Genomic DNA, 57671 nt, shown 5'->3' on the forward strand with positions numbered 1-57671 from the left:
CGGCAACGTGCGTACCGTCGGCACTCCACACGATTCGACGGGCCGGGCTATCCGGGAAGAAGAAGCCCGTCTGTTCCATGCCTGGAAGGGGGTAAACCTGCTCGCCTGCGACCAGGACGAGTTTGTTGTGGAGGTCGATCCCCGTGTAGGCGGCACGGGTTCCTTCGTCGTTGAAGGCCAGGTTATCGAGGTTGGCGCTGATCAGGTCCGGGCCCTTTTTCCCATTCACGAAGACGCGCTCTATGTTGTCGTCGCCTCTCGTGCGGAACGCCAGGGTCGGGCCGCGCGGGCCTGACTGCAGGGAACTGCCCCGGGACAATCCCGCCGCCGGATACTCCTCGCCGTTCACGAGGAGGAATCTGCCGCCAATGTCCAGCCCGATGCTGCTGGAATCGGGGCTGAAGGTGATTTGAACCCCGGGATGGTTTTCGTAATCGCGGGTTTCCTTCCCATCCACGACAAAAAAGAGCCGTTCTCCGGCCGGGCCCGCCTTGCGGTAGGCGTAGTAGGCGTGGCGCAGGCCATTTGGACTCAGCCTGAGCTGCGCCACATACATATACGGCTTGCCGTTTACGCCGTCGATCACGGTGCGCGGGTCTCCGCTTGCATTCGCGCCATCCTCGGTAGGTGTTCCGATGAAGCCGACATGCTTCCCATCCGCGCTGATCTGGAGATCGGCCACAGACTGGTAACGGCCGGGCAGCGGCTTGCCGTCCACATAAACTCTGTGGCCCTCACCGAAGGCTCCTGTGTGCGGCACGCGCGCCGTGTAGACCCAATGCCGCCCGTCGAAGCTGGATTGCAGGTCGCGCACGGTGGCGAAGACTGGAGACTCCACTCCGTCAACCACGGCGACGATGCCGGAGTTCCGTTCTCCACTCTGTCCCTTCTGAGCGAGATAGCCGGCGTGTTTGCCATCTCCGCTGAAGGTGACGCTATCCACCTTGGCGTAGGGGCCTTGCCGTACCCCATTGACGATGGCCCATGACGTGGCTTTGGTGCGATTGGCAACGATCATGACGTACAGGCTGCCGTCCGGAGAGAAGCGGAAAATGCCGGCGTTCTTCAAGGAGTAAGGGTCGATGTCCACCGGCTTGTTGTCGACAACCAGCACCGTCCTTGTGCCTTCCCTGGCGGTATAGGCGAGCTTCTCGCCTTTGGGGTCAAAAATGAGGCGAGTTGCGGTCTGCCCCGGGTTCTGCTCGTCGCCGAACGTGCCCACTTCGTCCCATGGCTGGCTGGGAACTCCGTCCAGTTCCACCATTGGCCGGCTGCCGGCCATGCGAACCCGCGCCAACCGGCGGCCGTCGTCGCTCACCGCGGCATCGGGGGGGCGGCGATGAGCCTTCATGACATTGAGCGAGGCCTGCGTCACCAGGCCCAGGCTGCGTTTTTCGACAACCGGGGCGGGCTGCGCATAGGCGGGTGCGCCGCAGAGGATGGCCAGCGTGATCCAGTTCTTCATGTTCTCTCCTTGCATGCGCTACTTTTGCCGGCACTTGGTCAAGGCTTCAGATTCGCCGGAGCCCGCCCCAACGGATTCTTTGACGCAGGCGCAGTAGGCCTTCGTGCTCTGGCCGGGTTTTAGCAGGCTGTTCAGCATGCCGGAAGCGGCGTACTCCTGGCAGTTCTTTTCGGCCTGCGCGCCGAGGGCGGTGCCATCGGTGCACGTTTTTGCGAGGGCGAGGTAGACAAGGGTGAGTACGTGCCGATCGAATTTCGACGGCGGTTGAAATTTGCGTGGGCCGGGCGATGGTTTGGGCCTATCCGCGGCTGTCGGGAAGTTGATCTGCGCTTCACGGCTCGTAATCCACTCGAATTGAGCGCGGTAGACGCCGCAATTCTCTGGATCCCGCTCGCAGCCATACTTCTGGTCAATTTCAGCGTCACGGATGTGCCGGCTCAACTCCTTCAGCCGGAAGTCGGGAAACTGTTTGATGATGCAGTCGCAGTCCAGCGCCGTGGAGCCGCTGTTTTTCCTGGCGAGACAGTCCTGCCGTAGCACCTCTTTCTGTTTGTTCACTACCTCCTCGTCCACGGCGATGTTGGGCCACAATTCCGCCGGTTGCTGCGGTTTCCCGGTTGACTGTGCCACGGTGTGGGGAGAGGGCGAAGCGCCCTGCTTGGCGCTGGCGGTCTTCGGTGGTTGCAGTGAGTCTTCGACCTGTTTTTTGGCCTTCTTCAGGATGTCCTTGAACTGGCCTTCGGCTGTCGCCACGGTGACTAACACCGCGAGTAGCGAAATGTAAGTGCGCAAATTGCCTCCCTGTGTGCTGCAAGAGGCCGTCCCAGTGGCCTTTCCTGCTGCTTTGACCCTCGCCTGTGAAATGACCGCGGCGGGGGATTTCTTGCGGAAAATTCCGTTGCCGCCAGTGACGCTGCTTCAATCGATCCGGGTCCCGACGATTTGCGACAACGGATAGAGTACGTAGAAGGCGCCCAGGTCCACCACGAACAGGACGATGGCTGCGACGGCGATGACCGCGAAGCCGACGGATTCCCCCTTGGCAATACCTGCGCTCTGCACGCCCTCCATCAACCTCTGCATGAAGAGGGCAAGGATGATTCCGGCACAGGCATTGAACAGCAGCAGTAGCACCGCGGAGAACTCCACAATCGCCTTCATGGCGAACTCGATGATCTTATAGGCGCCAAGGTAGATCATTCCTCCGGCCATGGCCGAGATGACCCCGATTCCACAACGCGCTCCGGTGCTGATATCGCCAAAGGGCAGCACCGCGACGAGAAAGATGTAGAACAGGCACGCGATGCAGATCGCGATGTCGTATACGGGCGTCTGCTTATTCTCTGAGGTCATTTGGATGGTTCCTCTCTTTCACGGTTCTTACCGTTCCTGTCATGTGCACGCCGGCGCAGTTCAGTTCCGCATCACCAGGCCGCCGGCGCCGCTTCTGCGCAGCCGCGGTTTGAGATCCGGCTACGTGTGAAAGGAAATGAACACCGCGCCGGAAATCTTGCAGTATTTTGCGAAACCCTGGTTCGATCCGCGCCGTGTGGCGACCGCGCTCAGCCCGTTGCGGCGGGGGTTCCTGATATATTCGGGGCAGAGGCGGTCACAGTGGAAAAGAGAACGGGGTTATTCCGAATATTGGTGATATTGCTTCCGGCCGTGCTCGCGCCGCAGGCCGGCGGAGGCAGCCTCACGGGCAAATTCACAGACTCCAGTGGTGCCCCCGTGACGGGCGACGCGGTTGTCCTTCGCTCCGAGCCGGATTATGCCCGCCGGTACCGGCAGCGAACCAGCGAAGATGGTGCCTTCGAGTTTCGCGATGTGCCCGCGGGGCGCTATCAACTCGACGCTTCATTCCCCGGGTTTGGCTGGAAATCCATCGCCGGCATCGATGTGCCCGCCGGAGGGGCCATTTCATTGGGCGCCATCGTGGTCCCCATCCCGGAAATGCCTTTAACAGCATGCGGACCCGGGTCGGCCTGGAGCGTCGACATACAGTTTCTGCCTGCCGGCGTCCGCGGAGCCGCCCTGTCTGGCAGTGTCGAATCCGAGAACCGGAAGCCGCTCCAAGGAGCGGAAGTGACGCTGTTCTGCACCGGCGGCCGGGCCTGCGGCCAAGCCTTGACCGATAAGAATGGGAAGTTTTCCTTCTCCACTCTCGAGCCCGGCCGCTACTCCATCAAAGCTACAAAGCCAGGCTTCTCACTGGAGGAGAAGGTGGGTTTCCACGCCCGGGAAGGTTTGGACCAGACGCTCATGGCCTTTTCCCTCATCCAGTGTGCACATGGAACATGTGGTCCGGATGGGCGGCGGTTGCCTCAGCCCGGCTCCGTCACTATTTGCTGCGATTGAAAACTGCCGTGAACTGACTGGTGTGTGCCGCGGGTCCCGCTGGCGACGAACCGCTGTCTCGCTCAGAAAAGCGGCGGCGGCCCACCGGCAGTTCCAATAGACGCATTCGAATTGTGAGTAAATGCGAGTGTTTAGTCATCAGATCCCGTAACAGCGCATTGGTAAAACTTTCCGGGCTACCTGCAAAGAGTTCCGATAACCCGCCAGGGGTTGGTTTGGTGGCCGCACACAATGCCCGGCCGCAATTAGTACCGTGACGAATCAGGTACTGCCAGGACTTCCTCACCCTTCTACTGCCCCTGCCCGCGAAACCCTCTGCCTGCACGCGGGAGGCGATCCCGCGCGGGAGGGGTCCGTTTCCCGCCGTTGCATTTTCTTTGCCACCTGCACGCCGGCCGTGCTGGATCTCATTCTGCTGCTCACCACCAGCGGCATGTGGCCCTTCGTCTTTTTCACTGTCGATCCCTTGCGGCTTCCGGTGGGCCTGTTGACGGATATGGAGTTCGTCGGCGGCGCAATCGTCCGTCGCGACTGCACCATGGGGGGCGCCACCACGGCCGCTGCATCTCGATACGCCACGTTCTGGGGCCTTGTTCCGGCGCTGCACAATTCGCGGAGGGACTGGCCGTGTCTGGACTTGGCTTGGCGATTTTCAGCGCTTTCAGGAGCGTTGTCCCCATGACCGGCAGACCTCGCTGGTGATCCTGCTGACCGTCTGCTCCCGGTCGGCGGAGGCGATCAGCGCCAGAATGCTGGAGGAAACAAGGGGCGAAACCGCCCCGGGGCCGTCCGGGAGCGCCAGGCTGCCCTGCCAGTGGCAACCCACTTGCATCGCACCTCAGCACAATGTCCATTCCAAAGGTTGCCGCAGAAACTGCTTCTGAGCAGATCCAGATGCTTGCCCGAAAGGCCGCCGTCCTGCGGATCGACTCCGTTCGCGCCACCACTGCCGCCGGCAGCGGCCATCCCACCAGTTGCGCGTCGGCCGCCGAAATCGTCTCCACCCTCTTCTTTGCCGTCATGCGTTTCGACCCCAAGAATCCGCAGGCCGACCAGAACGATGTCTTCATCCTCTCCAAAGGACATGCCGCGCCACTGCTCTATGCTGCCTGGGCCGAAGCTGGCGCGTTTCCCCGCGAGCGGCTTTGGACCCTGCGAAAATTCGGTTCGGAACTCGAGGGGCATCCCACGCCCCGCCTGCCCTTCGTGCCCGTCGCCACCGGTTCACTCGGCCAGGGCCTGCCGGCTGCGGCTGGTGTCGCCCTGAATGCCAAACACCTGGAGCAGACAGGGCAGCGCGTCTACGTCCTGATGGGCGATGGGGAGTCGGCCGAAGGTTCGGTTTGGGAAGCGGCCGCGTGGTCGGCCCATCATCAACTCGACAATCTGTGCGTCACCGTCGATGTGAACTGCCTGGGCCAGAGCCAGCCCACCATGCTCCGCCACAATATGGAAGCTCACGCCGCGCGCTGGTCCGCATTTGGCTGGCATGTCGAACTGGTGGATGGGCACAGCCCCAACCAGTTGCTGGCGGCCTACAGGACCGCACTCAAGACGCGCGGCCGTCCCACCGTCATCCTGGCACGCACCATCAAGGGCAAGGGCCTGCCTGGTATCGAAGGCGACGAACATTGGCATGGGCGTGCGCTGGACGCCGCGAGGGCGGAAAAGATCATCGCCGAACTCACCAAACAGATGGGCGACTCCCTCATGGAATGGGAGCCGAGCATCCGCATCGAAGCGCATGCGGCCGAACCAGCATCGCCGCCCTCTCTCCGTTCCGACGAATCCATTCCACCCTACGACCCGCGGTTCGACTCCGTCTCCACCCGCCAGGGTTTCGGCAGCGCCCTGGCCGCCATCGGCGCCCGCAACAAGGCGATCGTCGTGGTGGATGGAGATGTGAAGAACTCCACTTACACCGAGGAGTTTGAGAAGCACGCGCCTCGCCGGTTCCTGCAAGGCTATATCGCCGAGCAGAACATGGTCGGGATCGCCTTGGGGCTGGCTGCCCGCCGCAAGATCCCGTTCGTCGCCACCTTTGCCTGTTTTCTGACGCGCGCCTACGACTTCATTCGCATGGCTGCCATCAGCGGGCTGAACATCAAAGTCGTGGGTACCCACGCCGGCGTCTCCATTGGCGAGGATGGACCTTCTCAGATGGGTCTGGAGGATCTGGCCATGATGTGCGCCGAGCCGGGCTTCACCGTACTCTACCCGGCCGACGCGACCAGCGCCTGGCGGGCAACGGCTCTCATCGCGGCGCACAAGGGGCCCTGCTACCTGCGGTTGGGCCGCCCGGCCGCGCCCGTGCTCTACGATGCTCACGAGACTTTTTCCATCGGACGCTGCAAAGTCCTCCGGAAGAGTGATCAGGATCGAGCGCTGATCGTGGCTGCTGGTGTCACCGTATTCGAAGCTCTATCCGCTTACGAGCAACTGCAGAACGAGGGGATTCCGGTCCGCGTCATCGATCTCTTCAGCATCCAGCCCATCGACGCGGCGGAACTCAAATCTTCCGCCCAGGCGGCGGGCGGTGTCGTCATTACAGTGGAGGATCACTATCGCCATGGCGGTCTGGGCGACGCTGTGCTCGGCGCGCTGTCGATCGAGTGCATGCGGGTTTACAAGATGGCGGTCAGCGAGATCTCCCGCAGCGGCAGCAGCAGCGAACTGCTGGCTGAATCGGGGATCTCGGCCGGTCATATCAAGGACATGGTCAAGTCGGTACTTAACGGGTCTGCGCCCGCGGGTGCTCAATGAAGACCCTATGCACCCCGCCGCCGTGTCTGAAAACCGGCTCCAGATCGCACCGGCGGCGCTGTAGACACCTTCGGCTGCCCCGATCCGGGAGTTTCAATCGCTGAGATGACTCTTCCTCTAACCGCCGCTTGCGTGGCATTTGCCATTCGTGCAATTGCCCTTGCTTTCAAACGCGACTCCCTCGGCGCGGTGGCAGGAACCGCAGGACATCTTCATGTCCTCACGCTTTTTGTGCGGTGAAGAGTACTCGATAGGGGCCTTCCTATCTCTCGTGAAAAGTCTGGGATGACAGACAACACAAACGTTCATCTCTCGCTTGGCGTGACTCGCATGGTCGTAGCTCACATCCCCTGATCCCGTATGAAGCACCAGTTTTGACGGGGGCTTCTTATCCTCCCCCAACAGAAGGCCCGCTCCTAATAACGAGAAGAAGAGCAAGCCGTAAAGAGATTGTCGCATGTGAATACCCTAATACAAAAAGTTGGTGAGTGCAGCCTGCTCTCCTGCTTGAAACCTCTCATGCTTTTACGTAGTCGTGAAAACGTTGGGCCCTACGGTGTACCGCCTGGAACTCTTGTTTGTTTGTGAGTTGCCTGACCGCGCATCCCTGCAGTACCTGCCTGTTTCGAATAAGAACATAAAGAGCCGGGACCCATCGGTGTCAAAATGAACACCAGAGGGCAACTTCACACCGTGAACAGTATGCGTATTTGGCTCCGGCTCGAACTTCGTCCCGAACATCGGAGCACCGTAAAAACCACACACCATGTGGGCGGCGAACTCGCACCCCACCCCTCCCGCCTGGCGATCGGCTCATTTGATGAGGGCCCTGGATTCTACCTGCTCTACTTCGATGAGCAGGGCAATGAGATTACCGATACGTTCCACGATTCGATCGAGGCGGCCCAGGCGCAGGCCGCGTTTGAGTTTGATACTTTGCCTGGTGATTGGGTTGTTGAGGTCCTAGACTGTTCAAGCGAATGATGTATGTTCCTTCATGCAGCGTCGCTTGATGGTTAAGATGAAAGAATCTAAATCGGCACTCTGATAGATTACAAGCCATCAACCCGACGGACATCAAAGCTCGAACGATTGCATGTGGATCCTCGCCCATGAGCCGCTTGGCGGCTGCTAACCGCCGTAACAAGCGCCTTCGGTGATAGCCCTGCAGCGGCAGATTATGTTGGGTCCGGGCAGGGCGGTCCCCCCGCATCAAGATAAATTTGCAGCTTGTAAACCAATAGCATGCGGGTAGTGTGTCCGGAAATGCTATACGGTCTGTGCAATGCTCGGCACTTCGTGGACGTGTGCGGTTTCGGCCATGGTTCCCGATGGTGCGAAAGCGGCCCGGTCCGCGCCGGCTCTTTGAAATCCAAACCGTTTGAACTTGCATATTGTCTCCCACGGAGGAGAGTTCGCAATTGGGCGGCGGCCCGCTGGTGGGCAACGGCTGCCGGCTCACTCATCAATGGATATTGTCAGTCACCACGTTTTTGAGGGAACAAAGCCACCGCGGGTAACAACAGGGAATTCGCCGAACAGCGGGGAGGTCCTGGACCGCCAATTTGGGTGAAACCGCGATGATCGGTGTGCGCTTCCGGCCTGGAGGCACGGTCGTCGAACAAACAGGGAAGGCGTCGACTGGCCCGAATTCGTGGCCGACCAAACCCATCAGGAGGTCTGGTTCGGAGGTAGGTGAGATCGGCGCACGGAAGGGGCGGCCACTGCTTCGAGTCGTCTCGTGGTGGAGCAAAGCCACCCCAGCGCCGCCTGGCCCGGGAGTGGATCCCTTCCGACTAAAAGGGGGAACGGGCTCGGATGGGACTCTGTGGCCGAACAAAGCCACTCGGCCGGATCCTTAGCGTCTAGCTAAGGTTGGTCCTTAAACTACCAGCCACTTCTGCGCCAGATCTTGAGGATCGGTACTTAGGTCAACAAGCTCCGTCCGGATCTCTGCGCCACCCTCTACCCACACCGCCTGGATCCCCTCCGCCTCCGGACGCAACTCCAGGCGCCGGCCCTTCGCCTCCAAAACCAGCGTCGTCCCCGACCAACGGAAGTCCACAAACGTCCGCTGCCCGTGCCCGATCGTCCGGCAGGCCGACAGGAACTTCTGCGTATAGGGGCTCGTCTTCAGCGCTTCCGCATGCGGTGCGGCCTGCAGCGCTGCTGCCCGTTCCGCAGCTTTGGCGTCCAGTTCCCGCTTGATTTTGTCCGGGTCCCGCTCCTCGCGCGATTCCAGCGCCTTAAGATTGTTCTCCAGATTGTCCAGATAACTCATTCCCTCCAGGATAGCGAAGCCTCACTCCATTAGGCCCATCGGCTGCCCGTTGTATAATTGCCCTCATCTGGATGGCGCATTCCTGCGCACGAGTTCGCTGGGGCGATGCAATGAAACTATGGGCCTTCCTGGCCGTCGCTGGACTCCTCGCCGCCGCCGAATACCACGGCGACACCGACAAGGACCGCGCGCGCATCCTTGCCCGCCGCAACTGGTGGTCGTTCCAGAAAGTTGTCCGTCCGGAACCGCCTAAACTCAACAATCCATGGGTGAAAACGCCTGTCGACGCCTTCCTGCTGGAGGCGCTTCAGGCCAAGTCCCTCAAGCCCTCGGCCGAAGAAACCAGGCTCCGCCTGCTGCGCCGGGTCACCCTGGACGTCACTGGCCTGCCGCCCAAACCCGAGGAAGCCGCCGCCTTCCTGAATGACAGGCGTGCCGATGCCTACGAGCGGCTGGTCGACCGGCTGATGGCGTCCACCCAATATGGTGAACGCTGGGCCCAGCGCTGGCTCGACGTCGCCCGCTACGCCGACACCAACGGCTTCGAACACGACCTCGAGCGGACCCACGCCTGGCGCTACCGCGATTACGTGGTCCGCAGCTTCAACGCCGGCAAGCCGTACGATGACTTCCTGAAAGAGCAGATCGCGGGCGATGAGCTCTGGCCCGGCCAGCCCGATCCGGTCATTGCCGTCGGATTTAACCGAGCCGGCCCGGAGCACCTCACCGGCGGCAACCAGGACGTCGAGCTCAACCGGCAGGAAGTGCTGGTGGAGATGACCGCCGGGGTCAGCAACGTCTTCCTGGGGTTGACCATGAACTGTGCGCGCTGCCACAACCACAAGTTCGACCCCATCCTGCAGACCGACTATTACCGGCTGCAGGCCGTGTTTGGGGGCACCGAGGGCAAAGAGGTTCCGCTCGCCAGCGCCGAAGAAAAGGCCCGCTATGATGTGGCTCGCAAGGCCTACGAAGCCCGGCTGAAGCCCATTCAGGACGAGATCACGGCCATCGAGAAGCCCTATAAGGAAACCATTATCGCCGAGCGCCGCGCCAGGCTCGACCCGGCGGTTCAGGCTCTGCTCGATGTCCCCAAGGACAAGCTCTCCGAGGCCGATCGGGAGAAGCAGAAGAACGCCAAGGACCAGATCACGCCGTCCTGGGACGAGGTTCTGGCCCGGGTCCCCAAGCTGGAATTGGAACGCCGCTCCGGCCTGCGCCGGCAGTTGCACGCCATTGAGCTGGAGGAACCCGCGCCGCCCGCCGCCGCCTACGCCGTGGTGAACCGCGAGAAGCCTGAAGACACCAATGTCCTCAAGGTCGGCGACCATCGCATGAAGCTGGGCACCGTGCCGCCGGGCCTGCCGCTGGTGCTGACTGCCAGTTCAGCCAAACCGGTTCCGCAGGAAGCCGCCGGCCGGCGCACTGTGTTGGCTGAATGGCTGGCCCAGCCGGACCACCCGCTCACTGCGCGCGTGATGGTCAATCGCATCTGGCAGTTCCGCATGGGCCGCGGCATCGTCGGGACGCCCAACGATTTCGGTGTGATGGGAGAACGGCCCACCCACCCGAAGCTCCTCGACTGGCTGGCTGCGGAGTTCGTGTCCAACGGCTGGAATATCAAGGCGATCGACCGCCTCATCCTGACCTCCAGCGCCTATCGCCAGGCATCCGCTCGCGACGCCGCCCACGAGGCTGTCGATCCGGAGAACAAGCTCTACTGGCGCATGAACCGGCGCCGCCTGGAAGGCGAGGCGATTCGCGACTCCGTCCTGTCCGTCAGCGGCATGCTCAAGCTGGAAGTGGGCGGACCGCCCATCCGCGTGCCCATCGAGAAGGAAGTCTACGACTCCATCTTCACCGAGTATGAGAACGACAACCTCTGGCCCCTGCCCAAGGATCGTGCCCAGATCTATCGCCGGTCGCTCTACCTGCTGAACAAGCGGACCGTGCGGCTGCCGATTCTGGCCAACTTCGACCAGCCCGACGCGATGACCTCCTGCGCTTACCGGCCCGTCTCCACCCACGCGCTGCAGGCGCTCTCGCTGATCAACAGCGACTTCATGGCCGAGCAGTCCGCCGCTTTCGCCAAGCGTGTCGAGCAGGCCGGCACTGCGGTTCCTGTTCGAATCCAGCGCGCCTATCAGCTCGCGCTCGCCCGTCCGCCCAAGCCCGCTGAGATCACCATGGCCCGGGACTTTTTCACCAAGGGAGGCACGCTCCAGGAATTCTGCCTGGCGCTGTTGAACCGCAATGAGTTCATCTACATCCCCTGATCCGCAAGGTCATATCCCCCTCGCGCGCACGCGCCGCAACGTGCTGCTGGATGCCGCCCACGGCTTCGGCGCCATCGCGTTGCAGAGCCTGCTGGCCCGGGAAGGGCAGGCCGCTCCGCGCATCAACCCGCTGGCCGCGAAGCCGCCGCACTTTCCCGCCAAAGCCAAGTCCGTCATCTTCCTGTTCATGGTGGGCGCGCCCAGCCAGATCGATACCTTTGATCCCAAGCCGGGCTTGAAGAAGTATGAGGGCCAAAAGCTGCCCGAGAGTTATGGCAAGATCCAGAGCCAGTTTACGGACGGCAGCACGCCTCTGCTCTCGTCGCCCTGGGCCTTCCAGCAGCACGGCCAATCCGGCGCCTGGGTGTCCAGCCTGATGCCGAATCTCGCCCGCTGCGTCGACGACCTGTGCTTCGTGCGCAGCTTCCACACGGACAGCGTCGTGCATGCGCCGGCCATGTACCATGTGCACTCCGGGCGCATCCTGATGGGCTATCCGTCGCTGGGCGCGTGGGTCACCTATGGGTTGGGCACGGAGTCCGACAACCTGCCCGCTTACGTTGTGCTGCCGCAGCCCGAGGGCACTCCGGAAGGCGGCACTCCGTGCTGGGGCGCCGGCTTCCTGCCCGCCGTCCACCAGGGGACCGTTCTGCGTCCGGGTGCGACGCCGATCCTGAATCTGCAGCCGCCGCCCGGGGTCACCCAGCAACGCCAGCGCGCCACGCTCGACCTGCTGCAGAAGATGAACGATCTCGATACAGATGCCACCGACTCCGAGATGGGCGCCCGCATCGCTTCGTATGAACTCGCGTTCCGGATGCAGCGCTATGCGCCGGAGGCTGTCGATGTCTCGAAGGAGCCGGAGCATGTCCGCAAGCTCTACGGGTTGGACCAGAAGCGCACCGCGGACTTCGGCTCGCGCTGCCTGCTGGCCCGGCGGATGGTGGAACGGGGTGTCCGTTTCGTCCAGCTCTACTCCGGCGGCGGCCCTGTTTCCACGCAATGGGACGCGCATAAGGATCTGGTCGAGAACCACGAGAAGATGTGCGGCATGACCGACCAGCCGATTGCCGCGCTGCTGACCGACCTGAAGCAGCGCGGGTTGCTCGACTCGACGCTGGTCATCTGGGGCAGTGAATTCGGCCGCCTGCCCATGTCGCAGTCCGGCAACGGCCGCGACCACAATCCGCACGGCTTCACGATGTGGTTTGCGGGCGGCGGGGTGAAGGCCGGGCGTACGATTGGTTCGACCGATGAATTCGGCCTACGGGCGCAGGACGACCCGTACTCGATGCGCGACTTCCACGCCACGATCCTGCACCTGCTGGGTCTCGATCAGAATCAGCTCTGGTATCTGCACAACGGGCGGCAGGAGAAACTGACCGACTTCGGCGGCAACGTGATCCAGCGCGTGGTGGCCTGATCAGGCGTAGCTGCCGGACGCACGATGGGCTCGCAGCAACTCGTCCAGCACCGCTTCCGCGGAGCCTGTCACGCCGGGCGGCAGTTCCCTGGCTGCCTGGATCTTCGACAGAATCTGGTGCGCCATCTGGCCGCGCAGGCCATCGGGCAGTTCGGAGCGCCGCGCTACGAAAGCCTCGATGAGGGCCGCATGGGCCGGTGACAGGCGGTGTCCCAACAGTGCTCCGTTCTCCGGAGCCGATTCGTCCAGGCCCTGCCACATCGCTTCCTGTTTCTGCTCCCTGATCACAATGGACCCGGCCACGAAGTCGCCCAGCCGTTTGCTTTGCGAGTTGAACAGCGCGGTGAGGATGCCCACGGCATAGATGCCCGGCAGTTGATCGACGATCCGCAACAGGTTCCGCCCAATGGTTTCAGAGGGTGCGAGCGGCCGGCCGCTCTCCTTGATCACGCGGATCCCGATGATGCGCTTGCCGGGTGTCTGGCCGCGCCAGGCAATTTCAAAGATGGTGAAGTAGCCGTAGTAAAGGACGAAATTGAAGGCGATCACCAGCGCGGTCCACCACTGCCGCGGCAGGAAACCGAGCACGGCAAACAGTCCACCTCCTGTGATCGCTAGAATGAGAAGCCCGGCTAGGAACGCCGCGATTTGAATTGTGGTGTCGATGGCCATGGCCAGAAAGCGGCTGCCAATGCCGGCCAGTTGGAAATGAAGCCGCGTCTGTTCCGGCGTCTCGATGGAGTGGACGTCGAAGAGCGAAGGGGCCGGCGGCATTGGGTTGGATGGGGTGGGCGACATGGTTTCTACTGCCTGGATCAGAAAACGGCAACCTCACTGGAAACGTCTGGAACAACTGGTCGAAGTGGCGTCGGGCGGACTCACGAAACTCAATCATGCCGAATTGCGGGAATTCGGGCTGCTTTACCGTCAAACCGCGGCGGACCTGTCGACCGTCAGCGAAGACTCCTCCAGCGCGCAACTCTCCAATTATCTCAACCATCTGCTGGGCCGGGGGCACAATCTGCTGTACATGGGGCAGAGGCCCAGGCTTTCGGGGATGGTCGACTTCTTCTCCCGGACTTACCCCTCCATCTTCCGCGAGACGCTGCCGATGACCGCCCTGGCCACCGGCATCTTTCTTCTGGCCGCGATGGTGGGCTGGGTAGTGACCGCTTACGATCCTTCCTTTGCCCACAGGGTTCTCGGTCCGCAGATGATGGTCAGCATCGAGCGCCACGAGATGTGGACCCATTCCGTGGTGGCGATGAAGCCCGTGGCGGCGTCGCAGATAACGACCAACAACCTGAGCGTGGCCTTCGCCGCCTGCGCGGGCGGGATCACCGTCCTGGGTCCGTTGTACCTGATGATCTTCAACGGCCTGCTGTTGGGTGTGGTCGGCGCCGCAACGCAGGCGGCCGGCATGGCCCTGCCCCTGTGGAGCTTTGTCGCACCGCACGGCGTGCTGGAGCTGCCGGCCATCTTCATTGCCGGGGGAGCGGGCCTGGAGATTACGCGCGGCCTGCTGTTTCCGGGCCTGCTGCCGCGGCGCACTTCGCTGTCGCAGGCGGGCGGACGGGCGATCCGGCTGATGCTGGGCGCGGTGCCGATGCTGCTGGTGGCGGGCTCGATTGAGGGCTTCTTTTCGGCGACCAACACCCCGGTGGAGATGAAGTTCCTGCTGGCTGGGGTGCTGTTTTCATGCCTGCTGGTTTACCTGTTCGGGCACTGGTCTACAAGAGGCTCCGGTCCTTCACCCTCAAATACTCGTTGAGGAGTGATGTCGACAGATTCCCGGGATAGAGGTCGAGCGCCAGGATGCCCTGCTGGCGCAGCGAGCGCAGCATGATTTCGCGCCGCTGGACGATTTCGAGGGCTGCGGTGTGGCGGTACATCTCCTCCACGGTCTTGGGCGTCTGCGCGGCGAGCATGCCGAGGTCAGGCTGGCTGAGCGCGGCGAACACCACGAGATGCCGCTGGCTGAGCTGCACGGCGTGTTCGATCACATCCGGGGTGCCCGGTGTTTCGGCGAAGTCGGTGATCCAGACGACCAGCGAGCGCCGGCTCTGGGCTTTCAGCAGGGTGCGGGCGGCGCGGCCGTGTTGGGCCTCCAGCGCCTCGGCCCGGACACCGGCGATGGCCTCGACCAGGGTTCGCAGGTGGCCCGGACCGCGATTGGGGGCGATGCATTTCTGCACCGTGCGGCCATAAGCGAGAAGGCCCACCTTGTCTCCGCACTGGCTGGCGAGCACGGCCAGGGTGAGGGCGGCATTGCCGGCGTGGTCGAGCTTGGTGAGCCGCAGGGTGGTGCCCGGCTGTTCCACCAGGGTTCTGGACAAGCGCCCCGCATCGACGACCAGCCAGACGGTCTGGCTGCGTTCCGCCGTATACGTGCGTGTCACCAGATGGTGCCGGCGGGCCGTGGCCGTCCAGCAGATGTCGCGCACATCGTCACCCTGGCGGTATTCCCGCAGGGTTTCGAACTCACGGCCAAGGCCGCGCAACTGGCGGCGGCGTTGTTCGACTTCCACCTGCTTATGCCGGATGACGATCAGGGCTTCGGAGCGCGCCCGCGGGAGGTCCGGCAGCACGCGCACGGCCTGGGCCAGCGGGGCGGCGGCCCAACGCTCCGCCAGGCCGAGGGGCGACTGGTAGCGCAGGTAGACGTCACCGGCGGGCAGGTCGCCGCGAACGCGGCAGACGACTCCGTATTGGGCGGAAGCGCTGGCCCCGGGCGCTGCTTCGAGTTCAAGGCGTGCGACATCATCGGCCAGACCGGGCGGCACCACATCCACCAGCCTGGCGCGGACGGCGTGGCGGCTGGTGTTCTGCAGAGTGAGGGTGACCTGTGCGCCATGGGCTAGGAACAGCGGACCATCCCAACTGCGCGTCAGCCGGAGCTGGCCGGGTGCGGGCAGGCGCAGGAGGTCAGCCAGCCATGCGGCCACGATGAGGGCGTCCCAGAGCCAGAGACCGGCGACGGCCCCGGGCCAGCGCCAGGCGGGAATCAGCCACAGCAGGCCAGGCAGGAGGGCCAGGAAGAAGCGCGATCCGAAGCCGAAGGGCAGGCGCCGCCGCGGCTCCGCTGGAGCCTGAATGGGCGGCGGTGCAAGGGAGCCGGTCATCTCCTATTGCCCTGACTTATAAACCTGGGGGATGTCGACGGAGGACAGCACCTGTTGAATCACGAGGTCCGGGGTGAGCCCGTCGAGGGTGGCGTCGGGTTTCAGCATGAGCCGGTGTCGTAACACGGGCAGGGCCGCGGTCTTGATGTCGTCAGGCAGCATGAAGCCGCGTCCGTCCATGGCGGCCAGGGCGCGGGCGACGAAGAAGAGTCCGACGGCGGCGCGGGGACTCGCACCCAAAGCGATGGCGGGCCAGTCGCGCGTGCGGCGGACGATGGAAACGGCATAGGAGCAGAGCGTCGGTTCGACCGTCACCTGCGCCACTTCGGCGCGAGCCGCGGCGAGCAGCCCGGCGGGCAGGGTTTCGAGGGGCATGGACTGGAGGCGCCGGGGATCGAAGCCCTGGTCGTAGCGCGAGAGGATCTCCACTTCCTGCGCCTCGGACGGGTACTGGATGCGGATCTTGAGCAGGAAGCGGTCGAGTTGGGCCTCGGGTAGCGGATAGGTGCCTTCGAACTCGATGGGATTCTGCGTTGCGAGTACGGTGAAGCTGGGGGGCAGCAGGTGGCAGACGCCGTCGATGCTGGCCTGGCCTTCCTCCATGGCTTCCAGCAGCGCCGACTGGGTTCTGGGCGGGGTGCGGTTGATCTCGTCCACCAGCAGCAGATCCGTGAAGATGGGCCCGCGGTGCAGGTCGAAGCTGTTGGTGCCGAGGTTGAAGACATTGGTGCCGGTGATGTCGGCCGGCATGAGGTCCGGCGTGCATTGCACCCGGCGGAACTCCAGGCCGCAGACGCGCGCCAGGGCCTTGACGGCAAGCGTTTTCGCCAGGCCGGGCTCGCCTTCAATCAAGGCGTGACCGCCGCAGGCGAGGACGATGAGCAACTGGTCGACCACTTCCGCCTGGCCGATGAGGACCTTGGAAAGTTCACCGCGGACGTGGGCGCAGAGATTGGGAAAGTGCTGCAAGGCTATCGGGTCTCCAAAGTAAGTTTCGTACGAGCGCTGAGGCGGCGGCTGTAGTCTTCCAATTGCTGGACGAGGGCCAGTGCTTCGCGGGGGGCGAGGTGCTGGATGTGCCGCATTTCCGAGGCATGCCGCAGTGCGGCGGCCAGATCCGCCTGATGCCAGCCCAGGCGCTGGCCGGCGGCTTCGGCCAGGCGGGCATCCTCAATGTTGCCGGGCAGGGCGAGACGCCGGGTGAGTTGGAGGCGTAGTTGGCGATGGGCGGCACCGACTGCCAGCGATGCGGCGCCCGCGCGCTCGTACAAGGCGCCCAGGGTGTCGACAAACTCAAGCGGCGAAAGCCTGGATTCGACAGCGGGCTGGACGATAGGGCCGGAGCGGCGGCTGAAGGCGAGCAGGGCGATGAAGGCGGCGAGGGCGCATTGCCATAGCACCCAGCGGGCCGGGCTGCGTTCGATATAGCTCCAGAGCGAGCCGTGCTGGCCGTGGAAGTGCTCATCCCAGTAGATGCGCGGCCGGCCGCCTTCGTCCGAGGTGGAAACCGCGTTGAGAAAGACGCGCAGATTGGAGGCTTTCAGGAGGCCGTCGTTGGTGAGCGGAGTGGCTGAGGCCCACCAGACGATCTCGCCTCTGCCGACGCGCCATGCCACGGCTACGGGGGCCTGCGGAGTTCCGTAGAGGATGGCGACCGGCTTGTCCTTGGCTTCGAGTTTGGCCCGCCGCTCCAGCTCAATGTTGGGCGCCTGCCGGGTGTAGCGGCCTGTCCAGGCGGAAGGGAAGGAACGGGGCGCCATGGACCAATCCTGCCTGGTGTTGGGCGCGCCGGGCAGAAACCCTTCCGCGCCGTGTCCGCAGAACAGGACGCGTCCGCCGGTCTGGAGGAACCGTGCCAGGGCGGCGCGATCGGCCGCGGTGGGCGATTCCGTTGGTTCCGCCAGGATGAGGACTGAGCCTTCGCCGGGCGGCTGGAGGCGTTCCAGCGGCTCCTCCCTACGTTCGACGCGATGGCCGAGATCCTGCAGAAGCAGGTAGGCGGCCTGTGCACCGCCGGGCAGTGTTGAATAGGTGGACGGCAGCGCGCCGCGGCCTTCCGACTCAGGCTGCTCCAGAAACGACATGGCGACGACGGAGAGAAATGCGAGCGTGCCGCAGGCGATGAGCAGGCGGCGGTCGGTGCGGCTTAGTCGACTGGGCATCCGAGATCCTTCAGGGCGCCGAAGCAGGTGGCCAGGTCCTGATCGTCGGGGACGGCGCGGGCATACCAGCAGCGCTCCAGGCGGGTGCAGAGGATGCCGAGGGCGGCCTTGACTTCCTGTCTGCCAGCCAGCAGCCGCAGGTGTTCGCGCGGCGTATGTGAAAAGTGGGGCGGCAGCAGGCCGGCCTCCTGCAGATGGGTGACTCCGGCCCAGTAGCAGCACTGAATGGAGCCGGCTACGTCGCCTTGGCGGCGGGTGGCTTGCGCGGCGGCGAGCCAGGCAGCCGAGTTGAGGGACGGGTCGGGCGGCCTGCCGGGTGATAGCGGGCTGGTGCGTGTCTCCTGGCGCCACGAGCGCATCAGAAGGTAGACGAGTGTTCCGCTGGCGCCGATGAGCAGGAGCCAAAGAAAGGCCTGGATGCTGCCGGGATGCTGGCCGGTGAAGCCGAAGAGCCTTTCGAGCAGCGCTTCCACCCACCGTCCGAACTCTTTCCAGAAGAGGTCCCACTGGTTGGGCGGCTGGGGCGGACGGAATTCCGGGCGGGCCAGGATGCGTTTCAGTTTGGCGGCGGCAGAAGGATCGGGAGCGGCGGCCGTGCCGGAGTCGAGGGAGTCGGCGAGGAAATCCAGCCAGGCGCTGATGCCGGCGCGCTGCTCTTTCTTCGAGCCGGACTGGAGATGGGCTTTCAGTGGTGCGGTGGAGAAGGTGAAGGTCTCGCCTGAGACATCAACCACCCATTCCGCGGGCAGGGTGGCGGCTGGGGCGGCGGAGCCCTGTTCCACGGCGGTGCTCCAATGCCGCAGTTCGGCGGCGAGGTTGGCGGGCGACTGCTGCGCGGGCAATGCCGTGACGGCGAGCAGCAGCCAGAGGTGGGACCACTTGCGCATTCAGGGCAACAGCGACAGGCCGCGATCGGAGGGTGTAAAGCGTTCGCTGTCTGGGTTCATCATGAATTGAAGATCGAAGGCCTCCTTGCGTACCCGGAGATCGAAATAGAAGATGGAGGCGGAAATCCCAAGGATGGGTGTTGCGATGGCCGCGATGGCGAAGCCGCCCAACTGCAGGAAGATGGTGCTCAGGCGCAGGCTGGCAGGATCCTTGGTGAGCAGGCCGGGACCGGCGGCGATGAGAACGGCCATGCCGATCCAGAGGCTATAGGTGATGACGCCGTACAGCAGCAGGATGAGGAAGCCGCGGCCGGCGAAGTCCTGGGTGAGGGCCCTGCTGCGGGTGATGGAGTCACCGGGGCCGCGTTTCTCCACGATGCCGGCCGGCAGGCAAACCAGCAGGCGGCAGGCGAAATAGACGCCTGGAAATATGAAGAAGAGTATGCCCAGCATGACGGCGACTCCGCTGAGCCACACGTTGCCGATGATGCTCCAGAACTCGGAGAGTACGTGCCGGATTGACTGCAGCATCGTGGCGGCGCGGCCGAGTTGGAGGTCCGCCACTGCACAGACAATGCCGGCCAGGGCGACTGTATACGACATGGTGGACAGGATGTAGGCGACGAAGGCCATGAGGCCCCAGAGTCCGATTGCCGCGGGCGATCGTGCTACCGCAGCGCCGCCGGTGAAGGGATCCGGTATCAGCACTAATCGGGCCACCTCAAAGGCGAGGACGATGGCGCTGGGGATGGACGAGATTCCGGCAAACAGCAGAAAGTGCCGGCGATAGAGGGAGAAGGTCCGGTCCAGAATCTCCCCCAGAGAAAGCGGCCGCAATTCTAATCCGTTCACAATAAACCCCAAAAGCGTCAGGAAATATCCTTTAAGCCCGCAATGATAGCAGACGGGTGCGGCCGGCGGCGAAATGCGGCAGCGGCGGCGCCATCACTGAGGGTCTGGCTGGAGACTTGAGCCGCTTGCAGCTGATATGATCCGGACGTTCGAGCAGGCCTGGAGCCTGCCTGGAGGCTTCATCCATGACGTTGCGTAGCCCGCTCCTGCTATCCGGCTGTGTGTTTCTATCGTTGGCCTACGGCCAGAGCATTGCGATCCAGGTGGACGCCGGCAAACCCACGGGGCCGCTGAAGCCCGTGTGGAGCTTCCTCGGCTATGACGAGCCGAACTACACCTATATGAAGGACGGCAGGAAACTACTGTCGGAGTTCGCGGCCGCCAGTTCGGTTCCGGTTTATGTCCGCGCGCACAGCCTGCTGGTGACGGGTGATGGCGTGGCTGCGTTGAAGTGGGGCTCCACCAACGCGTATACAGAGGACGCGAACGGCAAGCCCATCTACGACTGGACGATTGTCGACCGCATCATCGGCACCTATCTGGAGCGTGGCATGAAGCCGCTGGTCCAGATCGGGTTCATGCCGCAGGCGCTTTCCACGAAGCCGGAGCCGTACAAGCACAACTGGAAGCCGGGCGATAACTACAACGATATCTACCTGGGCTGGGCCTATCCGCCGAAGGACTACGCGAAGTGGGCGGAGCTGGTGTACCAATGGGTCCGGCACTCGGTGGAGAAGTATGGAAAGGCCGAGGTGGAGACGTGGCTGTGGGAGGTTTGGAACGAGCCGAACATCCCGTATTGGAAGGGCACGCCGGAGGAGTATCACAAGCTCTACGATTACTCGGCCGATGCGGTGAAACGGGCGCTGCCCAGCGCGAAGATCGGCGGCGCGGATTCCACCGGACCGGGCAATGCGCAGGCGTACAAGTGGATGCGGGACTATCTGACGCATGTGGTCAGCGGCAGGAATTATGTCACGGGCAAGGTGGGTTCGCCGCTGGACTTCGTGAGCTTTCATGCCAAGGGCAGCCCCAAGTTTGTGGAAGGCCGGGTGGTGATGGGGATCGAGAATCAACTGCGAGATCTGGACAAGGGCTTCGAGATCGTCGCTTCGTTCCCCGAACTAAAGGGCAAGCCGATTGTGATCGGCGAGTCGGATCCGGAGGGTTGTGCGGCGTGTTCTTCGCGCGTATATGCGAACAACGCGTACCGGAACGGTGTGATGTATTCGAGCTACACGGCCACTGTGATGCCGCGTCATCTGGAACTGGCTGCCAGGCACGGTGTGAATCTGCTGGGCGCCGTGACCTGGGCCTTCGAGTTTGAAGACCAGCCTTACTTCGATGGGTTCCGCGACCTGGCGACGAACGGCATTGATAAGCCGGTGTTGAACGTCTTCCGCATGCTGGGTATGATGACCGGGCAGCGCGTGGCTGTGACGAATGGGGCGGCGGCCTCGCTGGATTCGATGCTGGCCGGCGGCGTGAAAACCACGCCCGATGTGCACGCTTTTGCCAGCCGGGACACGAACTCAGTGACGGTGATGGTTTCGAACTATCACGATTCCGAGAAGCCGGGGCCCGCGGCGCAGATCGACCTGGGCATCGCGGGGCTGCCGGGCGGCCGGATTCAAGTACAGCACTACCGGGTGGACGGCGAGTTCAGTAATGCGTTTGAGGTCTGGAAGAAGATGGGCTCTCCGCAGCAGCCGACTCCGCAGCAGTACACGCAGTTGGAGCGGTCAGGGCAGTTGCAGCTTCTGGAGTCGCCGAAGTGGATCCAGGCGCAGGCCGGCAAGGCACGGGTGGAATTTTCCCTGCCGCTGCATGGTGTCTCGCTGATCCGCCTCACATGGTAGCGCCGCGGTTGTTTTCTGTTGACCGGTGAAGGAGGCCCCTATCCAACCGAACCTGTGGCGGATCGCCCTGCTGATTGCGGTGGCGATCGCCATCAGTTATCTGGACCGTCAGACGCTGCCGGTGGCCATTGCGGCCATCCAGCGGGACATCCCGATCTCGAACACGCAATTCTCGCAATTGCAGGCCGCGTTCCTGGTGGCTTATGCCGCAATGTATGCGGGCGGCGGCAAGCTGATTGATGTATTGGGAACGCGGCGCGGCTTTGTGTGGATCATGACGATGTGGTCGCTGGCCTGCGCGAGCCATGGCTTTGCGACAGGGTTCCGGTCTCTGGCAGTGAGCCGGTTCCTGCTGGGACTGGGGGAAGGCGGCGGATTTCCGGCCGCCACGAAGGCGATCGCCGAGCGGTTCCCGGTGGGGCAGCGTTCGACGGCGATGGGCGTCATCAATGCAGGTACGGCCGTGGGCGCGATGGTGGCTCCGCCGACGATTGCGGCCATACTGGGTGCGACGTCGTGGCGCTGGGTATTCTTTCTCACCAGCATCCTGGGGCTGCTCTGGACGCTGTGGTGGCTGCGCGACTACACACCGGCGGCGGCGGTCCGCGCGGGCGTGGTGGAGCCGCAGATCCCCTGGCTGAGGCTTTTGACCTTCCGCGAGACCTGGGGGCTGGTGCTGGCCAAGTTCATCAGCGACGCGGCCTGGTATTTCTACCTGTTCTGGCTGCCGAAGTACCTCTACGACGTGCGTGGCTTCGATACCAAGAGCGTGGGTTACTACGCCTGGATCCCGTACGCACTGGCGGGTGCGGGCAGCCTGACGGGGGGCTGGTTCTCCAGCCGGCTGTTGAAGGCGGGCAAGTCTTTGAACTTCTCGCGCAAGCTGGCGCTGGGCCTGAGTGCGGCGTTGATGCCGATTGTGGCGCTGGTGAGCAGTTCGCCGGTGGAGATGGCCATTGCGTTGTTCAGCGTCGCGTTCTTCGGGCAGCAGTCCTGGTCGACGATCATGATGATCCTGCCGGCGGATTTGTTTCCACGGGGCGCGGTTGGTTCGGTGGCCGGACTGGTTGGCTTCGGCGGGTCGATGGGCGGCGTGGTGTTCAACCTGGCAGCGGGTTCGCTGCTGGACCACGGTTTTGGCTACGGCTTCGTGCTGGGCCTGGTGAGTACGTTTCACATTGTCGCGTTCCTGATTATCCTGCTGAGTGTACGGCGTGTTCAGCCGTTGGAGGTGATTGCATGAGGATTCGACTGGTGCAACTGGAGGCGGGTGGTGTGCGGCGCACCGCGCTGGTGGATGGCGGCCGGCTGCAGGTGTTGCGGGCGTATGCTTCCGTCTATGACCTGGCGCAAGCCGCGATCGAGCGTGGGATCAGGCTCGCGGCATTGGTCGAGGAGAGCGTTTCCGGCAGGACCGAGGACTATGACGCCGTGTACGAGGGACGCTCGGAGTGGCGGCTGCTGCCGGCCGGCGATCATCCCACTGAGCCGGCACGCTGCCTGGTTTCAGGGACTGGTCTGACGCACCTGGCGAGCGCGAGCCGGCGGGATGCGATGCATGCCGGCACGGCGCAGCTCACCGACAGCATGCGCATGTATCTGTGGGGTGAGGAGGGCGGACGGCCTGAGCCCGGACAGGTTGGCGTGGCTCCGGAGTGGTTCTACAAAGGCAACGGAACGATTCTGAAAGCGCACAACGAGCCGCTGCTGGTGCCCCGGTTTGGCGAGGATGGCGGCGAAGAGCCTGAGATCGCCGGGGTCTACCTGATCGATGCGCACGGCGTGCCGCGGCGGCTGGGACTGACGATGGGGAATGAGTTCTCCGACCACAAGCACGAGCGGCGCAACTACCTGTACCTGGCTTCGTCGAAACTGCGGACCTGTTCGATTGGGCCGGAGCTGGTGGTGGACGCGGAGTTCGGCGCAGTGCAGGGCCAGGTTTCGATCCTGCGCGGCGCAGAGGTCCTGTGGAAGCACGACATCGGGTCGGGCGAGGCGCGGATGTCGCACACACTGGCCAATCTGGAGCACCATCACTTCAAGTATGATCAGCACCGCCGGCCGGGGGACGTGCATGTCCATTACTTCGGCGCGGATGCGTTCAGCTTTGGCGGCGGGCTGGAGCTGGCCGAGGGCGATGTGATGCAGGTTCAGTTTGATGGGTTTGGGCGGCCGCTGCGGAATCCGATTCAGCTGGATCGTGCCGTGGATGCGCTGGTGGCGGTGGTGCCATGTTGACGGTCCGGGCTGCTACGGTTTGACCGTTTTCGATCTGCCTTTGCCGCCGTGCTCTACGGGCGCCTGTTCGAGGGCGTCGTTCAAAGCGGCTGTGATTTTGGGATCGCCGGGGGCCCGTTTCAGGGCTTCGCGCAGTTGGCTGAGCCCCTCGGCCCAGCGGCCCAGGCGGAGTGAGGCCACTGCGTAGTTGACTCGAATGCCGACGTGGGCGGGATCGAGTTCCATGGCGGCCTGGTACTTGGCCGCGGCCTCTGCGAGCTTGCCGGCCTTCTCCAATTCAGCGCCTTCATTGTTGAGCCGCAGCGCGTTGAAGGCGTTCTGGCTCTCCTTGTCGATGGCGTGCAGCACCTCAGTCAGGCGCTGCTTGACGCGCCGGGCTTCTTCGACCTGCCCGTCCTGGCGCAGTGCCAGTTGCAGGCTGTTCAACGTGGCCTGATCGTTGGGCTTCAGGCGGTCGGCCGCCTGCAGGTGCACGACTGCATCGTGGGGACGGCCCTGCCGCAGGTACTCGGAGCCGAGGCGGAGTTGAGCGATGGCGTTTTCAGGATCGATGGCTACGGACTTTTCGAAGGCGGCGAGGGCGCCGGGTTCATCCAGCAGCGTCTTGCGGGCCTGGCCCAGGTCAGACCAGGCCTCAGCGAACTGCGGTTGGAGGGTGACCGCGTCCTGGAGCAGGGCGGCGGCTTTCTGTGTCTCGGTGTTTTCGGCGTGGATCTTGGCGCGCAGGTAGCGCGGGAAGGCGGAATCGGGCTTGCGGCCCAACAGCAGGATCGCCTTGTCGAGGTGGAGGGCGGCGGTCTTGAAGTCGTTGGCCTCCAGCAGGACGAGGCCGAGGTCGATGCGGGCCTGGACGAAGTTGGGGTTGAGGGTGACTGCCTGTTGAAATTCGATGCGGGCGGGTTCGGGCTGGCCGGAATTCTTCAGCGCCTCGCCCAGCGCGTGATGGGCTTCAGCGGATTGGGGCCGGAGTTTCACGCCCTGGCGGAGGTGGGCGAGCGCCTCAGCGGCTTGGCCCTCCTCGGACAGCAGGCTGCCGAGCATCAGATGAGCGTCGGCGTTGGCCGGGGCCGCTTTGAGGATCGTTTCAAGGACGCGGGCGGCTCCGGCGCGGTCCCCTTTGGCAATCAGGTTCCAGGCCTGGTCCAGCGGCTGCCGCTGCGCGAAGAGCAGGGCGGAGAGGGCCAGCAGTGGGAGCAGTTTCGACATGGATCAATCCTGTCTGAACTTCTGTGAGCGTGTGATGCCGGCGCCCTCGGTGACGTGGATCAACTGGTCGCAGGGCACGGCGGCGAGTTTCTCGATGAGGCCGAGCGGCCAGCGGATTTCGAGGTCCACGGTTTGCGCCGGGCCCAGTCCGAAGTGCAGACGGGTGTCGCTCACGGAGAGGTAGGACGACTGGCTGAGGACTTCCTGCACCTGGAGCTTGCCCCCATAGCGGGCCGTGACGCGGGCTCCGATGGCGCTGCGATTAGACTTCACGCCTGTCAGTTTCAGTTTCAACCAGTGGTGGCCGCCGGTGACATCGTTGCGGAGCAGGGAGGGGGGCTCGTTCTGATTGACGATCAGGATGTCCATGTCTCCGTCGTTGTCGAAGTCTCCGAAGGCACAGCCGCGGCTGGCGTGGGCGGCGGCGACTCCGGGGCCGGTCTCTGCGAACAGCTCTTCGAACTGCCCCTGGCCGAGATTGCGGAAGAGGACGCGCGGTGTCTTCAGCGGCACGTTCGGGAACTTCTTTTCCACCTCGGGGTAGATGCTTCCCGTCACCCAGAAGATGTCGGGCAAGCCGTCGTTGTCGAGGTCGACGAGGCCCGTGCCCCAACTCACATACTGGGTCTCGACACCGAGGCCGGCCTTCAGGGTGACGTCGCGGAAGTTGCCCTTGCCGTCGTTCTGATAGAGCGCGGGGGTATCTTCCCGGAAGTGCATCTTGAGGATGTCCAGATGGCCGTCGAGGTTGAAATCGCCGATGCCGAGGCCCATGCCGGCCTGTTCCATGCCGTCGTCGCTGAGGGCGGCTCCACAGTCGAGACCCTGCTCGCTGAAGGTGCCGTCGTGGTTGTTGCGGAACAGCAGGCTGGGGGTGGAGTCGCAGGCGACGTAGATGTCGGGCCAGCCGTCGTTGTCGAAGTCGGCGGCGACCACCGTGAGGCCGAAGCCGCCGGCCACTTTGGAGATGCCGGCCTCCGCGGTGACGTCGGTGAAGGTGCCGTTGCCGTTGTTGCGGTAGAGCAGGTGATGGCCGTAGGGCAGGCCGCGAGGGCCGCAGTTCACCGGGACATTCAGGTAGTTGCAGGCGCCCGTGTCGGTGGGGCGCGGCACGGTCTTCATGTCGAACTCGAGGTAGTTGGCGACGAACAGATCGAGATGGCCGTCGCGGTTGTAGTCGACAAAGGCGCAGCCGGAACCAAAACGGGGTAGGGGACTGAGCAGCCCGGCTTCCTTCGTCACATCCGTAAAGGTGCCGTTGCCGTTATTCCGGTAGAGCACGTTCTGGCCGTAGTAGGTGACGAAGAGGTCCTCGAAGCCATCGTTGTTGTAGTCGCCGACCGTGATGCCCTGGGCATAGCCGGTGCGGAGAAGGCCGGCTTTCTCAGTGACGTCGGTGAACGTGCCGTCGCGGTTGTTCCTGTACAGGCGGTTTGAGGCGTTGGGCGGCGGGTCGGAGGTCCGGGAGCCGCAGAGGACGAGGATGTCCAACCAGCCGTCATTGTCGTAGTCCAGGAAGGCGCAGCCGGCGCTCATGACTTCGACGATGTAGTCGGCACGGTCGCGATGGCCGGCGACGGTGATGTGGGTGAGCCCGGCCTGGGCGGCGACATCGGTGAAACGGGCATGGAACGGGAGGCCGGAGGGTTTGCGGCGCGGTGAGGCTTTGACGCCACGGGAGGCCATGCCCTGGATCTGGGCTCGTACATTGGAGGCGGACAGCGAGAGCAGGCTCAGGGCGGCCCGGCGGGTGAATGAAGCCATGACTGGTGCTGACAGTGTTCAGTATATCGGTCGTGAGCAAGAAAACCCGCGCGGAGTGCCGAAGATTGTCTTCGACACCCCGCGCGGGACAGGGGGCCAATGGACTTGGCGTGAGGAGGCTAGAAGATGATCTTCAGGCCGACTTCCACCTGGCGGCCGGACACGTTGCCGAGTTCCTGCGTCTGGGGTCCGAACTGTGCCGAGGGAGTTCCCTGGTACAGAGCCTGTCCAAACTGCGAACTGGTGACATCCATGTTCGGGTTGCCGCGGTTCAGGCGATTGATCGCGTTATAGGCGGCCATCTTGAGCTGCACACGGACGCGCTCTGTGATGTTGACGTCCTTGGTGAGGGTGGCGTCCAACATGTAGTACGCGGGACCGGTGAGGTTGTCGAACTGCAGCGGATTCGCGCGGATCACGTAGGTGCCCGAAGGAATCGCGGAGAAGGCCGACGTGTTGAACCACTTGCCGGGCGAAGGATTGGAAATCGTCACTTCGCTGCCGTTGTAGTTCATTTTGCCGAAGCGGAGGATGGCGCCGGTGGAGTAGGTGGAGATGCCCGTGAGCTTCCAGCCGCCCGCGATGAAGTTGCCAACCTTGCTCTCGCTCAGGAAGGGCTTGCCCTTGCCGAACGGCAGGTCGTAGCTGCCGGCCATCGTCACGCGGTGACGCGGCTGGTTGCTGTTCTGATAGGTGAGGTTGTTCGTGAAGGTGTCGAGTTCATTGAAGAGCTGTTGGGTCTTTTCATGAATGAACACATAGGCGAACAGGAAGTGATAGCCATGGCTATAGGCCTTCTGCGCTTTCAACTCGAGGGAGTGATAACGCTCGGCCGCGCCGCGGGTGCCCACTTCGTAGAGCCCGCCGTACTGCGGGTAAGGAGCCAGCAGTGACGACAGGGACACCGTCTTCTGGTTGCGCAGCGAACCGGGGAACAGCGTAGGCGTCAGGTAATTGTAGAACGGGTTGTCCACATTCACGTTGATCGCGCCCTGCTGGGCGACCTGAATGCGGGGATCCCAATTGTTGAGGGCCTTGGTGTAGTGCTGGTTGCCCAGGTTCAGGAAGTAAGTGACCGAAGCCATCACCTGGCCAGGCATCTGGCGCTGGAAGTTGACGTTGATGCGGTCGTTGTAGGCCTTTTCGAACTTGCGCGGATACCACAACAGCGACGTGCCGCCGCGGCCCAGGTTGGTGCCGTAGGCTTTGCCGTTGATCGGCAGCAGGGGGTTGCCGGACGGGTAAGGATTGGAGATCGTCTGCTGCGGAATGCCCTCCAGCAGGCCGGTGGTATTCTGGTAGCCCTTGACGCCGAAGTAAGGCGGCTCGAGGAAGCTGACCGTTTCAAAGCCCGACACGGGAGCCTGGCTGAGATTCATTTCCGTCGGGATGACATAGCGGGCGTAGCCGATGCGAAGGACGGTAAGGTCGTCGATCTTGATGGCGGCGCCGGCGCGAGGTGCGAGGGCGAGCTTCGGTGCATCCCACATGCCGGGATGATCGCTGGAGGTCCAGAGCCATTGGCCTTTGTTCTGGTAGTAGTTGTTCCCTACCAGGGTGAGGGCGGAGGAGGGCATGGCGGCCGGGCTGGCTACCATTTCGGGCACCGGGGCCGACATGTCCAGGCCCTGGGACATGAAGTGGTTCGGATCGGACCAGGCAGACTCGTACTCATTGCGGAGGCCGAGGTTGACGGTGAGGCGGCGGTTGACCTTCCAGTCGTCCTGGAAGTACATGCCCCAGAACTGGACATGCGGATCGGGGGCGGGGCCGCCGATCATCTGCGAAGAACCGTCCAGGGAGCCGAGCAGGAACGTGGCGAAGCCGATACCGTTGTGCTTGGTGTCCGGGTTGTTGAACGTCTCGGCCGTGACGCTGGCCGGGAAGTAGAAGTTCGAGGTGTTGCCCACGAACGACACGCCATAGCCGCGGCGGGTTTCCACGCCGGCCTTTAAATAATGAGAGCCGCGCTGCTGGGCGATCTTGGCGCTGTAGGCCTGGCCTTCGGGACGCTGATCCCAATAAAAACCGCGGCCGCCGAAGCCGTTGCCGCCGATGTTCATGCCGGGGAAGTAGACGGGCACGCCGGGGGAGGCGTCCTGGTAAGTCTTGTACCAGCTATTGCCGGGCCAGAGTTTGCCCCAGCCTTCCGAGCCCATGCTCGTGGAGACGTAGGCGTCGATGACCTTGTGCCAGTCGCCGTGGAAGTTGACCACGGTGGTGGGGGTGGCTGTCCAGATGGCGTCGCCGGAGAGCTGGTGGGCGGCCCTCAACGTGCCAGTGGGCGTATAGAGTTGGGACTGATTCGGGGTGGCGTTGGGGGAGAGGTCATCCGTGTGATAACGGCCAAAGCGCCCGTAAACCTTCCACCTATCGTTGATGTTGTAGTCGACGCGGTCGGAGTAGTTGTAATACGTGTAGTTCTCGACGTAGCCGGCCTTGAAGTTGTTGACGCCAGTGATGTTATCGCCACCGCTGTTGGGATCCCAGAAGTTGCCCATCAGGCTGGAGGCCAGCGGATCGAAGCGGCTCTTGGGGATGATATTGCCGGCAAACGGGGTGCGGGAGGCAACACCGGCCGAGTCGAGTTTCGTCGTGTACGGATCGTAGATGGCACGGAGGCCGCCATCAATATTGAGTGACTTCGAGAAGTCGCCGCCGCGTTCCAGGACCGTCGGAACGGTGGTGGTGTAGCTGCTGGGGTAGCCGACTTTCCAGTATTCCAGCGAGAAGAAGTTGAACAACTTGTTCTTTATGATCGCGTTGCCGAGCGTGCCGCCCAGCATGTGCTGGCGGGTGGCGTTCTTGGTGAAACGGGTGCGGTCTGCTTCCGCATTGAGCCAGGGGTAACGGCCCAGGTAGAAACCGGTGCCGTGATACTCGTTGGTGCCCGACTTCAACGTCATGGAGATCAGTCCGCCGGCGCTGTGACCGGATTCGGCGTCGACGCTGTTCTGCGAGACGACAACTTCCTGGACGGCGTCCGTGTTCGGGGGGTAGCTATTCTTCTGGCCCATGCCGATGGGGCTGCCGTCCACCTGAAGGTCGTTCTTCAGGTTGGTGCCGCCGCCGAGATCAACGCTGTTCGCGGCCCACGAGTGATAGGGGGCCATCTCACCGCGTGTGTTAACGGCCGAAGGGGCAAGGAGGGTCAACTTGAACGGATTGCGATCGATTCGGGGGATGTCCGCGGTCAACTTGGAGTCCAGTGTGAAGTCCTTATTACTGGAGTTGAACTGCACCGCCACGGGAGTCTCGGAAACGGTGATGCTTTCCTGGACGGCGCCGGGTTTCAGGCTGGCGTCGACAGTGACGTCACCACGCATCTGGACGGTAATGTTTTCCTGGCTGTACTTGCCGAAGCCAGCGGCCTCGACAGAGATGGTGTAAGTGCCAGGATCTACTAGATCGAAGAGATAAAGGCCTGTATCGCTGGTTTTGCGCGTCGCCTTGACGCCGGTGGCGACATTCAAGAGGCTGACGCTGGCGCCGGCGATGACAGCCTGGGTCTGATCGGTCACTACGCCTTGGACGCGGCCGCGATAGCTTTGGGCAAAGGCGCTAAAACACAGTATGGAAATCAACAGGAACGCTGTTGCGATGCGGATCGCAGAACGATGCAATCTCATTCATGAACCTCCCAACAATATGACTACTAGCGAGACGTTTAACTGGGTTGGCTGCAGGCGGAGAGATCACCTGGCTGGGGACGGCCCGCTCACGTGGGACCGGGATTCACCTGGTGTTCGCCTGGGACGTCCGATCAGGACCGGTCTATCCCGGTTTGTGGATGCGGACGACGGCCGTGCAGTTCCCTCTTGACCTGGACTCCTTGCGGCGCATACACCGGTGGGATCACGCGGGATTCCGGCGCGCCAGTTCATCCATGCTTTGATATACTACCGGTCGGTGAACTTGATTAATATTGTCGGACTAGTGTTCTAGGCGATCAAGGTAAGTCCCAGTGAATTCACTCGACCGTTCACTAGTGAACAGGAAAAAGTAACGCAGTTGGCCGAGTATGAACGAAAGTCACCCCACGCTCGTAACGGTCAACGAAAAACAACTCGCAACGGATGGACGCTGGGAGCTCACCCTCAGGGTGGCCAGCAGCAAGGGCTTCGCCAAAGCTTCCCAACTGCGTGACCTGCTCCTGTATCTCGTCAAACGAACCCTGACTGCGCCGGAACTCGAGATCACCGAGCAGGAAATCGGCTGCCAGGTTCTCGGCCGGCGGCAGGATTACGACACTCAAACGGACAATATTGTACGGGTTCAGATCCGGCACCTTCGGCAGAAATTGGAGGAGTATTTCGCCGCCGAAGGGCACAATGAACCCCAGGTGCTGACCGTACCCAAGGGCAGCCGCGTACCGCACTTCGAGCTCCGGCCGGAACCCGAAGTAAAGACAGTGAATCCCGAGACCATGCCGGCTGTCGAGACAGCACCCGCGGCGCGTGGGAACGTGTGGATTCCGCGCTTGATTCAGGTGGCTCTACCCGTGGCCGTGCTCACGGTAGCTGCGTTTCTGCTGGGACGGGCATCCATTCACAAGGATGGGGCAGCACTGGCCCTGGCGAATGTGGACTCCAGTGGTCCACTTTGGAGCCGGCTGTTCAGCCCGGGTGAGCTGACCACCGTCGTGATCGCCGACAGCAGTTTCGCCCTCCTGCAGGACACCCTCCGCAGCGCCTTAACGCTGGATGAGTATACAAAGGGTGGTTTGCGCAAGCTGATCGAGTCCGAAAAGGATGAACGGCTGAAGGCCATACTGCGGGACATGTCCACGCGACAGCACACCAGCCTGGCGGACGCCACGATTGCCAGCCGCGTCCGAGTGATCGGAAAGCAACTCGGTGGCAGGGTTACCGTGCGTTACTCGCGGCACATGGGCGTCCGGGATTTTGCGGCAGGTAACTTCATTATCATTGGTAGCAAGCGCGGAGTGCCCTGGGTGGAGTTGTTTGAGCAGGACCTGAACTTCCGCCTTAAACACATTGGTCCAGATTGGCGATTCGGCTTCGTGAATGTAAATCCGCAGGCTGGGGAAGACGCGAACTACTCCACTATGGTTCCGCCCAACACCCCGACAGAGAGCTATGCGACCGTCGGGTTTGTGCCGAACACGGCCCGGACGGGCGATGTCCTGCTGCTGGATGGGTTGATGATGGAGGCAACCGAAGCGGCCGGTGAGTTCTGCATGGGCGGCGGCCTGAACAAACTGCTGGCGGAGAGACTGCACGTGAGGCCCGGCGATAAGTTTCCTTACTTCGAGGTGCTGCTCAAGGTGCGGGTGGTCTCCGGCGCCCCGCACAATGTGGAAGTGGTGGCTTGGCGGCGGCCCAGCATCCTTTAGCTTCCTAGATTCGCCTCCGGTTCCCTGGGCCGAGAGGGGCGGCCGGCGGCTCTCAACCTGACAGGCATCCTGATCCTCCCCGTACAGCTCCTCTACCCTGATTGCATTCGAATAGGTGAAGCTTCTGCAGTTTGAGTCGATTGTAGAGGTGGAGAGCCGCATGTCCGAAACTGCGATCAGCACTTGAGAGAGTATTGGATCCCTGCCGGGGTGGTGGATGCCGTGAAGAAGCGGCATCACTACTAATTGTTCATAAATGCCAATTAAGAATTAGTAGGGTTAAAAAACGCCAAGCCGGCGGACAGTCACAATGAACTTTGTCCGGTTTTGGTACCATCACCACAAGATCCACTTTAGAGCGTCCGCTCCCATGGCTGCCCTCAGAGATCAATTGACATGTCGACGCTCGCTGTTGCTCTTCTTCTTCGCACTCACCCTGTCCGCGCAGACCGGGTCTAGCTGGCGCTTCTGGTCCTCCCTGGATGGAATGCCCGAATCGTGGGCGTACGGCGTCACCCGCGGCTCCTCGGGCCGGGTAATTGTGTCGCACGGGCATGTTAAGAATTTTTCAGTTTTTGATGGGTACAAAATTGAGCAGTTTCCATCTCCCGGTGTGAATTTGACTGTCCGGGAAGGTCCGGATTTGCGATTTTGGGCGCTCCTGCCATCTTCGGATGGCTTTCAACGGCTGGACAAAGACCATTGGGTGGCCTACCCGCTTCGCGGCACAAGTGTTCTGGCCGACATGGATCATCGCGGATATTTTCTACCCTGGACGGCCGGACAGATACTATTTCTCGGCCGCGATGGATTGTACGAATTTGACAGCGTTAGCGGAGAAGCCCGCAATTTGAGGCAGGGCTCCGAGGCGGGGTTAGGCCCGCTGACAGCATTAGAGCCTGCAAGCGGCGGCGGCGCCTGGGTGTGCGGACGGGAAGGCGTGACCCGCGTGACGAGAGGACCTGCGGGCTCTATCACTTGGGCTACGCTGCGCTATCCCCAGCCTGCCGGAGCATGCCGATCGGTGCTGGAGGGCGAGCCTGGCGAGTTGTTCATCTCCACGATGCTCGATCGTTCCAATCGACAGCGCCTGTTGCACTACAACGGGACATCGTGGAAGACGCTGGCCACCTCCGAGCCCGGTCATTCGATAGCCGGTTGGCCAGACCGGGACGGCGGCGCCTGGTTGGCCGAAATCAGCCCTAGCGGGTTCGAATTGAAATCGGGGACTGGCAACAGGGAGAGCCGGTCCAGGGCCTTGTCTGGACGCCTGCTCTCGGTGTTATACGAAGGCAGGGGATGTTTCTGGGTGGCAACCTCCCTCGGCATGGCTCGGTTCGCCCCCCTGGTTTGGAGAACACCCCGGGCGCTGCTCGATAAGACCGGCCACTCCTCGGCGATTTTGCGGACGAAAGCAGGGGATCTCTTTCTGCTCCATAGAGATGAACTTCTGCAGCGCAAGGACGGGCGCTGGTCCACACACCCCCTCCCAGTCGGATTTGAACCGGCTCTGCCCTCCACCCATTCGCTGGTCGAATTGCCGGACGGGCGCCTGGCCCTGGGTGAGGGCCCGGCCTTGCTTCTGTTCGATCCGGTTCGCGCCGCCTTTGTCACAGTTCCGCATCCGCAAGGACTGGATGTTTCCGTGCTTGGACCGGGTCGGAATGAGTCCGTCTGGGTGCGGACTTCGAGGAACAATCATGCCTTCCGGTTGGAACGGTTCGATGGCCGTGCCTTTTCCGTTCAGTACGACGCCGGAGAACGGTGGGGCGAGGCCTTCCCCCGGGCAGTGCACGAAACGAGTGACGGAACGCTCTATCTGGTTCCGCAGCCGGACGGCATCGGGGTTCTGAAGGATGGGCGCTACACCGCACTCGGTGCAGCGCAAGGTTATCTGGGCGAGAGTCCGGTGGCTTTGGCGGAAGTGGCACCGGGCAGGATGTGGTTCGGCGACCGGGACTCCATTGTGGAGTATGACGGTCGCACATGGGTGACGGTGCGGGACAAACTGCAGACGGTCCGGTCCATTTTGAAGGCGAAGAGCGGATCGATCTGGGTGGCGTCGGGCCGGGGACTGAACCGGTTTCGCGACGGGGAGTGGCTCAGCCTCGCCGCGGCGGAAGGCCTGCCGGACGCCGCGGCATACGGAATCGCCGAGGATGTCGACGGTCTGATTTGGACGACCACGACGGCCGGCATCTCCCATAGCGATCCAGGGGCCGACTCGAGCCCTCCACGGACCATCATTGATACCGACGCCAACCCCCACAAAGTCCCGCCCTCCGGGGAGGCGCGCTTCGTCTTTTCCGGCATCGACCGGTGGAAGTATACGCAGGAATCGCGGCTGTTGTTCTCCTGGCGGCTGGATGGCGGTGAGTGGTCCAGATTCGTGGCCTCTGCAGCGGCCGAATTCCACCACCTGGCGCGGGGCAAAAGCCACCGGCTGGAGGTCAGGGCGGTGGACAGAAACGGGAATGTTGATCCGGACCCGTCCTCGCTCACCTTTGATGTCTTGCTGCCGTGGTACCTGGAACCCGGCTTCCTGGCTGCCTGTTTCCTGGGTGTGTTTGCGCTGACCTCGGCTGGAGTCCTGACGTTGGTTCGCCAGCGCCAGTTGGCGGGCCTGGTCGAGCGCCGTACCGCCGCGCTAGCCGCCCGCACCAAGCAGTTTCAACAGATTGCGGCGGCTGTACCGGGCGTTCTGTATTCATTTCGGATGACGCCCGAGGGGCAGTTTTCGCTCCCCTATGCGAATCCCCGCATCTTCGAGATGGCCGGCGTGCGCGCGGAGGATCTCGTTTTGGATGCGAGCCCGCTCTTCAACTCACTCCACCCGGACGATCTGGCCAGGGTAAAGGAATCAATCGCGGTTTCGGCTGCGACTCTGTCCATGTGGAACGATGAGTTCCGCGTCGTGAGGTCTGGACAAGCTCCTGTCTGGATTGAAGGCCGGTCCATTCCTTCCAGGGAGAGCGACGGAAGCATCCTGTGGCATGGGTTCATGGCCGATGTCACGGAACGTAAGCGGTTGGAAGAGTCCGTCCGCCGCGAGACCGAGCGGGAAATGACCCTGCTGCAGACCCTGGTGGCCGAGGCGCCGTACGGTTTGGCAATGTTCGATCGCCGGCTGCGGCAAATCCAGGCCAGTGAACTGTGGTTGCAGGATATCGGCCGCACGCGGGAACAAGCCACCGGAAAGGCGATCACCGAACTGCTGCCTCCGCCCGAGGAGAGTTGGACGGACGCCTGGCGGAGGGGACTCAACGGGGAGGTGGTGTCCCACAAGGACTCTCTCTATTTCCGCCCGGACGGGACGGAGAGGTGGTTCAACTGGACGGTCTGTCCCTGGGGCGACTCCGGCGAAGAGACCGGCGGCATCATTATCTACACCGAAGACATCACGGAACGGAAGCAGGTCGAAGAAGTCGCCCGGGAAACTGAGGTTCGCTACAGCGAACTGTTCCAGCATATGACCGAAGTTCTCATCTACGGCCGGATGCTTTACGAGGACGGAGACCCCTACGACTTCGAGTACCTTGCAGTGAATGAAAGCTACCGGCGGTTGAATGCGGACCGCTCGGACGTGGTAGGCAAACGAGTCTCGGAGATTATTCCAGGCTTGCGCCAATCAGATCCGAGCGTTTTTGAGTTCTACGGCCGAGTCGCCTCGACGGGGCAGCCTGACCGGACGGAACTCTATGTCCAGGCCACAAAACAGTGGTACTCCATCTCTGCTTACAGTCCCCGGCCTGGCCAGTTTGTCGGAATCTTTAACGTGATCACGGCCCGCAAGACAGCGGAAGAGGAATTGCGGCGGAGCCAGGCTATGCTGCACTCCATCATCAATTCTGCCTCGGATGGGCTGATCGCTATTGACGGTGAAGGCCGGATTGTTCTCTGGAACCCTGCCGCGGAGCGGATTTTCGGTTACACTGCCCAAGAAGCGGTGTCACAGCCGCTGCACGCGCTGATCGGGCCGCCGGGGATCACTGAGCAGTTTGCGAGGGGCTTTGCGCTGATGAGGGAGTCTGGCCAGGCTCCTGTCGTGGGCCGGACGGTCGAGATGACGGCGATCCGCAAGGATGGGACCGAGTTCCCGATGGAACTGAGCGTGGCGCCGGTACTTATGTCTGATTCCTTCCTGGCCGTGGGCGTCGTACGCGACGTCACAGCCCGGAAATTGGCCGAAGCGGAACGCGAGCGGCTGCAGAACCAATTCCTCCAGGCCCAGAAAATGGAGACCGTTGGACGGCTGGCTGGGGGGATTGCCCACGACTTCAATAACCTGCTGACCGTCATCAACGGCTACTCGCAGATGGCGATCGACCAGTTGCCGGCGGTGAGCCCGGCCCGGCAGAACATCGAAGAAATCGCCAGGGCAGGGGAGCGCGCCACTGGCCTGGTGCGGCAGTTGCTCGTATTCAGCCGCAAGGAGGTGCCGCGCTTGGAAGTCGTCGATATCAACGCAATCATCTCCGAGATGGAGAAGACCATTTTCTACCTGGTTGGGGAGGATATCGACATCGTCACCAACCTGTCCGGCGGTGCCTTGCTGGTCGCCGCCGATCGTCATCAGGTCGGGCAGGTGCTGATGAACCTGATCGTGAATGCCCGCGATGCCATGCCGGAGGGCGGCACGATCACCATCTCGACTTCCGCCGCGCCGCCCGGCGATGCCGGCGCACTGCAGGCGGGCATGCTGGCTGAGATCAGCAATGTGTGCCTTAGCGTCAAAGATACCGGAGTCGGCATCGATGAGGAGACAAAGCAGCACCTCTTCGAGCCGTTTTTCACCACCAAACCAGCCGGCAAGGGGACTGGTCTGGGGCTCTCCGTCGTCCACGGGATCGTCTCATCTTGCGGCGGCCGGGTCGTCATCGAAACCGATCCGGGCACCGGCGCCACTTTCCGTATCTACCTGCCGGCCGTGTCTCCAGAGAGTCCGGTGAGCATACCGGCCATGGAACACGCGGCCGGCGGACAGGAGACCGTGCTGCTGGCCGAGGATGAGCCTGAAGTGCGGCAGTACGTCTCGGCGGTTCTCGCGCATTTCCAGTACAAGGTCCTGGAGTGCCAGGACGCCGAGGAAGCGTTGGAGGTGCTGCAGAGGCAACGCGTGGATCTGCTGCTGACCGATGTCATCATGCCTCGTATGAGCGGCCGGGAACTGGTGCTGCGCGCCCGGGCGGTCAATCCGGAATTGCGAGTGCTGTTCATGTCGGGCTACCCGGGCGACGCCCTGGACGGGCTGGAGGAGATCATCGGCACCCGCGCCTTTATTCAGAAGCCGTTCAGTCCCAAGGATCTGGCGGCCCGCATCCGCGAATTGCTCAGCCGCACCGGCCGCTCCTGAGCCTCGAAGAAGGCCCGGCAGGCAGGAATGTGATCTTGCGCCGTGGAACGGATCCAGGCGCATAGGGCACAATACATTCAGAGTCGACTGGGTCCGCCGGAAGTTGGGCTGGATTCCTTGCGCACTCCGAGGGGAAGATGCCCGGAAACCGCGAGTCCGCCGCCACATATTCAAGTGATTGCTGTCTCCACCCAGGGGGACAACGTGGGCCGGAGGAGGGCTTGCGGTGACCGCCGAACGCTGGGCCCAGGTAAAGGCCATCTTCGCGCAGGCCCTGGAAATGCCTCCGGCCGAGCGGCACGCCTATATCGAAGCGTCGAGTGCGGATAGCGAGATCCGTGAAGAGGTCGAATCGCTGCTGGCCGCCTCAGAGGAAGCGGGCGCGTTTATCGAACAACCCGCGCTGGCTCCTCCAGGCGGTTCCGCCCTGGAGTTCCCGGCCCCGGGCGACCGCGTCGGCATCTACTCCATCATTCAGAAGGTGGGCGAAGGCGGCATGGGCTCGGTCTACCAGGCCCTGCGCGACGACGGCGAGTTCCGGCGCCTGGTGGCGGTCAAGATCCTCAAACGCGGGATGGATACAGACCATGTCCTGCGCCGCTTCGAGAACGAAAAGCAGATCCTGGCGCACTTCGACCATCCACACATCGCGAAGGTACTGGATGCCGGAGTCACCCCCGATCAGCGTCCATTCTTCGTGATGGAGTTCTACGCCGCGCAGCCCATCGATACATACTGCGAGGCGAAGCGGCTGTCCATTGAACAGCGGCTGGAGCTGTTCCGGAAAGTCTGCGGAGCAGTGGAGTATGCGCACCGCAACCTGATCGTCCATCGCGACCTGAAGCCGGGCAATATCCTGGTGACCGCCGAAGGCGAGCCCCGGTTGCTGGATTTCGGCATCGCCAAGGTCCTCACCGACGAAGGCAAGATGACCCGCGCCGGCGTCCACCTGATGACGCCGGAATATGCCAGTCCCGAACAGATCAAGGGCGATCCCATCAACACCTCCACCGACATCTACTCGCTGGGTGTGATGCTGTACGAGATTCTGGCCGGTGCTCATCCGTTTCCAGGACGGCGGAACGGAGCCTTCCCGCTGGCCACGGCCGATCTGGACCAGCCGCCGAAGTCGCCCAGCACCAGGGTGAAGACACATGCCGGCAAGCCCCTGGACGAACAGGCTGAGCCGCCTGCCCTGCCGGGCGGACTGGCTTCCATCCAGCGCTGGAGCGGACTGCTGCGCGGCGACCTGGACAATATCGTACTCAAAGCACTGGCCCCCGACCCGTTGCGCCGCTACCAGTCGGTGGAGCAGTTGTCAGCCGATCTCGACCGTTACCTGCATGGCCTGCCGGTGAGCGCGGCGGGCGACAGTTTCCTGTACCTGATGCGTAAGTTTGCGCGGCGCAACTGGCTGGCGGTGAGTTCGGCGGCGCTGGTCGTGCTGGCGCTTTCCATCGGTTTGACCGTGGCGAGCTACCAGGCTCGCGTCGCCCGGCGTGAGAGGGCGAGGGCCGAGCAGCGGGAAGGGGAGGTCAGGCAGTTGGCGCAGACGCTGATTTTCGACCTCCACGACGCAATCAGGAACCTGCCCGGAGCCACACCGGTCCGGCAGGAGCTGCTGAAGAAGGCCACGGGCGCCCTGGATAGCCTGGCCAAAGGCGCGACCAACAGTATCGACCTGCGGCTGGAGCTGGCGGATGCCTACATGCGCCTGGGCAGTGTGGAAGGGTCGCCCAGCGAGTCGAGCCTCGGCGACAGCCGGGCGGCCTTGCAGGGCTACCTGAAAGCCAAGGAACTACTGGACGCGATACCCGCAAAAGATCGCAATCCCGATGTCCTTTCGCGGTTGGCGGACGTATACAGCCGGACCGGCGAGGTCTTGAGGAATGTCGGCGAACGCGAAAAAGGGAACGACTATTCGGCGCGCTCCATCGCTTTCCGTGAAGAGGCTGCGGCTCTGCAGCCCACCAGCATTCCGGCCCAGCGTTCGCTGGCCATCGCCTATTTCACCGGCAGCCGGCTGGCTGTCGACATGGGCCACTATGAGGAAGCCGAACGCCTGGCGCGGCAGGCGCTGAAGACCTTTCAGGCGCTCTATGACGCCAATCCAGCGAGCGAACCCGGGCGCTACAATCTCGCCCTTGCTTTGAAATCGCTGGCGGCACTGCGGTCTCATGCCCAGGATCCGCGCGGGGCTGTGGAACTCTCCAAGCGGGCGCTGGAACTCGACAAAATACAGGTGCAGGCCAAACCCAACGACCTCTCGGCGAAGCTGGACCTGGCCATCGATTACAGCGAACTGGCTGAAGCCGAGGCCAAGCTGGAGCAGACTGAACAGGCCGTGCGGGACTACGAGCAGTCGCGGACCCTCAGGGAAGAACTGCTGAAGCGCGACGTGAAGAATGCCCGGCTGAAAGACAGGACGGCGTTCATCAACCGCCAGGAAGGGCTGTTGCTCATCGACCTGAACCGCCGGCCCGAGGCTTTCAAGCTGCTGCAGCGCGCTCTGGAGTTGCAGTTGGAGTTGATGGCGACTTCGCGCGATACGGAAGTTCGGACCCGGCTGGCGGAGTCCAGGGGTTCCCTGGGTATGTGGTATTGCGCGGATGGCCAGAAGGCGGTGGGCCTGCCCATGCTGAAAGGCGCCGTGGCGGAATTCCAGGAGATCGACCGGCAGAAACAACTCTCTTCGCCCGATCAGGCCATGCGCCGCCATCTCGAAGAGCGGTTGGCCAACTGCTCCAAACCGGGCAAGTGACGCTCAGGGCAGGGGGAGCTTGTCAGGGTTGGCGATGACGTAGATCTCTGAGATCAAATCGCCTTCCAGCTTCACCTGGGTCACATAGGCCAGCTTGCCGTCAATATACCCCACGACCGCGGGCTGTCCATTGACCGTGCCGATCCTGAATGTGATCTCCGGCTGCGGCTTCTGCTTCACACCGGCAAAGAACCGGCCAATCACATCGGCGCCGTAGAGCGGGTTGAGTGGTGCGCGTACCTTGCCGCCGCTGTCGCTGTACATCTTGGCGTCCTGCACCAGCAGGGCCGAGATGGCGTGAAGATCGCCGTCCAGGCAGGCTCGGGTAAAAGAGCTGAGCAGTGCCTGGTGCCGCTGCTCCGGGATGGGAAAGCGCGGGCGCCGGGCGTCGATGTGGCTCCGCGCTCGTTTCAACAGTTGGCGGCAGTTGGCCTCTGTCGTCTCCAGCATGTTGGCGATGGCGGAATAGTCATAGTCAAAGACCTCGCGCAGCAGGAAAACGGCGCGCTCCACCGGGGATAGGGTCTCGAGCACCACCAGGAAGGCGAAGGAAAGCGACTCCGCCTCTATGACGCTATCCGCGGGTGTCGTGGTGAGAACGGGCTCTGGCAGCCAGGGTCCGGTGTACTCTTCACGCCGCACCCGGGCGGATTTCATGGTGTCCAGGCAAAGTCTGGCCACGATCGTCATCAGGTAGGGCTTAAGCGACAGGATCGGCGCGGTTTCCGCGGCATAGCGCAGGTAGGCCTCCTGCACGATGTCTTCGGCCTCATGCGCCGAACCCAGCATGCGGTACGCCAGGCCGAAGAGTGCGGACCGGTGCTGCTCGAAATCAGACGCCGGGTGCATGTATCGACGATTGTACCTGGGTCGGCAGCAGGCAGTAAGCGCCGTCGCTGAAGCCCTGCGGTTCCAGCTCCAGGGCATGGTTGAACCGCGCCCGGTAGTTCTCCCAGCAGATGGCGGTCGTGAGCTCCACAATCTGGGCCGGAGTAAAACGCTGCTGCACTGAAGCGAACACTTCGTTGGAGATCTTCGCCGGGGTGGAGCACATGGCGATGCTGTACCGGATGACCGCGCGCTCGGCATCATCGAACGCGGTGCTGGTTTCGAAGTCCACCAACTCCAGGATCTGGCGTTCCGATACACCCTGGCGGCGTGCGACCGCGGGTCCGATGTCCATGCAGTAAGCGCAGCCGATGGTGCGCGCCGCGGCGATAGAGGCCAGGCATTTCAGGTGCTGGGGCACTGACCGCGATGAGTTCAGCGCCTGCTCCATGCCGGCCGTGCCAAAAAGCAGTTTGGGTTGTAGGGCCGCCACGGTGACGGGCTCCGGCAGCACAGCCGTGCCGGTGATCTTGCCGGTGATCTTGACCGCCGCGCGATAGAAGAGGCGCAGGAAGAATCCGGCGCGTTGGGGGGCAATGCCTTTGATTCTGCTCATAGTGTTCTCTCGCCGGGTGAGACGACGCAGCGCGGCGGGTCGTGACAGTCCCCGCAAACAAACTGTCTTTCGTTGGGATTGATCCCCTTTCCCCAGCCTCTGCGCGTGAAGTGAGTGAAGGAAGAGGAAACATTATGAAAACCTGGACCAGGATCGTCTCGGCTATCGCCTCGGTTACCGCCGTAGTGGCGGGTACGACGGCTCTTTACTATGGACTCTATCTGCCCCGCGGCACGCAGCCGCGCGCCGGCAAGGTGCCCGTGAGCGCCGAACGCATCGCCCGCGGCAAATACCTGTTTCAGGTCGTGGCCGATTGCGACGGCTGCCATTCAGAGCGCGACTACTCGCGCTTCGGCGGGCCCGTGGTCGCGTCGGGCCGGGGCAAAGGGCAGGTCATCCCCGAGAAGGGGCCCGTCAGTCCCCTGGTGACCGCAAATATCACGCCGGACAAAGAGACGGGCCTCGGCAACTGGACCGATGGAGAGAAGATCCGGGCCATTCGCGAAGGCATCAGCCGTGACGGCCGTACGCTGTTTCCGATGATGCCGTACAAGAACTTCAGCCAGATGAGCGACTACGACGTGGAGTCGCTGGTGGCCTACATGAACACGCTGGCGCCGGTCAGGAGCAACCTGCCCAAGATGAAGATCCCGTTCCCGCTGAATGTCATGATGAGGTCGTTCCCCGAACCGGTGGCCCAGGTGAAATCGCCCGACCGGGCGCGGAGTGCGGACTATGGCGCTTATCTGGCGACCCTCGGGCACTGCATGGATTGCCATACGCCTCCGGACGGACACAAGCTGGATGAGAGTATGAAGTTTGCAGGCGGACGCGTGTTCGACTCGCCCCTGGGCAAGGTGGTGAGCGCCAATATTACTCCGGACCCGGATACGGGGATCGGCCGCTGGTCGGAGGACTACTTCGTCCAGCGGTTCACGCTGCAGAAGACCTACGTCGTCAACGGCGCGCCCAAGCTGCAGCCGGGCCAGTTCACGTTGATGCCGTGGCTGAATCTGTCGCAGATGGATCCAAACGACCTCTCGGCGATCTACCGCTACCTGCAGACGCAATCCACGATTCCCAATAAGGTGGAGAAGCATCCCGGCACGGTGCAGACTGCAGGCTTCTGATGAGCTGGTTATCACCCCACAAAATGGAAGACTGCCGGGGCGTACGGTTCGCCCGGGCGGTCTTCCTCGGCGCCGGCATCTGGGGCGTCCTGCTGCTGACGCCCATGTACTTCACTGAACTGATGGTGAGTCCGGCCGACTCGCCCGCGCAGAACCATCCTGAGTATTTCTATGGGTTTGTGGGCGTCGCGCTGGCCTGGCAGGTGGCATTTCTGATCATCTCTCGCGATCCGCGGCGGTTCCGGGCGCTGATGCCTGCCGCGCTGATCGAAAAGTTCTCCTTCGGGCTGGCGGTGCTGGTCCTGGGCGTGTACGGGCGGGTGCCTGCTTCGGCCATCGGACTCGGGTTGATCGACCTCGTACTGGGTGTCCTGTTCGCCATCAGCTATCAGGGCTTGGCGGGCCGGGCCGACGTATAACGGTTGGATGGGATAAGCTTGCCTAGTAGGCAGAAAAGTCTGCCGGATGTCGATGGGGCGGCGAGCTTCGGCGCGAATGGATGGCCAGGCGCCGGGTTCGGATGCGGAACCGGCCGTGTTCGCTCCAAAAAAACTGTCCGGCCAGAGTAAAATCTGGAACTTAACCCAAGTCCGACCGTTATAAAAATAGATGAAGGTTCTACACGCTCGCGGTGAGGCTCCACGCCTCCTCTCAGTTCTTCTGTGCGCATCGCTGCTTGTCGCCCAATCCGCTACGGCCCAGACGGCAGTGAGAATCGATCCGGCCGAAGGGCGATTCGGGCGGCTGTTGGATCCATACCGGACCAGGAATGTCCCGGCAATTAACTTGGCGAATTCGTCCAGGTTGGACTCCCTGGTGCGAGCGGGCAACCTGTATCTTTCAGCGCAGGATGTCGTTGCGCTGGCGATCGAAAACAACATTGATGTGGAAGTGCAGCGCTATGCGCCGCTGTTGGCGCGCGAAGTTCTGAAGCGCGCGCAAGGCGGCGGCGTACTGCGTGCCGTGGGTTTGGGCGTGGCGCAAGGCCCCCAGAGCGTGAGCCTGCAGGGCGTCAGCCTCACCGGCGGCGGCACCGGGGCGGCCGGCAGCGGTGTGAGTTCGGGCGGCGGCATCCTCACCCAGTTGGGACCCAGCATCCCCACTCTCGATCCGACCATCTCTGCCTTTGCGAACTTTCAGCACACGACGTCCCCCCAGAGCAATACGGTTCTGACCGGTACGAATTCCTTCGTTGCTGACACGCGAACCTATCAGGCTTCCTATTCGCAGAACTGGCTGTTTGGCCTCGGCGCCACCATGAGCTACTCCAGCCAGTACACCAAGGTCAACAGCAACTTCTACACTCTGAATCCTTACACCTCGGGCAACTTGGACCTGCAATTGACCCAGAACCTGCTGCAAGGGTTCGGTTCCGCCGTGAATGGGCGAAACATTCGCGTCCAGAGGAACAACCTGAAGGTCACTGACTTGCAGTTCAAGCTGCAACTCATCGCCACCATTTCCTCCGTCCTGAACCTCTATTGGGACTTGGTGAGCTTCCAGCAGGACGTTCAGGCGCGCGAGCAGGCTGTCAAGACAGCCCAGCAGTTGTTCGACGACAACAAGCGAATGGTGGACGTCGGCACCCTGGCTGAGATCGAAGTGACGCGCGCGGAATCGCAACTCTACGCGGCGAAGCAGGATCTGGTGATCTCGCGGACCAATCTGCTGCAGCAGGAGACGGTCCTGAAGAACGCCTTGAGCCGCTCTGGCGTCGCGAGCGCGGATCTGGCCGCGGTTCACATCATCGCGCTCGACCGCATTGCCCCTCCTGAAGCGGCTGAACTCGCGGACCTCGAGAAACTGGTGTCCGAGGCGGTCGAGAAGCGGCCGGAGATCCAGCAGAGCCGTCTGAATCTGGAGAGCAACAACCTGAACCTGGTGGGCATCAAGAACTCCCTCAAACCCACCCTGCAGGCCTTCGCTGAACTGACGAACAACGGATTGACCGGCGATCTGACGGCATTGGGATTGGCTGCGGGGGCGGCCGGTTCACCCCTGGTGGGCGGCTATGGAAATCTGTTGGGGCAGATCGCGCGGCGCAACTATCCCAACTACTCGGCCGGCTTCTCGCTGAACATTCCGCTGCGCAACCGCGCCGCCCAGTCGGACTACGTGACCAGCCTCATCGAGATCCGGCAGAACGAACTCAATCTGCAGAAGAGCCTGAACCAGGTCCGGGTGGATGTCCAGAACGCGATGATCGGCCTGGAACAGGCGAAGGCCCGCTATGATGCGGCCCGCACAGCCCGCACACTGGCGACGCAGACGCTGGAAGCCGATCAGAAGAAGTACTCATTGGGTGCTTCCACTTCGTTTCAGGTAGTGCAGGATCAGCGCGACCTGGCGAATGCCCAAAGCTCGGAAGTGCAGGCCATGGCGAACTATACGCACGCTCGCATCTCCCTGGAGCAGGCGTTGGGCCGCACCCTCGACGTCAACCACGTGTCCGTGGAAGAGGCCATGCGCGGCAACGGCGGACCAGCTTCCAAGGGGCCCGATGCGGGGCAGGTGAAACAATGAACGCCCGCCTGGCAGTCAGCTTCCACGCCATCCGCCGCTCTCTGGCGGTGGGTCTCAGCGTCCTGTGTACGTTGACGCCGATGCTGGCGCAGCAGCCTATTGACCCTGTCCGGTCGACTGCGGCCTGGGGCATCCGTACCTATTCCACGCCCACCGTACCTCCCGTGCGCCTGGGCAACTCAGATCGCCTGGCGGGCATGGTGCGTGCCGGCAAGCTGTATTTGACAGTCCAGGACGCCATTGCCTTGGCGCTGGAGAACAGCATCGACCTGGAAGTTGCCCGCTACGGACCGCTGATGGCGTTGTGGCAGCTCAACCGCGCTGAAGCGGGCGGCACCCTGCCCGGCGTGCCCAGCGGCGCTTCGCAGACACAGTCCGTGGCCAGCGGCCAGGGCGTCCTGGGCAGCCAGGCGGCGGCGGGTGTCAGCAGCGGCAATAATGGCTCAACCAACCGCGGCGGCGGCAACGCCACCATCAGCCAGGTGGGCCCGGTCACCCAGAACCTCGATCCCACCATCAAGGGCGCCGTCACATTCAGTCACCGCAGCCTGCCGCAGCCCAATAGCGTGCAGAGCATCACCTCGGTCCTGGTGCAGGATCAGCGCGTCTACAATTCCTCCATCCAGCAGGGCCTGTTGAGCGGCGGCAGCGTGACGCTCAGCTACAACAGCAACTATCTCGATGAGAATTCGCCCAGCAACGTGTTGAACCCTTCCGTCGCGCCGCGTCTGTCCCTCCAGTTCCAGCACAACCTGCTGCGTGGTTTCGGCATTGCCGTGAACTCGCGCAACATCACCGTGACGCGAAATGGAGTGAAGAACTCAGACCTCACGTTCCGCAATCAGGTCACTTCCGTGGTGGTGCGTGTCTTGAATGCCTACTACGCCCTGGTGGGCGGTCACGAGAGTCTCAAGTCGAAAGTGTCCGCCTTGGATGTCGCAGACCGGTTGGTGGCCGATGGCAAGCGCAAGATCGAGGTCGGAACGCTGTCGGAAGGCGACCTGATTCCGGTACAGTCGCAGGCCGCGACCGCGCGGCTGGATATGGTGAACGCGCAGACCTCCCTGCAGCAGCAGGAGCTGCAGTTGAAGATCCTGCTCAGCCGCAATGGCGTGAAGGATCCCATTCTGGCGGCCGCCCAGATCATCCCGGTAGACAGGCTGGTGGTGCCCGATCAGGCGCCGCTGCCGCCACTCCAGGAACTGGTGGCCCAGGCGATAGCCCAGCGCCCCGATATCGCTTTGGAAAAGGCGAATCTGGTCAACTCGGAGATCAATAACCTGGGTACGGCCAATGGCGTCCTGCCCTCCCTGCAGGTGTTCGGCAGCACCACCAACTCCGGTCTCGCCGGCACGGCCCGCAGTGTGGCCGGCAGCGCGCCGGCTGATGCCTATTTCGTCGGCGGCCTCGGGACCGCGATGGGGCAGGTATTCCGGCGGAACTTTCCGTCCCAGGCCATCGGCGCCTTCATCCAGCTCCCCATCAACAACCGGCAGGCGCAGGCCGACTCCAATATCGGCAACCTGCAGATCCGGCAAAGCCAGTTGGCGCTGCAGAAGGACGTGAAGCAGCTCCAGGTCGACATCATGAACGCGATCGTGGCGCTGGAGCAATCCAGGGCGCGCTATGACGCGTCTTTGAAGAGCCGCGCACTGGCCGAGGAACTGCTCAAGGGCGAACAGCGCAAATTCGAGTTGGGCGCCTCCACCCCCACCGATGTGGTGCGCCAGCAGCGCGACCTCACGACGGCCCAGGCCGCCGAAGTCTCCTCGCTCATCACCTACACGAATGCCCGGGTTCTCCTGGACCAGACCCTTGGTTCCGTACTGGAAACCAATCATGTGCAACTCGCCGAAGCGAATGCCGGCAAGCTGTCGGCCGCGCCGTCGGTGCCGCCGGTCTCTTCGGATCAGAAATAGCCGGTTCCGCCGCGGGCCCTCCTGCCAGTGGGGAGCGCCCGCGGTCCAGGCTATTCGTTCTCTGAGTTGTAGAGCACTTCCTCACCGAAGCCCCCATTGTGGGTGGGCTCGTGGTTCACTGACGCGGGCGAACGCAGCACGCGGATGGGCCGGGCTCCAGCCTGGATCGAATCGCGAATGTCCCCATCGGAGTCGCCATAGCTCACCTGGGCCTTGATCTCCCGGAACGCTTTGGTCTTGGGTTGGCGGCTGGTGAAGATGACGGCCGGTGAATCGGCCGGCAGCGCGAACTCGTGGCGCAGCAGTTCCGTCAGCTTCTCGCTGCCGGTGAAGATCCGCTTGGTGACGAAGTAGATCCTGTCGCCGCGCGATTTGTGAAGCGCGATCAGTTCGCTGGCAATCCACTTCCTGACGCTGTATTGGTCCAGCTCGTTGTTCATCTTCGTCCAGAACTCTCGATACTTGCGGCGGTCCTCGTCCGAAGGCAGGTCTTCCTCGCGCACCGAGACGCCGGCGGAGACGATCTGCGGGCCGTAGGTGCGGGAACCCCACTGAAAGCCTGGAGAGGTGAAGAGCACCGTGTCATCGACATCGAAAACGACGTTGATCGGCTCGCTGGGCAGGCTGCGAGCCAGTTCGCCCAGAGTGATGGTGCGCGGTGTTTCCGCCAGTGCGCACGGGGCGAGCAAGGCAACCAGCAGCGCAGAGGCTGTCAGGGCAAATCGGGACTTCAGGTGGATACGCATGGAGGTCAGTAGTTTCAGGTGAACGTGTTCTTCTTCGTCAGCGGGCGGGCAGTGCGCGCCTCAATTCAGTAAGGCGCAATCTGGTGCCCGGGACGATCACTCACTGCGTTCATCACCGATTATGGCTCCGCGTCGCCGCTGATCAGGCCTTTGGAAAGGAACTCGGTCTTCAGCTTCTCCGCCCTGTCGACAGCCGCCCGCAACTCCGTCAATATCGGATTCCCGCCGCCGGGATAGCCTTTCCACAGGTTGATGGTCTGGATGCTGAGGAAGTAGACGTCCTCCCTGTCTGTCATCTCCTCGACGAAGCCCGGCAGGATTTCCTCCGGGATCAACCCGCCCCCGCTGCCCCGGTTGTTCTGCCACCAATACCGGTTCTGGACAAACTTGAAAGTTGTGATCGGACCATCTACGTCGATTGCGCCGTCCGGCATCCGCATGTGGTTCATCGGCAGGACAAGGTAGAACCGCTGCGGCCGGCCGTTGTCGACGCTGTAGCGCCACGCGCCGTGGTTGGTCCACTGGCCTGCGGTCACGGGTGGAAAGTTGAGCTCCTTCAGCGCCGCTGATAGGAGTTCCAGGTTGCGCGCCCTCTCTGCATCCCGGTCGCTGGTCTTGTAGTCCCGCAGCTTCTCGAAGTACTCAGCCCGATTGGGACCAATCGCAATCGTACTGCGCAGGTATTTCAGGTTGGCCTTCGCCTGCTCGACGGTGTACTGCTTCTGGTAGCCCAGCCAGGTGATGACAATACCCGCCTCCGCATCGGTGAGGCGCAGGTAGTGCGCCGGTTCAGTCACGGGGTGGTGTTCGTAGACTGTCTGAAAAATCTCCCATTGCAGCGCGCCTTCCACACTCGTTTGCCCCGGGGCAGGCGGCTTGTTGACGTCGAAGCTCCCTTTGCGTCGCTGCGCCGCGAAGGTCGAACGGTCCAGGTCCGGCGCCGCGATGGCGATGATCATCGTCTCCGCATAGGAAGTGGTGCCGTTTATGTGAGTATCATTGACGCGCCGGAATAGAAACCGGGAGATGTCGCCGTCGCGGTGGGGCGGCTCGGGTTCATACCTCAGATCGGTCGGGACCTTGACGGTGGCCAGCCCATCGAGATCGATGGTGGTTTGTTTCAGCTCCGACCAGATGCGCGTTTTACGAAAGAGAAAGCAAGCCATCGTCCCCAGGGCGACAGCGATGAGAAGGCCAACGAGTAACGCTGGTTTCATGCAGTTGAACGATTATCGCAGAGACCTTTGCTTTCCGTTCAGGCTGTTCACGGAAAAAGAGCAGGTTCCAGTCCTCTGGAGAATTCCACTACACTGGCGGATCGCCACGAAGCATTCCGGAGTAAGCTCGGAACTGAGATGCGGCAAATCACCTGTGCGGTTTTCCTTTTTGCGGCCGGCCTGACGGCTCAGGGCCAGGAGTGGCGGCAGTGGTCTCCTCGCCCGGAAGTGGCTCCGAAATACAGCCGCGCCGGCGATGAACTCACCTTGGAGGGGGCAGGGAATCCAGGTGTCTTTGGCGGCTGGGAGCAGGTGCTCACCGGGATCCAGCCCGGCCAATGGTATCGGCTTACCGGCCAATACCGGGCCGCCGGCCTGGGCTATGAACCGCTGCAGGTTCCAGTGAAGCTCGACTGGCAGAATGCGCAGGGGCGCCGCACGGGCCAACCGGATTACCCCTGGCAGGTGAAGAGCGCGGGCGAGTGGCGGATGGTCTCGCTGGAAGCACCGGCTCCGGAGGGCGCCACCTCGGCCCACCTCCAGTTGCTGCTGCAGAATGCTCCCCAGGGCCGTGTGTCATGGAAAGGCTGGAAGCTGGAGGCGATCGCCGCACCCAAGGCCCGGCCGGTCAAAGTGGCGGCGATCCGGCTGCACCCTCGCGGACCCGATCCCGTGTCGCGGTTCCTGGAGCTTTCTGATGCCAAGGCCCCCCAGGGGACCGACGTCATCCTGTTGCCGGAAGGCATCACGGTAGTAGGCACAGGCAAAACTTATGCCGACGTGGCCGAGCCGGTGCCGGGACCCACCACCCAACGGCTGGGCGAATTGGCCCGGCGCAAAGGCTCGTGGGTCGTGGCCGGCTTGTACGAGCGCGAGGGCCATCTCATCTACAACACAGCGGTGTTGATCGATCGGGCCGGCCGCTATGTGGGCCGCTATCGCAAGGTCTACATCCCCCGGGAAGAGTTGGAAGGCGGCATCACCCCGGGCAGTGACTTCCCCGTCTTCCAGGCCGATTTCGGGAAGGTCGGGATGATGATCTGTTGGGATGTGCAGTACGCTGATCCGGCTCGCGGGCTTGCCCTGCGCGGCGCGGAACTCATCCTGATGCCCATCTGGGGCGGCAACGAGACCCTGGCCAAGGCACGTGCGATTGAGAATCACCTCTTCCTGGCTTCCTCCGGCTACGATTTCCCGTCCCTGATTCTCGATCCGGCCGGCGAGACCCTGGCGCGCACAGAGGACGACGGCACCGTCGCATTGTCGACCATCGACCTGAACCGCCGCTATCTGGATCCCTGGCTGGGCGACATGAAAGCACGCTATTTCCGCGAGTTGCGCGGCGATGTGACCGTCGATCCGGCCGGCCGCAAGTAGCGCCACCATGGGGTGCTGTATGCTCGGTGAAGCGAGCACATATGTACGATCCCATACAGACCAACCGGCGAGCCTTCCTACGGCAGGCCGCGGCCGGCTTAACGGCTCCGTTTTTCATCCCTAATCTCCTCTCCGCTCCGCGCGATGGCCTGCGTCTGGCCAGTTTCGGGGCTTCCAACATGGCTTTCGCCACCCTCGATGGCATCGCCACGCATCCCAAGGTCAAACTCGTCTGTGTCGCCGAGGTGGATTCCGCCCTGCTGGGTGGCGTGAAAAAGAAATATCCCGACGCCAAGGTCTATGTGGACTGGCGCGAGATGCTCGACAAAGAGCACAAGAACCTGGACGCCGTCTGCGTCGGCACCCCGGACCACATGCACGCGCCCATGGCCGTCAGCTCCATGCAGCGAGGCTTGCACGTCTACGGACAGAAGCCGCTGGCGCACGACCTCTATGAGGTCCGCAAGATGACCGAGATGGCGCGGAAGAAGAAACTGGTGACCCAGATGGGCATCCAGATCCACTCCGCCACCGAGTACAAGACCGCCGTCCAGTTGATCCAGGGCGGCGCCATCGGCAAGATCAAGGAAGTCTACGCGTGGAGCGGCAAGAAGTGGGGCGATCCTGAGCCCCGCCCCGAGCGCACCGACCAGGCACCGTCCACACTGAATTGGGATCAGTGGCTCGGCGTGTCGGCCGAACGCCCCTATCTGAAGGGCTACTACCATCCCGGCGAGTGGCGCAAACGCATCGATTTCGGCACCGCGACCTTCGGCGACATGGGCTGCCACATCTACGACCCCATCTTCTCGGCTCTGCAACTGACGTCGCCCCTCTCCGTCCGGTCGGAAGGCGCGGCTCCGAATGCCCACAACTGGTCCGTCAACGCGGTCATCCATTACGTCTTCCCGGGCACCCGCTTCACCAGTGACAAGACCGTCAATGTGACGTGGTACGACGGCGACGAACGTCCTCCGCAGGAGATTCAGGCGATGGTCGGCGGCAAGCGGTTGCCGGGCACCGGTTGCATCTTCATCGGCACCAACGGCGTGATGCTGCTGCCTCACATCAAAATGCCTGTCCTCTATCCGGAGGCCCAGTTCAAGGACTTCCAGCTGAAGAAGGTGGAGGGTGTCGATCACTACCACGAATGGGTGGACGCGATCTTGGGCAAGGGCAGTACGTCGACTCCCTTCAGCTATTCAGGGCCGCTCACCGAGGCAGTGCTGCTCGGTCCCCTGGCGACCTTCTTCCCCAAGACGACGCTGGAGTGGAATGCGAAGAAGCTGAAGTTCAAGAACTCCCCCGAAGCGAATGGCCATGTCCGGCGTGCCTATCGCGCCGGTTGGAAAGTGAAGGGCCTCAGCTAAGCATCCGGAGCCCGCGCAATCAGGCCAGCGGCTTCCCGCCCGTCCAGAGTGAGGTCGGGCGGGAGGTCCGCAGGTTGGAACATCCAGGCGCGCTCCACGACGAGGCCCGAACTCGTGGCTGCGCGCGCCAGGATCTGATCGTCCAGCAGATGCACAGCTGGCGGCATCTGGCCCAGCTTGCGGTGCTGGGAATAGACGCTCACCTTGGGGATCCAGCCCGGCCACCGCGCCCCTTCCTGCACCCGCCTCTCATACTCCGTCCGGAAGGATTCGAACGGCGCCAGATAGGGCGTCACCACTTGAGCGAAGAGCAGCCCGCCGGGTTTCAACCACCTCGCGATGGCGCGCAGGCCTCGCTCCAATTCGCGCCCACTTAGGAAATGCAGGACGTTGCAGGCATGCACGGCGCTCAGGCTGTGATCTGGGAAGTGGATGATACGCGGAAAGTGCCCGGCTCGCAACGATAAGCGGTGGCGGTCCTCCGGCCGGGCGGCGGCTTCGGCGTCGTCGAGGTGGCGCTGGTCCAGATCGTTCAGGATCACCCAGGACCCGGCCTGCAGAGCCGCCAGACCCACCAGGCCATAAGCTGCGCCCAGGTCGAGCACCGGTGCGTCCTCGGTGCCCAGCTGCCCTGCGCGGCATGCCTCCACGAAGAGCGCGCTGACATTGTGCACCTCAATGGCGGCCCAGCCCATGCGATTGCGCGTGAGCAGCCGGCGCCGGACTGGTTTGGACCCCGTATCCATGTCTTCTGTCAGGGCCTGACGGGCAGCGGCTCAGCGGCCGCCAGCGTCTCCACATGAATCGGCCGGACCTCTCCGTCCACGCCGCCGATGGTCTGCGCGGTGTGCTGATAAGCGATCACGTCGCCAGTGACCAGGTGCAGGATGCCCCCGATCCCCGGCAATTCCGGATCGTCTGTGTCGCCAATGGCCGCCGCTACCGTGGCCGCCACCGCCTGGGCGCTGGAGATGACATTGACCGATGGTCCCAGCGTCGCTTCAATCACAGGCCGCAGGACCGGGTAGTGCGTACAACCCAGGATCAGGGTGTCGATCGCCGGCCGGTCCGCGAAGTAATGCCGCGCCAGCAGCGCGGCCTCCTCGGAATCCGACAGGTTCTCTTCCACCAGGTGGACGAACATCGGACAGGCGCGCGCCCACACCCGCAGCCCGAGTGCCTCCAGGCGCCGCTGGTAGGCTCCGCTGGCGATGGCGCCGCGCGTCCCGATCACTCCAACCGAGCCTGTTTTCGAAGCCTCAAACGCAGCGCGGACACCCGGCTCGATGACGCCCCATACCGGCACGGGCAACTCATCGGCCAGCGCCGGTAATGCCGCGGCCGTGGCCGTATTGCACGCGACGACGATGGCCTCGACATCCTGGGCCAGCAGGAAGGCCGCGATCTCGCGCGCGAATCCGGCCACCATGGAACTCGGCTTGCGCCCGTAAGGCACGCGAGCGGTGTCGCCGACATACAGAAAGTCGGCCTGGGGCATCGTGCGGCGCATGGCCTTCAGCACAGTGAGGCCGCCGACCCCGGAGTCGAAGACGCCAATTTTACGGCGTACCCCCGGCCGGTGAGCAGAAGGAAGTGGCGCAAAGCGAGAAGGCTGCATGAGAACTGTGGCCGGCCTGGAATGGGCAGCACCGGCTACTACCAGTTTAGGCGAGAGGCTCCAGGCTGGTCCGCCGCAGCCGTCAGAAATTGCGCAGGCAGGCCCAAACAACGTAAATTGGAGGAGGTGGGATGGCCGAGTGGTTTAAGGCAGCGGTCTTGAAAACCGCCGTTGTCGTAAGGCAACCGTGAGTTCGAATCTCACTCCCACCGCCAGTCGGTTTGCCCGGGTCAGCGCCCGGCCCGGCCCAATCCTGTGACCCACTCCGCATGAGGCACGAGACGCAAGGTTCCTATTTCGCGGCCTGGCGCTTCGGCGGGAACGAATGCGGGTCAAGCGGCTCAGGCCCTCAGCACCCGTGAAACACGACGCGCCCGCCTTCCTGCAGTTCTGCATCCGGCTCTACTCCCACCCCGGCATGCGCGAGGTCTGCCTCCACCTGCAGAACTCCGCCGGAGCCAACGTAAATTGCCTTCTCCTGGCAGCCTGGGCAGCCCGCGCAGGCTACTCCATCGACTCCGCATTATGGGCCGATCTGCAGCAGCATACCGCCACCATTCGCGAGACCGCCGTACAGCCCATCCGTGCCTTGCGCAAGAAGATCAGCAAGGAACCCAAGCTGCACGAAGACCTGCGCGGCCCCATCAAGCGGCTGCTGCTTTACGCCGAACTACGCGCCGAACAGGCCGAAGAGCACGCCCTTCACAACCGCATGGCCGGGTTGGCCGCACGCGCTGAGGCCGGCGAGCCGCTGTTCAGGCACAATCTCGATACGCTCGCGATCACAGCGCCCCAGGTCGACACATTCATCCGCTTAACCCTCGAATCCGGTCTGCTGAACCCCCGGTCCTGACAGAACCCCGTCAGGCCTTCCGCGCCAGTTCCGCCTCGGCTAACTCCGAGTTCCAGAACCAGTCCAACTTCAAACCCGTGGCTTCCACCAGCGGAGCGAACCGCGGTGCGGCATAGTTCCCGGTGACAAACTGCGCTCCATGGTTGGGCAGCGTATAGCCGCCCGGCACGGTAGAACAGTCCAGGGTGAACAGGCACCCGCCGCCCTGAGCCATGCGCAGGCAAAGTTCGAACTCCTCCCGCGTGCTCACGAACGGGCGAACATCGGGGAAACGCACATTGTGCAGCGCGATCAGCGCCAGAAACTCATCGTCCGTCGGCGCATACGAGAACTCCCGGAAAGTGGAGCCCGGCGCTGCTTTCAGCCGCGGTACACCCAGGATATTGCAGCCTCGCCCGTAGGTGTCCCGCAGCCACTGCTGGTGCCGCAGCAGCATCGACCAGTCACGGCGCCAGTCGGCCAGGCCGCTCAATACGCCGTAGCCCACCCCCTCCAGCTCCGCCTGGATCATCCGGTCGAAGCTGTCGAGCCGGTGCCGGAAGTCCGACTTGGTCTGGGTCCCAGGGTGCAATTCGGCATACCTGGCGGGATCGTAGGTCTCCTGCCAAACCACTGAAAACGTGAGTCCAACATCCTTCAGCGCTCGATACTCGTCGACGCTCATCGGTTCCGCGCTCAGGCCCACCGTGTGCCCGCCGTGGCGCTCGACAATCCGGCGGGTCAATGCAATGTGCCGCGTGATGTCGGCATGGGTCAGCATGGGGTCGCTCGCATACACCAGCTCCACCGCGCGTAGCCCCTCGGTTTCCACCAGGAATTCCACTTCCCGGGCCAAATCCTCGTCAGAGAGCCGCACCCTCTTCAATCCAGGGTCGCTGCTGCCCGCGCGGTAGTTGCAGTAAGTGCATTTCTCCTTGCAGATGCTGGTGACGTACAGCGGCGAAACGGGGAAGACCGTGTTTCCGAACTGCGCGAACTTCGTTTCACGGCTGCGTGCCAGGAGGGCCTCCAACTGCACCGGATCGGAGCCGAATTCAGCCTGGTCCAGGGGTGCGTCGGGGGCTGTGGACACTGCCCCCCAGAGGGAATCGAACGCTTGGGAGAACATAAGGATCGGATACGTGCCTGCTTCCAGGCTAGCGGATTGCGCGCCACCAGCGCTAACCGGGGCGGCCGGTCATCCCCCGAGCAGGGCCCTCACGGTTTGCAGCAGGGCCGTCGGGGAAAACGGTTTCTGCAGGAATGAGGCGCCGCTGGCGGTCAGCACCTCGGCGGAATTGGCGTGGTTGGTATAGCCGGACATCAGCAGGATCTTTGCCGCCGGCGATACCTGGCGGATAGCCGCGGCCAGTTCGTGCCCTGACCGCTCCGGCATCACGACATCGGAAATGAGCAGGTCGAAACTGGAGTCGCTCCAGCTCTGCAGGGCGCCGCTGTACCCCTCAGCCTCCTCCACCACATAGCCCGCCTCCCGCAGCACCGAGACGACAAAGGAACGCACCTCCGGCTGGTCGTCCGTGACGAGAATGCGGCGCCCCGCCGTACCGGACAGCAGCAGCACAGTCTCCTCCATCAGCTCCGACGCTGGCTTGGCCGCATCTGAAATCGGCAGCAGTACGGTGAAAGTGGTTCCTTTTGTCTCCTCGCTCAGCACCGCCACACCGCCGCCGCTCTGGTGCACAACCCCGTACACCGTGGCTAGACCCAGCCCCGTGCCCCGTCCCTTTGCCTTGGTCGTGAAGAAAGGCTCGAAGATGTGTTTCATCGTGCTCTCGTCCATGCCAACCCCGTTGTCACGGACTTCCAGCCAGGCGTATTCGCCCAGGGTCACGCCCAGGCGCCGGCACTCTGTCTCGTGCACCACCGAGCGCCGCCCTGTGCTCAGCTCCAGCAATCCGCCGTGCGGCATGGCATCGCGCGCGTTCAGCGCCAGGTTCATGACGATCTGGCTGAGCTTGGCGGCATCCGCCCTCAGCGGCAAGGCCGTCACTGACAGGTTCAGCCGCAGGTGGATCGAAGGATCGAGCAGCCGTCCCAACAACTCCGCGTTTTCACGCACCGCTTCATTCAAGTCGAGCACGGTTGTTTCCAGCAACTGCCCGCGGCTGAACGCCAGCAACTGCCGCGTGAGTTGGGTCGCGCTGCTGGAGGCTTTGAGAATGCTCTGCAGCGGCGCCTCCGCTTCGTGGCCCGGGCTCATTCCGTGCAACAGCAGTTCACAGTTTCCGCTGATCACCGTCAGCAGGTTGTTGAAATCGTGCGCCACCCCGCCGGCCAGCCGCCCCAGGCTCTCCAGTCGCTGCGACTGCTGCGCCCAGGTCTCCATGCGCCGCGTGTCGGTAATGTCGCGCAGGAACAGCACCGAGCCGCTGGTCCGTCCCCCCGCCGTGAGGATGCCGCTGGCGGAGGCCAGCCAGTACGCGGGTTCCCTGTGTTCCTGCCGGATTTCGATCTCGGCAATCCGCTGCCGCCCGGATTCGCCGGGCTGCGCCAGTTGCAACGCGGAATGCACCTGGTCCGGCAGAACCTCCGCCGCGGGCCGCCCCAGCACGGCGCCGTCCGGCTGCGAGAGGATGCGCAGGGCTGCCGGGTTGAGATAGGTCAGGCGGCCGCTTAAATCGACCGCCAGAATCGCATCGCGCGACTGCGAGAGCAACTGGCTCTGGTACTGCAGTCGCTGCTTGGCGCGCCGCAGTCGCAGCAGGCTCCACAACAGGACACCGGCTGCGGCGGCCAGCAGAACTACGGCGAAGGTCAGGCTCAGGACAGCCTTGCGCGCCTCCGCCGCCGCCTCCAGCGTCCTGATCTCGCTGCTCGAGACACCCCAGCGCAGCATGATGGCCGTCAGGCTGCCGTCCGCCACCATCGCCCCAATCTGCGTTCGGATCGCCTCCGCCGCGGCCGATGCGGTTTCATCATCCAGACGGGTCGCCAGTCCGAAGCCCACATTCAGGGCCGGCCTCGAGGTGAGCGCAATGCCCCTATCGGCACAGTCCGTGGCGGGCATCGTTGAGCCGGCGCCGATGACATAGCTCTCGGGAATCAGCGCCGCCGGAAACTCCCCCGAACACACCCGGCGCAGCACCGCCTCATTCGTCGGAATCGACTGGATGCGCGCCTGCGGAAACAGGTTGTGGGCGAGCTGGAATGTCAGGCCATTGCCCCTCACCGCCAGCAAGAGGCCTGTGCCCTGGTCTTCCAGCCTCGACCTGGACGATGGCACAAACACCAGCCAGTACGGCAGCTCCAGCCACGGCTCGGTAAACCGCATGGCCCGCTGGCGATGCGGCACAATACCGGCCAGCGGCCAGATGTCCGCCGTCCGTTCATACAGCGCTTTTTCGGGAC

Annotated in this window: 42 protein-coding genes and 1 tRNA gene (2 of these 43 cut by a window edge); 21 read left to right on the forward strand and 22 right to left on the reverse strand. The window is 63.1% G+C overall.

Annotation, left to right across the window (positions count from 1 at the left end; translation table 11 throughout):
• The 3 genes from ACR9Y2_RS14730 to ACR9Y2_RS14740 form a co-directional block, all read right to left on the reverse strand.
• Positions 1-1465 carry the 5' portion of a hypothetical protein gene (locus ACR9Y2_RS14730; RefSeq protein WP_435042125.1) on the reverse strand. 488 nt of this gene lie to the left of the window's left edge, so only the first 1465 of its 1953 coding nucleotides appear in the window; it begins with the start codon at positions 1463-1465; its stop codon lies off the left edge, out of view.
• An 18-nt stretch (positions 1466-1483) separates the two neighbouring features.
• Complete coding sequence (locus ACR9Y2_RS14735) at positions 1484-2257, reverse strand: hypothetical protein (protein WP_435042126.1); 774 nt, start codon at positions 2255-2257, stop codon at positions 1484-1486.
• Between the two features lie 126 nt (positions 2258-2383).
• Positions 2384-2818: a hypothetical protein gene (locus tag ACR9Y2_RS14740; RefSeq protein ID WP_435042127.1), complete on the reverse strand. Its 435-nt coding sequence runs from the start codon at positions 2816-2818 to the stop codon at positions 2384-2386.
• Between the two features lie 294 nt (positions 2819-3112).
• Here ACR9Y2_RS14740 and ACR9Y2_RS14745 point away from each other — a divergent pair, with 294 nt between their 5' ends.
• From ACR9Y2_RS14745 to ACR9Y2_RS14755, 3 genes are all read left to right on the forward strand, one after another.
• Positions 3113-3823, forward strand: coding sequence for an MSCRAMM family protein (locus ACR9Y2_RS14745; RefSeq protein ID WP_435042128.1), 711 nt, complete (start codon positions 3113-3115; stop codon positions 3821-3823).
• 397 nt (positions 3824-4220) lie between these two features.
• Complete coding sequence (locus tag ACR9Y2_RS14750) at positions 4221-4505, forward strand: hypothetical protein (protein ID WP_435042129.1); 285 nt, start codon at positions 4221-4223, stop codon at positions 4503-4505.
• Between the two features lie 164 nt (positions 4506-4669).
• Positions 4670-6586, forward strand: a complete 1917-nt coding sequence (locus ACR9Y2_RS14755) for a transketolase (RefSeq protein WP_435042130.1) — start codon at positions 4670-4672, stop codon at positions 6584-6586.
• Between the two features lie 117 nt (positions 6587-6703).
• On the opposite strand, the gene ACR9Y2_RS14760 is transcribed toward ACR9Y2_RS14755, so the two are convergent.
• The gene (locus ACR9Y2_RS14760) at positions 6704-7045 is read right to left on the reverse strand and encodes a cytochrome c3 family protein (RefSeq protein ID WP_435042131.1); all 342 of its coding nucleotides are present in this window, start codon (positions 7043-7045) and stop codon (positions 6704-6706) included.
• A 243-nt stretch (positions 7046-7288) separates the two neighbouring features.
• On the opposite strand from ACR9Y2_RS14760, the gene ACR9Y2_RS14765 reads away from it, so the two are divergent.
• Positions 7289-7570: a hypothetical protein gene (locus ACR9Y2_RS14765; RefSeq protein WP_435042132.1), complete on the forward strand. Its 282-nt coding sequence runs from the start codon at positions 7289-7291 to the stop codon at positions 7568-7570.
• A gap of 898 nt (positions 7571-8468) precedes the next feature.
• On the opposite strand, the gene ACR9Y2_RS14770 is transcribed toward ACR9Y2_RS14765, so the two are convergent.
• The gene (locus ACR9Y2_RS14770) at positions 8469-8867 is read right to left on the reverse strand and encodes a hypothetical protein (protein ID WP_435042133.1); all 399 of its coding nucleotides are present in this window, start codon (positions 8865-8867) and stop codon (positions 8469-8471) included.
• Between the two features lie 110 nt (positions 8868-8977).
• Here ACR9Y2_RS14770 and ACR9Y2_RS14775 point away from each other — a divergent pair, with 110 nt between their 5' ends.
• A complete protein-coding gene (locus ACR9Y2_RS14775; protein WP_435042134.1) occupies positions 8978-11143 on the forward strand; it encodes a DUF1549 and DUF1553 domain-containing protein in 2166 nt (721 codons plus the stop codon).
• Complete coding sequence (locus tag ACR9Y2_RS14780; RefSeq protein WP_435042135.1) at positions 11121-12566, forward strand: DUF1501 domain-containing protein; 1446 nt, start codon at positions 11121-11123, stop codon at positions 12564-12566. Before ACR9Y2_RS14775 ends, ACR9Y2_RS14780 begins: the two co-directional genes overlap by 23 nt.
• Here ACR9Y2_RS14780 and ACR9Y2_RS14785 read toward each other — a convergent pair whose 3' ends face one another.
• Positions 12567-13364: an RDD family protein gene (locus ACR9Y2_RS14785; RefSeq protein WP_435042136.1), complete on the reverse strand. Its 798-nt coding sequence runs from the start codon at positions 13362-13364 to the stop codon at positions 12567-12569.
• On the opposite strand from ACR9Y2_RS14785, the gene ACR9Y2_RS14790 reads away from it, so the two are divergent.
• Positions 13363-14337 carry a stage II sporulation protein M gene (locus tag ACR9Y2_RS14790; protein WP_435042137.1) on the forward strand — a complete coding sequence of 325 codons (975 nt, stop codon included), beginning with the start codon at positions 13363-13365 and terminating at the stop codon, positions 14335-14337. The two genes, ACR9Y2_RS14785 and ACR9Y2_RS14790, sit on opposite strands and share 2 nt — an antisense overlap.
• Here the strand turns inward: ACR9Y2_RS14790 and ACR9Y2_RS14795 are convergent.
• Genes ACR9Y2_RS14795 through ACR9Y2_RS14815 form a run of 5 tightly spaced genes read right to left on the reverse strand, consistent with a single transcriptional unit; the run spans position 14297 to position 19574 of the window.
• A complete protein-coding gene (locus ACR9Y2_RS14795) occupies positions 14297-15688 on the reverse strand; it encodes a DUF58 domain-containing protein (protein ID WP_435042138.1) in 1392 nt (463 codons plus the stop codon). The two genes, ACR9Y2_RS14790 and ACR9Y2_RS14795, sit on opposite strands and share 41 nt — an antisense overlap.
• A gap of 3 nt (positions 15689-15691) precedes the next feature.
• Entirely contained in the window at positions 15692-16657 is a 966-nt protein-coding gene (locus tag ACR9Y2_RS14800; protein ID WP_435042139.1) for an AAA family ATPase, read from the reverse strand.
• A gap of 2 nt (positions 16658-16659) precedes the next feature.
• On the reverse strand, positions 16660-17850 hold the full coding sequence (locus tag ACR9Y2_RS14805) for a DUF4350 domain-containing protein (RefSeq protein ID WP_435042140.1): 1191 nt from the start codon (positions 17848-17850) through the stop codon (positions 16660-16662).
• Complete coding sequence (locus ACR9Y2_RS14810) at positions 17835-18737, reverse strand: DUF4129 domain-containing protein (protein ID WP_435042141.1); 903 nt, start codon at positions 18735-18737, stop codon at positions 17835-17837. The genes ACR9Y2_RS14805 and ACR9Y2_RS14810 overlap by 16 nt, the downstream gene beginning before the upstream one ends.
• Positions 18738-19574 (reverse strand): hypothetical protein, encoded by an 837-nt coding sequence (locus ACR9Y2_RS14815; RefSeq protein ID WP_435042142.1) that lies wholly within the window; start codon positions 19572-19574, stop codon positions 18738-18740.
• A gap of 200 nt (positions 19575-19774) precedes the next feature.
• On the opposite strand from ACR9Y2_RS14815, the gene ACR9Y2_RS14820 reads away from it, so the two are divergent.
• From ACR9Y2_RS14820 to araD1, 3 genes are read left to right on the forward strand one after another with little or no spacing between them, the layout of a single operon-like run.
• A complete protein-coding gene (locus tag ACR9Y2_RS14820) occupies positions 19775-21448 on the forward strand; it encodes a GH39 family glycosyl hydrolase (protein ID WP_435042143.1) in 1674 nt (557 codons plus the stop codon).
• Positions 21449-21473: 25 nt separating this feature from the next.
• A complete protein-coding gene (locus ACR9Y2_RS14825) occupies positions 21474-22691 on the forward strand; it encodes an MFS transporter (RefSeq protein WP_435042144.1) in 1218 nt (405 codons plus the stop codon).
• A 2-nt stretch (positions 22692-22693) separates the two neighbouring features.
• Positions 22694-23686, forward strand: coding sequence for an AraD1 family protein (gene araD1 / locus ACR9Y2_RS14830; protein WP_435044866.1), 993 nt, complete (start codon positions 22694-22696; stop codon positions 23684-23686).
• Between the two features lie 12 nt (positions 23687-23698).
• On the opposite strand, the gene ACR9Y2_RS14835 is transcribed toward araD1, so the two are convergent.
• From ACR9Y2_RS14835 to ACR9Y2_RS14845, 3 genes are all read right to left on the reverse strand, one after another.
• Positions 23699-24892 (reverse strand): tetratricopeptide repeat protein, encoded by a 1194-nt coding sequence (locus ACR9Y2_RS14835; RefSeq protein ID WP_435042145.1) that lies wholly within the window; start codon positions 24890-24892, stop codon positions 23699-23701.
• 3 nt (positions 24893-24895) lie between these two features.
• Positions 24896-26656: a CRTAC1 family protein gene (locus ACR9Y2_RS14840; RefSeq protein ID WP_435042147.1), complete on the reverse strand. Its 1761-nt coding sequence runs from the start codon at positions 26654-26656 to the stop codon at positions 24896-24898.
• Between the two features lie 119 nt (positions 26657-26775).
• Positions 26776-30285 carry a carboxypeptidase-like regulatory domain-containing protein gene (locus tag ACR9Y2_RS14845; RefSeq protein WP_435042148.1) on the reverse strand — a complete coding sequence of 1170 codons (3510 nt, stop codon included), beginning with the start codon at positions 30283-30285 and terminating at the stop codon, positions 26776-26778.
• Between the two features lie 392 nt (positions 30286-30677).
• Here ACR9Y2_RS14845 and ACR9Y2_RS14850 point away from each other — a divergent pair, with 392 nt between their 5' ends.
• The 3 genes from ACR9Y2_RS14850 to ACR9Y2_RS14860 all read left to right on the forward strand — a co-directional run bounded on the left by ACR9Y2_RS14850 (position 30678) and on the right by ACR9Y2_RS14860 (position 40126).
• A complete protein-coding gene (locus tag ACR9Y2_RS14850; protein WP_435042149.1) occupies positions 30678-32012 on the forward strand; it encodes a hypothetical protein in 1335 nt (444 codons plus the stop codon).
• 1327 nt (positions 32013-33339) lie between these two features.
• Positions 33340-37365, forward strand: coding sequence for a PAS domain S-box protein (locus ACR9Y2_RS14855; protein WP_435042150.1), 4026 nt, complete (start codon positions 33340-33342; stop codon positions 37363-37365).
• Between the two features lie 226 nt (positions 37366-37591).
• Positions 37592-40126 (forward strand): protein kinase domain-containing protein, encoded by a 2535-nt coding sequence (locus ACR9Y2_RS14860; RefSeq protein WP_435042152.1) that lies wholly within the window; start codon positions 37592-37594, stop codon positions 40124-40126.
• A 3-nt stretch (positions 40127-40129) separates the two neighbouring features.
• Here ACR9Y2_RS14860 and ACR9Y2_RS14865 read toward each other — a convergent pair whose 3' ends face one another.
• Together ACR9Y2_RS14865 and ACR9Y2_RS14870 are read right to left on the reverse strand one after the other, a co-directional pair.
• The gene (locus ACR9Y2_RS14865; protein WP_435042153.1) at positions 40130-40975 is read right to left on the reverse strand and encodes an RNA polymerase sigma-70 factor; all 846 of its coding nucleotides are present in this window, start codon (positions 40973-40975) and stop codon (positions 40130-40132) included.
• On the reverse strand, positions 40959-41570 hold the full coding sequence (locus tag ACR9Y2_RS14870; RefSeq protein WP_435042154.1) for a carboxymuconolactone decarboxylase family protein: 612 nt from the start codon (positions 41568-41570) through the stop codon (positions 40959-40961). Before ACR9Y2_RS14870 ends, ACR9Y2_RS14865 begins: the two co-directional genes overlap by 17 nt.
• Positions 41571-41704: 134 nt before the next feature.
• Here ACR9Y2_RS14870 and ACR9Y2_RS14875 point away from each other — a divergent pair, with 134 nt between their 5' ends.
• From ACR9Y2_RS14875 to ACR9Y2_RS14890, 4 genes are all read left to right on the forward strand, one after another.
• Entirely contained in the window at positions 41705-42700 is a 996-nt protein-coding gene (locus ACR9Y2_RS14875; RefSeq protein ID WP_435042155.1) for a c-type cytochrome, read from the forward strand.
• Positions 42700-43119: a hypothetical protein gene (locus ACR9Y2_RS14880; protein WP_435042156.1), complete on the forward strand. Its 420-nt coding sequence runs from the start codon at positions 42700-42702 to the stop codon at positions 43117-43119. Before ACR9Y2_RS14875 ends, ACR9Y2_RS14880 begins: the two co-directional genes overlap by 1 nt.
• 190 nt (positions 43120-43309) lie before the next feature.
• Positions 43310-45223 (forward strand): TolC family protein, encoded by a 1914-nt coding sequence (locus ACR9Y2_RS14885; RefSeq protein ID WP_435042157.1) that lies wholly within the window; start codon positions 43310-43312, stop codon positions 45221-45223.
• Complete coding sequence (locus ACR9Y2_RS14890) at positions 45220-47142, forward strand: TolC family protein (protein WP_435042158.1); 1923 nt, start codon at positions 45220-45222, stop codon at positions 47140-47142. Before ACR9Y2_RS14885 ends, ACR9Y2_RS14890 begins: the two co-directional genes overlap by 4 nt.
• A gap of 50 nt (positions 47143-47192) precedes the next feature.
• Here the strand turns inward: ACR9Y2_RS14890 and ACR9Y2_RS14895 are convergent, their stop codons facing one another.
• Both ACR9Y2_RS14895 and ACR9Y2_RS14900 read right to left on the reverse strand, forming a co-directional pair.
• Positions 47193-47888, reverse strand: a complete 696-nt coding sequence (locus ACR9Y2_RS14895) for an HAD family acid phosphatase (protein ID WP_435042159.1) — start codon at positions 47886-47888, stop codon at positions 47193-47195.
• 119 nt (positions 47889-48007) lie between these two features.
• Complete coding sequence (locus ACR9Y2_RS14900; protein ID WP_435042160.1) at positions 48008-49105, reverse strand: hypothetical protein; 1098 nt, start codon at positions 49103-49105, stop codon at positions 48008-48010.
• Positions 49106-49243: 138 nt separating this feature from the next.
• Between ACR9Y2_RS14900 and ACR9Y2_RS14905 the strand changes: the two genes are divergently transcribed.
• On the forward strand, positions 49244-50482 hold the full coding sequence (locus tag ACR9Y2_RS14905) for a carbon-nitrogen hydrolase family protein (RefSeq protein ID WP_435042161.1): 1239 nt from the start codon (positions 49244-49246) through the stop codon (positions 50480-50482).
• A gap of 41 nt (positions 50483-50523) precedes the next feature.
• Positions 50524-51852 (forward strand): Gfo/Idh/MocA family protein, encoded by a 1329-nt coding sequence (locus ACR9Y2_RS14910; RefSeq protein WP_435042163.1) that lies wholly within the window; start codon positions 50524-50526, stop codon positions 51850-51852.
• Here ACR9Y2_RS14910 and ACR9Y2_RS14915 read toward each other — a convergent pair.
• Positions 51849-52598: a class I SAM-dependent methyltransferase gene (locus ACR9Y2_RS14915; protein WP_435042164.1), complete on the reverse strand. Its 750-nt coding sequence runs from the start codon at positions 52596-52598 to the stop codon at positions 51849-51851. The genes ACR9Y2_RS14910 and ACR9Y2_RS14915 overlap by 4 nt on opposite strands.
• An 8-nt stretch (positions 52599-52606) precedes the next feature.
• Complete coding sequence (gene murI, locus ACR9Y2_RS14920; RefSeq protein WP_435042165.1) at positions 52607-53470, reverse strand: glutamate racemase; 864 nt, start codon at positions 53468-53470, stop codon at positions 52607-52609.
• Positions 53471-53595: 125 nt separating this feature from the next.
• Here murI and ACR9Y2_RS14925 point away from each other — a divergent pair.
• Together ACR9Y2_RS14925 and ACR9Y2_RS14930 are read left to right on the forward strand one after the other, a co-directional pair.
• Positions 53596-53685 (forward strand) — tRNA-Ser (locus ACR9Y2_RS14925).
• Positions 53686-53828: 143 nt separating this feature from the next.
• Positions 53829-54323: a TIGR02444 family protein gene (locus tag ACR9Y2_RS14930; RefSeq protein ID WP_435042166.1), complete on the forward strand. Its 495-nt coding sequence runs from the start codon at positions 53829-53831 to the stop codon at positions 54321-54323.
• A gap of 10 nt (positions 54324-54333) precedes the next feature.
• Here ACR9Y2_RS14930 and ACR9Y2_RS14935 read toward each other — a convergent pair whose 3' ends face one another.
• On the reverse strand, positions 54334-55431 hold the full coding sequence (locus tag ACR9Y2_RS14935; RefSeq protein ID WP_435042168.1) for a radical SAM protein: 1098 nt from the start codon (positions 55429-55431) through the stop codon (positions 54334-54336).
• Positions 55432-55500: 69 nt separating this feature from the next.
• Positions 55501-57671, reverse strand: the 3' portion of a protein-coding gene (locus ACR9Y2_RS14940) for a response regulator (RefSeq protein ID WP_435042169.1). It continues 253 nt past the right edge of the window; 2171 of the gene's 2424 nt are visible here — the last part of the coding sequence; the start codon falls outside the window, past its right edge — the gene reads right to left on this strand; it ends in the stop codon at positions 55501-55503.

Origin of the sequence: Paludibaculum fermentans (assembly GCF_051172195.1) — a bacterium.
Lineage (GTDB): Bacteria > Acidobacteriota > Terriglobia > Bryobacterales > Bryobacteraceae > Paludibaculum > Paludibaculum fermentans_A.

What these genes read in the sequence shown, in the direction of transcription:
- ACR9Y2_RS14935 (WP_435042168.1), bottom strand. Translation starts at nt 55,431, where the DNA reads ATGTTCTCCCAAGCGTTCGATTCCCTCTGGGGGGCAGTGTCCACAGCC.
- ACR9Y2_RS14850 (WP_435042149.1), top strand. Translation starts at nt 30,678, where the DNA reads ATGAACGAAAGTCACCCCACGCTCGTAACGGTCAACGAAAAACAACTC.
- ACR9Y2_RS14885 (WP_435042157.1), top strand. Translation starts at nt 43,310, where the DNA reads ATGAAGGTTCTACACGCTCGCGGTGAGGCTCCACGCCTCCTCTCAGTT.
- ACR9Y2_RS14900 (WP_435042160.1), bottom strand. Translation starts at nt 49,105, where the DNA reads ATGAAACCAGCGTTACTCGTTGGCCTTCTCATCGCTGTCGCCCTGGGG.
- ACR9Y2_RS14795 (WP_435042138.1), bottom strand. Translation starts at nt 15,688, where the DNA reads ATGACCGGCTCCCTTGCACCGCCGCCCATTCAGGCTCCAGCGGAGCCG.
- ACR9Y2_RS14890 (WP_435042158.1), top strand. Translation starts at nt 45,220, where the DNA reads ATGAACGCCCGCCTGGCAGTCAGCTTCCACGCCATCCGCCGCTCTCTG.
- ACR9Y2_RS14870 (WP_435042154.1), bottom strand. Translation starts at nt 41,570, where the DNA reads ATGAGCAGAATCAAAGGCATTGCCCCCCAACGCGCCGGATTCTTCCTG.
- ACR9Y2_RS14905 (WP_435042161.1), top strand. Translation starts at nt 49,244, where the DNA reads ATGCGGCAAATCACCTGTGCGGTTTTCCTTTTTGCGGCCGGCCTGACG.
- ACR9Y2_RS14770 (WP_435042133.1), bottom strand. Translation starts at nt 8,867, where the DNA reads ATGAGTTATCTGGACAATCTGGAGAACAATCTTAAGGCGCTGGAATCG.
- ACR9Y2_RS14810 (WP_435042141.1), bottom strand. Translation starts at nt 18,737, where the DNA reads ATGCGCAAGTGGTCCCACCTCTGGCTGCTGCTCGCCGTCACGGCATTG.
- ACR9Y2_RS14880 (WP_435042156.1), top strand. Translation starts at nt 42,700, where the DNA reads ATGAGCTGGTTATCACCCCACAAAATGGAAGACTGCCGGGGCGTACGG.
- murI (WP_435042165.1), bottom strand. Translation starts at nt 53,470, where the DNA reads ATGCAGCCTTCTCGCTTTGCGCCACTTCCTTCTGCTCACCGGCCGGGG.
- ACR9Y2_RS14875 (WP_435042155.1), top strand. Translation starts at nt 41,705, where the DNA reads ATGAAAACCTGGACCAGGATCGTCTCGGCTATCGCCTCGGTTACCGCC.
- ACR9Y2_RS14855 (WP_435042150.1), top strand. Translation starts at nt 33,340, where the DNA reads ATGGCTCGGTTCGCCCCCCTGGTTTGGAGAACACCCCGGGCGCTGCTC.
- ACR9Y2_RS14895 (WP_435042159.1), bottom strand. Translation starts at nt 47,888, where the DNA reads ATGCGTATCCACCTGAAGTCCCGATTTGCCCTGACAGCCTCTGCGCTG.
- ACR9Y2_RS14805 (WP_435042140.1), bottom strand. Translation starts at nt 17,850, where the DNA reads ATGCCCAGTCGACTAAGCCGCACCGACCGCCGCCTGCTCATCGCCTGC.
- ACR9Y2_RS14910 (WP_435042163.1), top strand. Translation starts at nt 50,524, where the DNA reads ATGTACGATCCCATACAGACCAACCGGCGAGCCTTCCTACGGCAGGCC.
- ACR9Y2_RS14765 (WP_435042132.1), top strand. Translation starts at nt 7,289, where the DNA reads ATGCGTATTTGGCTCCGGCTCGAACTTCGTCCCGAACATCGGAGCACC.
- ACR9Y2_RS14775 (WP_435042134.1), top strand. Translation starts at nt 8,978, where the DNA reads ATGAAACTATGGGCCTTCCTGGCCGTCGCTGGACTCCTCGCCGCCGCC.
- ACR9Y2_RS14790 (WP_435042137.1), top strand. Translation starts at nt 13,363, where the DNA reads ATGGTTTCTACTGCCTGGATCAGAAAACGGCAACCTCACTGGAAACGT.
- ACR9Y2_RS14780 (WP_435042135.1), top strand. Translation starts at nt 11,121, where the DNA reads ATGAGTTCATCTACATCCCCTGATCCGCAAGGTCATATCCCCCTCGCG.
- ACR9Y2_RS14755 (WP_435042130.1), top strand. Translation starts at nt 4,670, where the DNA reads ATGTCCATTCCAAAGGTTGCCGCAGAAACTGCTTCTGAGCAGATCCAG.
- ACR9Y2_RS14820 (WP_435042143.1), top strand. Translation starts at nt 19,775, where the DNA reads ATGACGTTGCGTAGCCCGCTCCTGCTATCCGGCTGTGTGTTTCTATCG.
- ACR9Y2_RS14845 (WP_435042148.1), bottom strand. Translation starts at nt 30,285, where the DNA reads ATGAGATTGCATCGTTCTGCGATCCGCATCGCAACAGCGTTCCTGTTG.
- ACR9Y2_RS14840 (WP_435042147.1), bottom strand. Translation starts at nt 26,656, where the DNA reads ATGGCTTCATTCACCCGCCGGGCCGCCCTGAGCCTGCTCTCGCTGTCC.
- ACR9Y2_RS14760 (WP_435042131.1), bottom strand. Translation starts at nt 7,045, where the DNA reads ATGCGACAATCTCTTTACGGCTTGCTCTTCTTCTCGTTATTAGGAGCG.
- ACR9Y2_RS14835 (WP_435042145.1), bottom strand. Translation starts at nt 24,892, where the DNA reads ATGTCGAAACTGCTCCCACTGCTGGCCCTCTCCGCCCTGCTCTTCGCG.
- ACR9Y2_RS14740 (WP_435042127.1), bottom strand. Translation starts at nt 2,818, where the DNA reads ATGACCTCAGAGAATAAGCAGACGCCCGTATACGACATCGCGATCTGC.
- ACR9Y2_RS14785 (WP_435042136.1), bottom strand. Translation starts at nt 13,364, where the DNA reads ATGTCGCCCACCCCATCCAACCCAATGCCGCCGGCCCCTTCGCTCTTC.
- ACR9Y2_RS14865 (WP_435042153.1), bottom strand. Translation starts at nt 40,975, where the DNA reads ATGCACCCGGCGTCTGATTTCGAGCAGCACCGGTCCGCACTCTTCGGC.
- ACR9Y2_RS14915 (WP_435042164.1), bottom strand. Translation starts at nt 52,598, where the DNA reads ATGGATACGGGGTCCAAACCAGTCCGGCGCCGGCTGCTCACGCGCAAT.